Consider the following 56,832-nt stretch of genomic DNA (forward strand, 5'->3'; position numbering starts at 1 on the left):
CGAGGGTCTCGCCGAGGCCGCCCGGGGCGTTCCACTCGTGCATGACCGCGAGCAGGAGGTCCACGACGGCGGTCGCCAGCACCGCCAGCCACAGGCGCCGGGCTGGCGTGATGCGCCGCGCCACCGAGAACGTGACGAAGGGCAGCGTCGCCGCCGCCCAGATGTTGTCGCTGGCGAACACCGGAGCCGTGGCCAGCAGCGTCGCCACCGGCCATCGCCTGCGGGCCGGAACCAGCAGCGCCGCCCAGCACGCCGTCGCGGCGGTGACGGCGAAGTGGCTCGACGGCAGCAGCGAAGCAGGGCTCGGCACGAGTCCGATGCCCAGCACCACGAGGAAGGCCGCCAGCTCGCCGGCCACCACCTGACGTGGTGCCGCGCGCACGGCTCGCGCTTCTTGGGCGACGGCGCCTCGCGCCTTTTCAACCAGCGGAGACACCCGCGAATACCTCACCTCGGACGATCGGTCGTCGACCGATCCATTGTCGGCCAGCACCCGGCCCGCCGGGCAGTGCCGACTGGCCCGCAGATCATGGCCGATCGGCCACGCGGTCTGGCCGGGTGGCACGCGATTCGGCGGCGGCCGGCTCCTTAGGCTCCAACGCGACGAATCACCTGGAAGGGACGAACATGAGTCTTCAGCGGGAATCGGCCGTCGATGCCCACGGCACGCCGTACCACCTGCTCGCGCGCACACCGGCGCACCGCTGGTGGCGGCCGTTGGTCGGGATCCTGCTGCTGGTCGCGCTCGCGGTGGTGTGCCTGCTGGTGATCAGCGCCGTCGGCATGGGCCTGGCGGTGCTGGTGGGCATCGGGCTGGACGCCGAGCTGGGCTTCTCCGCCCCGCTGTGGGAATTCGCGTTCGGCTTCGCCAGCATCGCCGTCCTCCTGCCCGCCGTCCTGCTGACGGCGCGGTGGGCGCAGCGCCGCCCGGTCGGCACGGTGTCCAGTGTGGAGGGACGGCTGCGCTGGCGGTGGCTGCTGGACTGCGTGGGATGGGCGATGCTGGGTTTCGTCCTCATCGCCGTCGTCGACCTCGCCCGGGGACAGGGCGTGGACCCGGCGGCGTGGCCGGGCTGGCCGACGTTCCTGGCGGTGCTCGCGATCGCCGTGACCCTCGTGCCGTTGCAGGCCGCGGCCGAGGAGTACCTGTGCCGCGGGTGGCTGGTGCAGACCTTCGCCTCCTGGACCCGCACCCCGTGGCCGGGGGCGGTGGCCACCTCGGTGCTGTTCGTGGCGTTGCACGACTACACCGAGCCGCTGGTGGTCGCCGACCTCTTCGTCTTCGCGATGGCCATGTGCTGGCTGACCATCCGCACCGGTGGCCTGGAGGCGGCGATCGCGCTGCACGTGGTGAACAACGCCGCCTTCGCCGTCTTCGCCGGCACCCAGGGCGTGCCCAGCCTCGACCAGAGCGGCAGCTACTCGGTGTGGGACGTCCTGCCGACCACGGTCCTGACCGTGGTCTACACGTGGTGGATCGACCGCCGAGCCCGCCGCCGCGGGATCGTCACCCGCAGCCGACCGGCCGCGGCCGGATTCACCTCGGCGCGGTGAGCGCCGCCTCGGGGCGACAACGTTGGCTACGGCCCACCGGTACTGCGGCGGGCCGCAGTCCGAGCCGGTGGCCGCGCACGCCGGGCGGCCCCGCTCGTTGGTGACCGGCACGCTGGTGCTGGTCACCGAGCGCAGCGCCGCGCTCCACCCCCTGCGGTCTTTGCCCAGGTGGCCGCGGTCGTGGGGGGTTCCCATACTGAGGGTGTCGGCCTCGCGGGACCCGCCCACCGGCGGGTCAGAGGGGAGGGCGTGATGGGGCGCGCGGTTGGAATCGACCTGGGGACGACGAACTCGGTGGTGGCCGTGCTGGAGGGCGGCGAACCGACGGTCGTCGCCAACTCCGAGGGCTCGCGGACCACGCCGTCGGTGGTGGCCTTCGCGAAGAACGGCGAACTGCTGGTGGGGCAGCCCGCGAAGAACCAGGCGGTCACCAACGTGGACCGCACCATCCGGTCGGTCAAGCGGCACATGGGCACCGACTGGTCGGTGCGGATCGACGACAAGTCCTACACCCCGCAGGAGATCAGCGCCCGGGTGCTGATGAAGCTCAAGCGGGACGCGGAGTCCTACCTCGGCGAGGACGTCACCGACGCGGTGGTGACGGTGCCCGCGTACTTCGACGACTCGCAGCGGCAGACGACCAAGGAAGCGGGCCAGATCGCGGGGCTGAACGTGCTGCGGATCATCAACGAGCCCACCGCGGCGGCGCTGGCCTACGGCCTGGAGAAGGGCGAGAAGGAGCAGACCATCCTGGTCTTCGACCTCGGTGGCGGCACCTTCGACGTCTCGCTGCTGGAGGTGGGCGAGGGGCTGGTCGAGGTCAAGGCCACCTCGGGCGACACCCACCTCGGCGGTGACGACTGGGACGAGCGGGTCGTCGAGTGGCTGGTGGACCGGTTCCGGGCCTCCTCGGGCATCGACCTGAACAAGGACCGGATGGCCATGCAGCGGATCAAGGAAGCCGCCGAGAAGGCCAAGATCGAGCTCTCCAGCTCGTCGCAGACCAGCGTCAACCTGCCCTACATCACGGTCGACGCGGACAAGAACCCGCTGTTCCTGGACGAGACGCTCTCCCGCGCCGAGTTCGAGCGCATCACCTCCGACCTGCTGGAGCGCTGCCGCAAGCCGTTCAACAACGCGATCCGCGACGCCGGGATCAAGGTCGGCGACATCAACCACGTGGTGCTGGTGGGCGGGGCGACCCGGATGCCCGCCGTGACCGACCTGGTCCGCGAGCTCACCGACGGCAAGGAGCCGAACAAGGGCGTCAACCCGGACGAGGTCGTCGCCGTCGGCGCAGCCCTGCAGGCCGGTGTGCTGCGCGGTGAGGTCAAGGACGTCCTGCTGCTGGACGTCACCCCGCTGTCCCTGGGCATCGAGACCAAGGGCGGCATCATGACCAAGCTGATCGAGCGCAACACCACGATCCCGACCAAGCGCTCCGAGACCTTCACCACCGCCGAGGACAACCAGCCGTCGGTGATGATCCAGGTCTTCCAGGGCGAGCGGGAGATGGCCGCGCACAACAAGAAGCTCGGCATGTTCGAGCTGACCGGCCTGCCACCCGCGCCGCGCGGCATGCCGCAGATCGAGGTCACCTTCGACATCGACGCCAACGGCATCGTGCACGTCAACGCCAAGGACCTCGGCACCGGCCGGCAGCAGTCCATCAAGATCAGCGGCGGCTCCGCGCTGCCGAAGGACGACATCGACCGGATGGTCAAGGACGCCGAGGCGCACGCCGAGGAGGACCGCAAGCGCCGCGACGAGGCCGAGACCCGCAACCAGGCGGAAACGCTGGTCTACCAGACGGAGAAGGTCCTCACCGACAACGCCGACAAGATCCCGGCCGACACCCGGACGCAGGTGCAGGACGCGATCAAGGAAGTCAACGAGGCCCTCAAGGGCGACGACGTCGACAAGATCCGCGCGGCGGTCGACCACCTCGCGGCGACGTCGCAGGCCATCGGCCAGGCCATCTACGGCCACCAGCAGGCGGCGGCCGGGGACGGCGAGGCGAAGCAGGCGGAAGAGGACGTGGTCGACGCCGAGATCATCGACGAGGACGACAAGAAGAAGGAGTGATCCGGAGCTCCGAAGTGGATCGCACCGGGCTCGGTCCTTTCGCTGCTGTGGCGACACGAAGTGCACACGGGCCCGGCTCGCGCAGTCGCAGGACGATGTTCGCTTGAGAAGAATAGAATTCCAGCATGAAGAACAAGCCGTCCTACGCGCTGGCGTCCGTCGACAACGCGCTGCTGCTCCTGCAGATGCTGCGCGACCAGGGTGGCCTGCGGGTCAGCGAGGCGGCCGAGGAGCTCGGCATCGCCCGCTCCACCGCGCACCGCCTGCTGTCGATGCTGGTGTACCGGGACTTCGCGATCCAGGACGACCGGCGCACCTACGTGCCGGGCCCGGCGCTGGCCGCGAGCCAGGTGGCCGGCCACCCGAACCAGCGGCTGCGAAAGGCGCTCCACCCGCACATGGACGCGCTGTGCGAGCGGGTGCAGGAGACGGTGAACCTGATGGTCCGGGTGGGCACCCAGACCCGGTTCCTCGCCAGCGTCGAGTCGACGCAGGTCCTGCACGTCGGCGACCGGCGCGGCACCATCCTGCCCGCGCACCTGTCCTCGGGCGGGAAGGCGCTGCTGGCGGAGCTGGAGCGGACCCAGCTGGAGCAGCTCTACCGGCCGGGCGAGCCGGACCGGCAACTCCCGGAGCGGGAGTGGAAGACGCTGCTGCGCGAGCTCAAGGCGGCCCGCGAGACCGGCTACGCCCTCAACCGCGAGCGGACCGAAGACGGCGTGGCGGCGGTCGGCATGTGCGTCCACGACGGCTCCGGCGAACCCGTCGGGGCCCTGTCGATCTCGGCCCCCGCGGCGCGCTTCGCACCCAAGCGGATCCCGGTGCTGGTGCAGGAGATGCGCGCCGCGGTCGCCCGCGCCGAGATCGACCTCAAATCCCTCCCCGACCTGTGACCGGCGGGACGGCCCTGGGCTGGGCGCTCGGCGTCGCGGGCGTCCTGCTCTGGCTCTGCCTCCGCCCGGCCGCCGGGATCCGCAATTTCAATGGAAATCAGAGCTCTGATTTCCATTGAAATTGCGGACCACGAGGACCCCTCGTGAGCCTGGTACGGCGGCTGCAGCTGGCGCGACCTGCCCGAGGGCTAGTGAGCGGGCGAGGTGCGCACGGCGCAGGGGCGGCTCGTCCCGGCCGCCTAAGCGCCGTGGATGCGGCACGCGAGGTGTGGATCCACGCGGTCGACCCCGGCAACGGCGGCAGCTTCGTCGACGTCCCGCCGGACTTCCTCGACGCCTGACGGCCGACATAGCCGGCCTGTGGCAGCGCAAGGCCCGGCGCTGCTGCTCCGCCCGGACGACCGGGACGCCGAGTACCGGGTGGACATCGACGGCGATACCCCGCACATGGTGCGAGGATCCACTGTGGACCTCGTTCGCCCGCTGTCCGGCCAGGGTTCGGGCGATCTGAAGGCCGAAGGCGGAGAACTCCCGGAACTCGGCCGCTGGCTCTAAAACGCTCGTGAGTACTTTGGACCGCTATAGCAGCACAAACTACTCACGACCCGGGTCTGCGGAAACGTGCGGCCGCGGTCCAAACCACCATCGGTTACGCTTCCGCCGTGCACGACGACTACCAGGTCCCCATCGCGCTCTTCTTCGTGCCGGCGGGTGTCTTCTTCGCAATGTTCTTGGTGAGCTTCGCCTTCGACCGCCGGAAGGTGCGCAACGGCCTCTACCTGTTCTTCGCGCTCGTGTTCCTGGTGGGCGCGTCGCTGATGGCGCTCGCTTCGAAGTCGCTGGCAGTCGCCGAGTTCGTGCTCATCTCGCTGCTGTTCCTCTTCGTGCTGATGATCCTGGTGCTCGCGATCTTCCTGATCGCCAACGGCGTGACGATGATCCGCCGGGAGGGCAGGCGCCTGGCCAACCTGCTGTCGCTGGCCGCGGGCATCGGGATCTTCGCCTACATCGGGTTGCGGGCGCTGGCCAACAGCGTCCAGTGGACCCCGCTGCAGGCGACCATGGACGCCGTCGGTGCCGTGCTCTCGTACGTTTCCCTGCTGTTCATGTGCTTCCTGCTCTACTCCTTCGTCTACGGCCGGATCTGGCACCGCCGCGCCGTCGACTTCGTCGTGGTGCTCGGTTCCGGCCTGATCGGCTCGCGCGTGCCGCCGCTGCTGGCCAGCCGTCTCGACCGCGGTCGCGCCGTGTTCGACGCCCAGCGGGCGAAGGGGCGCGACCCAGTGCTGGTGACCTCCGGCGGTCAGGGGCCGGGCGAGGACCTGCCCGAGGCGCGCGCGATGGCCGATTACCTCATCGACAAGGGTGTGCCGGAGGACCGGATCCTGGTCGAGGACCAGTCGCGCAGCACCGAGGAGAACCTGCGGTTCAGCAAGGCGATCATGCAGCAGCACCAACCGAAGTACCGGTGCGTGGTGGTGACGAACAACTACCACGTCATGCGCGCCGCCACCATCGCGCGCAAGGAGAAGGTCAACGGCCAGGTGCTCGGTTCGCCGACGGCGCGCTACTTCTGGCCGAGCGCGACGATCCGCGAGTTCGTGGCGGTCTTCCTGTCGCACAAGATCGTGAACTTCGGCATCTGCGCGTTCCTGATCATCACGAACGTGCTGCCGGCTCTCTAGGACAGCTGAGGGGCAGGTCGATTTGAGCGCGAGGTTGACGCCGGCGGTGCTGGCGATCGCCATCGGCGTCCTGCTCGCGGTCGCCTGCTTCGTCCCGTACGTCGCGAGGCAGTACCGGCGGCGCGGCGAGCTCGGCATCGGCAACGCCGTGCTGGCGTTCGCCGGGCTGATCTACGGGCTCGGCCTGGTCGCCTACGTGCTCGTCCCGTTCCCGACGGTGGGGCCCGACTTCTGCGCCGTCTCCGGTGCGGGCGGGCCGCAGCTGGTCCCGTTCAACTTCCTGCGCGACATGCAGAAGGAGGCCACCGGCAGCGGGATCGCGGCGACGCTGCGCAACCCCGCGCTGACGCAGGTGCTGCTGAACGTGGCGCTCTTCGTCCCGCTGGGCATGTTCGTCCGGTACATGTTCCGGCGCGGCGTGGCGGCGACCGCGGTCATCGGACTCGCCGTGTCGCTGCTGATCGAGACGACGCAGCTAACCGGGATCTGGTTCCTGTACCCGTGCGCCTACCGGCTGTTCGACGTCGACGACCTGATGGCCAACGGTCTGGGGGCGCTGGCCGGGGCGCTGGCGGCTCCTGTCCTGCGCGCCGTGCCCGGCCAGCGGCTCGGCACCGAACCGGGAACACCGCGCCCGCTCACCCGGTCCAGACGGGTCCTGGCGGCCGTGTGCGACCTGTTGATCTTCAAGCTTTCCGGCGTGCTGGTCGCCACGGCCGGAACCGTGCTGGTGGTGGCGGTCAACGGCGAGCTGTTCGACGAAGACGGGACCAGGATCGTTCACCTGGCCGGCCAGGAGGCGGCTCAGCTCGTCGGCGTCTGGCTGCCGTGGCTCGTGCTCGCGGTCGTGCTTCCGCTGGCGGGCAGCGCGACCAGCCTCGGGCAGCGCATCGTTCGGCTGCGGGTGGTCGCCGAGGACGGGAGCGCCCCGGGTGCCCGGGCGCGGTTGGTGCGCAGCCTCACGGGCGTCGGCGGCTACCTGCTGCTGGTGCAGCTGGGCGATCTGCCCGTGCTGACGATGTTCTCCCTGCTGGGTTCCGCCTTCGCGGTGGTGTCGTTCGTCGCGCTGTTCACCACATCCGGGTTCCGCGGCCTGTCCTGCCGCTTCGCACGGCTGCGGATGGTCGACGCCCGAACACCGAGCGAGGAGCCCGCCGAACCGGCCCGGTGAGCGCCTGTTTGGATCGGGGCGTGGATCTGTTGCGTCACCTCCGCTTCTTCGTCGCCGTGGCCGAGGAAGGCCATTTCGGACACGCCGCGGACCGGCTCGGGATGACGCAGCCGCCGCTGTCCCAGGGCGTCCAGCGGCTCGAGACCAGGCTCGGTGTCACCCTGCTGACCAGGGGTTCTCGCGGCGTGGGGCTGACCACCGCCGGGGCCGAGCTGCTGCCCAGGGCGCGGGCCCTGCTCGACGGGGCGGAGCAGTTCGAGGAGGAAGCGCGCCGCCAGCGGGAGAACCGCGGCGCGGTGCGCGTCGGCGTCGTCGCGGCGCTCAGCGACCGGCAGGTCGCGGCCCTGACGGCCGCGGTGCGGGCCGCCGCGCCCGATCCGGCGGCGCGCACCGTGATCATCACGACGGCCGCGACGGTCGACCTCGTCGACGCGGTCACCGCCGGCCGGCTCGACTGCGCGGTGGTGCACCACCCGGCGCTGATCGGTGCCCTGCAGGCCGGTCCGGTCCGGAAGATCCCGCGTTCGCTGCTGGTGCCCGCCGACCACCCGGCGGCGCGCCGCAAGCAGTCGCTGCGCTCGCTGGCGGGCCTGGCCTGCGCGACCGCGCCGCGCAGTCACGGGACGGCCGCGTTCGACCTGCTCGTCGACACGTTGCGGATCAAGGGGCTCGACCCGGACTTCCTGCCCGCGGCGGGTGATCGCGACGCGCTGACCGCGGTCGCCGCCGGGCGTGCCTTCGCCCTCACCACCGACCCGTCGCTGGAGGCCTCCGGCGTGACCCGGCTGCAGGCTCCGGGGGAGGACCTCGCGCTGCGGGTGCGGCTGGTCTGGCAGGAGCCCGCGCCGCCGGACGACGTGCTCGCGGCGGTCGAGGCCGCGCTGCGTCCGGAGGCGCCGCGGTGAGCCCGGTCGAGCGCCGCATCCGCGAGGTGCTGGCCGACGCCGGCGCCGAGGGCTGGGTACACGCGAAGCCGCTGAACCCCGCGTCGGAGCGGGAGATCGACGTGGGCGGCGACGAGCTCGTCGTCACGGCGTCGGTCTACAAGCTGCCGCTGCTCGTGGCGTTGTGCCGCGCGTTCGACGCCGGTGCCCTCGATCCGCGGGCCAGGGTGCGGATCGATCCCGCGTCCTGCACGCCCGGGCCCACCGGGATGTCGGCCTTCCAGGACCCGGTCATGGTGTCCTGGCGCGACCTCGCCGCGTCGATGATCGGCGTCTCGGACAACGCGGCGGCGGACCTGATCCTCGGCGAGGTGGGGCTCGACGCGCTCGCCGACACCCTCGCCGACCTGGGGTTGTCCCGCACCCGCGTGGTCGGTGGCACCGCCGACTCGCACGCCGCGCTGATCCGCGACACCGGCACGACCACCGCGGCCGAGGCGTTCGCGCTGCTCAGCGACAACGACGCCGCCCGCACGGTGAGCGCCTACGACCCGTCGTACGCCAGCGCCACCACACCGCGCGAGATGACCCGGTTGCTCGAACTCATCTGGGCCGACGCGGTCGCGTCGCCGGAGCAGTGCGAGTTCATCCGGAGGCTGCTGGCGAACCAGGCGTGGCAGCACCGGATCCGGGCCGGGTTCCCGTACCGCGGGGTCCGGGTCGCGGGCAAGACCGGCACGATCGGCGCGGTGCGCAACGAGGTGTCGGTGGTGGAGTTCGACGGCGAAACGCCGGTCGCGGTGGCGGTGTTCACGCTCGCGGCCCGCGCCGACGCCGCGCTGCCCGGGGTGGATGCGGCCATCGCGGAATGCGCCCGGATCGCGGTCACGGACCTGCGTTCCGGCCGGTTGTGAGCGAACTTTTTTTCGCGGGCCGGGAGCGGCTGGGCGCCGCCCGGCAGCTGCGGCCATATCGAATCGCTATCGGACGCGGGTCGGGCGTGGATTGGCGCTATCGGTCGCGGGCTGCTTGATTGGCGGCAGACCCGATCGATTGGAGAATTTCCTTGCAGCACCACGAAACCCGCGTTGGACGCCGAGCGATCCTGGGTGCGCTGCTGGCCGCCCCGGCGGTCGCCGCGTGCGGTTCGAGCGGCGTAGCGGCGGCGCCGAGCGACGCGGGGCCGGACCTGACCGGCAAGCACGCCCCGGTCTTCGCCGACCTGGAACGCCGCTACGACGCCCGGCTCGGGCTGTTCGCGGTCAACGTCCACACCGGACGTTCCCTGGGGTACCGCGCCGACGAGCGCTTCGCGATGTGCTCGACGTTCAAGACCTACGCGGCCGGCGCTCTGCTGCACCAGCACGGCCTGGCCGACGGCTACTTCGACAAGCTGATCCACTACACCAAGGCCGATCTGGTGGCGAACTCGCCGGTCACCGCGCCCAATGCGGGCATCGGCATGATGGTCAACGAGCTGTGCGCCGCGGCGATCACCCGCAGCGACAACACCGCGGGCAACCTGCTGCTCGCCGAGCTCGGCGGCCCGCCCGCGATCACCGCGTTCGCGCGCTCGATCGGCGACGGCAGCACCCGCCTGGACCGCTGGGAAACGGACCTCAACACGGCGATCCCCGGCGACGAGCGCGACACCACCACGCCGGCCGGGATCGCCGCGGGCTACCGGGCGCTGGTGGTGGGCGACGCCCTCGGCGCGCCGGAGCGCGACCGGCTGACCGGGTGGCTGTTCACCAACACCACCGGCGCCGCCCGGATCCGCGCGGGCCTGCCGCCGGCCTGGCGCACCGGCGACAAGACCGGCACCGGGGACTACGCCTCGGGCAACGACGTGGCCGTCACCTGGACCGATCGCGGCCAGGCCATCGTCATCGCCGTCCTGACCACCCGCCCGCGGAAGGACGACAAGGTCGACAACGGGCTGCACGCCGACACCGCGCGCGTCGTCGCCGCGGCGCTGGGCTGATCCCGGCCACTGTGGACGATCGTCAGCTGGCGGGAAGCGTTGCGGTCACGCGGAAACCGCCGTCGGGCAGCGGCCCCGAGCCGATGTCGCCGCCCGCCAGCTGCACGCGTTCGGCGAGCCCGATCAGGCCCTGCCCGCCGCTGGGCAGGCTGCGCCGGAAGCCCTCGGCGGGACGGCTGTTGCGCACCGAGATCTCCAGGTTCTCGGGCCGGTAGGAGAGCGCGACCGAGGCGTGCGAACCGCCCGCGTGCTTGTGCACGTTGGTCAGCGCCTCCTGGATGACCCGGTACGCGGCGCGCTCGACGTGGTCGGGCAGCCGCCGGCGGTCGCCGTCGATGCGCAGCTCGGCGGCCAGACCGGCGTCCCGGGAGGCGGAAACGAGCGCTTCGACGTCCTGCAGGGTCGGCTGGGGCGGCTCGGGCCGCTGGTCGGAGGGGTCCGAGCGCAGCACGCCGATCATCTGCCGGAGCTCGTTCAGCGCGCCGCGGCCGACGTCCTGGATGGTCGCGGCCGCCTGGGCCGCCTTCGCGGGATCGCGCTCGGCCAGCAGCTCCAGCGCGCCCGCGTGCACCACGACCAGGCTCACCTGGTGCGCGATGGAATCGTGCATCTCGCGGGCGATGCGGGCGCGCTCCTCGGCGCGGGTCTGCTCGGCGATGAGGGCCTGCTCCCGCTCGGCCCGCTCGGCGCGTTCCACCCAGTGGGCCAGCCGCGCGCGACGACCGGCCATGTAGAGCCCGACGACCAGCGGGAACAGGTTGAGCAGCGACATCATGACCACCAGCGCGGCGAAGTTGCCGATGCTGCTGAACGTGGCGACCTCGCGCATGAAGGACCGCGACGCGACGATGCTCAGCGCCGCGGTGCCCCAGATCTGCCAGCGCTTCCGGCCGTAGGCGCCCAGCGCGTACTGCGCGACGAAACCGCCCATGTAGAACGGCGTCGCCAGGTGCGTGACCGTCGCGGCCAGGGCGACGGTGACCGGGAACCGCCGCATCCCGAGCAGGGCGAGCGAGCCCACGAGCCCGGTCCCCAGCTGCCACCACATCTCGAGGTCGTGGTCCGGGTTGTTCAGGATCGTGGCCCACAACGAGAGGAAGAAGACGAATCCGCTGATGACGGCGAGGATCACCCACCGGGGCACCCGCGCCATCCAGGCCGGCCGCGTGCCGACGAAGTTCGGCTGCTCGTCGGGGGTGAGCTTGCCCGGGAAGTTCGCGATCAGACTCCGCATTGCCACGACACAAGCGTATGGGAACGACGCGCCGACCGAATTGGCCTGCGGTCGTACGACTCAGGTATGACTCCCGCGTTGCGGCACATGGGTTTCTGCGATCCGGGAATGATCACGGCATGGGACTCGCGGTCGATGCCCGCGCAGGACCGCCCGCCATAGCTTTGGTCCATGGTCCACACGAACGAAAGCCGGACGGCACCCAGCACCGTCGAGATACCCGAACCGCGGCCGCGCCCGGCGCGCCTGGGCGGTGTCGACCTGGCCCGCGCATTGGCGGTGCTGGGCATGTTCGTCGCGCACATCGGGCCGGCGATGCTGGATCCGCAGGCGGGCACGGCGGCGGAGGTGCTGGCGAAGCTCGGCAACGGGCACGCGTCGATCCTGTTCGCCACGCTGGCCGGCGTGTCGCTCGCGCTGCTCACCGGTGGCAGCGATCCGCACGACGGCGCGCTGCTGCGGCGGGATCGCGTCCGGATCGCCGTCCGGGCGGCGATCCTGTTCGTGCTCGGCATGGCGCTGACGCAGATCGGCGCCCCGATCATGGTGATCCTGTCGTTCTACGCGATCTACTTCGTGCTCGCCCTGCCGATGCTGCGCATGCCTCCCGTGGCGCTCGCGGCGCTCGCCGGGATGTGGGCGCTCGCCGCCCCGCAGGTCTCGTTCCTCATCCGCGGCTCGGTCGAAAGCGCGGAAACGGCAGGCGGCGCGTTGTCCTTCGACGACCTGGCCTCGCCCCAGGAAGCCGGGGCCGGGCTGCTGCGGCTGCTGCTCGACGGCGCGTACCCGGTGCTGACCTGGATGCCGTTCGTGTTCGTCGGCATCGCGGTCGGGCGGCTCGATCTGCGCTCGACGGCCGTTCGGCTGCGGCTGCTGGTGGCGGGCGCCGGTGTGGCGGTCGTCGGGTACGGCGGTTCGTGGCTCGCGCTGAACGTCTTCGGCGGCGTGAAAGCGCTTTCCCCGCTGCTGGACGCGCTGAGCCCGATGGCGGCCGAGCTCGGGAAGAGCCCGATGGAGCTCCTGCAGATGTCGAACTTCGGGACGGTGCCCGCAGGCACTCCGGCGATGTTGCTGCTGGCGGCGCCGCATTCCGGCACGACGTTCGAGATCGTGGGCTCCACCGGCGTCGCGCTGGCGGTCCTCGCGCTCTGCCTGTTCGCCGGTGACCGGCTGGGCCGCGCGCTCGCGCCGCTGACGGCGGTCGGCGCCCTGGCGCTGAGCGTCTACACGGCGCAGGCGGTGGCGCTGAAGATCCTGGTGGACACCGCGGCACCGGCGATGGCGGCGTACCCGTGGCTCCCGCTGATCGGCTTCGCGCTGGTCTCGATGCTGTTCTGCGGATTGTGGCGACCATTCCTCGGCCGCGGCCCGCTGGAGCGAGTCCTGCACTGGACGTCGGTCCGAGTCGCCGCCGCGGTCGTCCGCTGACCGGCCCGGCACGACGCCTGCCCGCCGGGAACGCACCCCGGCGGGCAGGCGGGGTTCAGCGCGCCGCTTCGACGACGGGCTCCGGCTCCGGCTCCGGCTTCGGCGCCGGGCGCAGGGCGACGAAGGCGATGACGAGGCCGGCGAACACGAAACCGGCGGAGAGGAGGAAGCTCATGCTGTAGCCGTCGCGCAGTGCCGACAGCGCGTCCGCGCCGGCCTGGAGCCGGGCGTCGGTGTGACCGGCGGCGAGCGTCGCCAGGGTCGCGAGTCCGACGGCCGCCCCGGCCTGCTGGGCGGTGTTGTTGAGCCCGGAGGCCAACCCGGCGTCGCGCGGGTCGGCGCCCGACATGGCCATCGTGATGACGGCGGGTATCGCCAGCCCCATCCCGGCGCCCATCAGGAAGAGCGTCGGCAGCACGTCCGCGAAGTAGTCGCCGCCCACCGGGGCGCGGCTGAGCAGCGCCAGCCCGGAGCCCAGTGCGAACAGGCCGGTGAGCAGCACCTTCCGGGCGCCGAACCGGTCGGTCAGCCGGGCGGCGAAGAACAGCGAGACGGTGCCGAGCGTCACCGGTGCCGGGACGAAGGCCAGCCCGGTCTGCAGCGAGTCGAAGCCCAGCACCCGCTGCAGGTACAGCGCGTTGAAGAACTGGAAACCGAAGCCCGCGGCGAACACGAGCACCACGACGACGTTGGCGGCGGAGAGCTGCCTGCTCCGGAAGATCCGCAGCGGCAGCAGCGGAGTGGCCGTTTTCGCCTGGCGCACCAGGAAAGCCGCCACCAGCGCGACGGCGACCACGGCGCAGCCGAGCGTCGTCCCGGTGCTGCTGGTCGGCTCGGCCAGCTGCACGATCGCGTACACGCCCAGCGACAGCCCGGCGGTGACCAGGACCGCGCTCAGAAGGTCGGCGCCGCGGCGGAAGCCGAGCCCGGGGGAGTCGGCCAGCACCCGGACCGCCAGCACGAGCGTCACCGCCCCGATCGGCACGTTCACCAGGAATGCGCCTTCCCAGCCCAGGGTTCGGGTGAGGACGCCACCGGCGATGAGCCCGATCGCGCCGCCGCCGGCGGAGACGAAGCTGTAGATGCCCATCGCCCTGGCCTGCTCGCCGGGCCGCGGGTACAGCGCGGCGATCATGCCCAGGATCACCGCGGACGACAGCGCGCCGCCGACGCCCTGCGCGAACCGCCCGACCACCAGCATCGCCGGGTCGACCGCCACCCCGCACAGCACCGACGCGGCGGTGAAGATGATCAACCCTGCCACGAACACCTTCTTGCCCCCGATCAGGTCGCCCAGCCGCCCGGACAGCAACAGCAGCCCGGCGAAGGCGATCAGGTAGGAGTTCACCACCCAGGCCAGCCCGGACGGCGAGAAGCCCAGCTCGTCCTGGATGGACGGCAGCGCGACGGTGACGACGGTGCCGTCCAGGACGACCATCAACTGCATGGTCAGCAGCACGCCCAGCGACAGGCCGCGCCGGCGGGGTTGCTGCGAAACGCTCTGAGTCATCGACGAGTCTTCCCGGTGAGATCTGCGGACCGCGGACCCGATCGGCCCGCGTTGAAGCAAAGCTAATCCGCGATCATGAGACGAACGATGGCTGAGAATCTCGATTTGATGTCCGGTCGTATCAAGAGCGGGCACGATAGGATTCCGGCGTGGATGTGCTGAGTGACACCGTCGCCGCGCTGCGCACCGGGCGGGCCGCCTCGGGGACGTTCGTCCGGCACGCGCCGTGGGGGCGCCGGTACTCGAAGGCGTCGGGCGCGGGATTCCACGTGGTGCTGCAGGGTTCCTGCTGGCTGATCCCGCGCGCCGGCGAACCGGTCCCGCTGGGCGTCGGTGACGTCGCCTTCCTGTACCTGGACGAGGGCCACGGGCTCGCCGACAGCCCGGGCACGCCGCTCGACGAGATCCCCGGGCCGGGCGAGCCGCGCGTGGTCGACGGGACGGGCGCGCGTTCGACGCTGCTCTGCGGCGTGTACGAGTTCGCTTCCGGCTGGTCGCATCCGTTGCTGGATGAGCTGCCCGAGGTCGTGCACGTCCCGGCGCGCCTCGGCCGCCATCCCGAACTGCGCGCGGCGGTCGACCTGCTCACCGCCGAGCTCGCCGGCGACCGGCCCGGCCGGGACGCGATGGTGCCCGCCCTGCTGGACGTGCTGCTCATCTGCACGCTGCGGGCCTGGTTCGACGAGCGGGCCGAGGGCGACCGCATCACGGGCTGGGCTTCGGTGTTCCAGGACCGGGCGATCACCGCCGCTCTCGCCGCGATGCACGGCGATCCCGCGCACCAGTGGACGGTAGAGGGGCTCGGCGCGCGGGTCGGGATGTCGCGCGCCACCTTCTCGCGCCGCTTCACCGCGCTGGTCGGCGAACCGCCGCTGACCTACCTGACCAGGTGGCGGATGATCAACGCGGCCCGCCGCCTGCGCGAAACCGACGCGGCGCTGTCGGCGATCGCCGAAGAGGTCGGCTACGCCTCGGAATACGCGTTCGCCAAGGCGTTCAAGCGGGCGCACGGCGCCGCTCCGGGCCAGTACCGCCGCGAGCAGCTCGCGCATCGATCGAACGGTTGATTTCGCGGTGCACCCTTCGGCTCCGCGCGGCCATCCCGCGGTGCGATGTTCCGGACGACCGGCTCGACCACAGTGGATACCGGTGGAACGCCCCGGTTGGAAGGAAGCGCATCGGCGATGAAGAAGCTGTACTGGTCGGCACTTCTCTACATGATCCTCGGGCTGGCCGCGGGGCTGTACTACCGCGAGTTCACCAAGGCGCTGGACTTCACCGGCGACACCCAGCTCTCCGTTCTGCACACCCATCTGCTCGCGCTGGGCATGCTGTTCTTCCTGCTGGTGCTGGCGCTCGACAAGGCCTTCGCGCTGTCCGGGAACAAGCTGTTCACGCTGTTCTTCTGGTTCTACAACTCCGGTCTCGCCCTCACCGCGGCGATGATGCTCGTGCACGGCACGCTGACCGTGCTGGGCAACGAGAGCTCGGCCGCGATCTCCGGGATCGCCGGTCTCGGCCACATCCTGATCACGCTCGGCCTGATCCACCTGTTCCTGGCACTTCGAAAGGCGTTGCCCGGCAAGGAGAACGCCGATCAGCGCGCCGAAGCGATCCGGTGACCGAGCCGGGCAGCGCGGGCCCGCCGCGCAAGTGGGCGGCGCTGGCGGTGCTCGCCGCCGGGCTGTCCATGATCGTCGTCGACGGCACGATCGTCGGGGTCGCGCTCCCGGTCATCATCGGCGACCTGTCGCTGGACATCAGCGACGCGCAGTGGATCAACAGCCTGTACTCGGTGGTGTTCGTGGCCCTGCTGCTGACCGCGGGCAGCCTCGGCGACCGGCTCGGGCGGCGGCGCCTGTTCGTCGTCGGCGTCGTGGTGTTCGCGGCGGGCAGCCTGCTCGCCGGGCTCGCGGGCGGCGCCGGTGGGCTGATCGCCGCCCGGGTGGTGCAGGGCGTCGGCGGGGCCGCGGTGCTGCCGGCGACCCTCTCCACGGTCAACGCGGTGTTCCGCGGGCGGGACCGGGTGATCGCCTTCGCCATCTGGGGTTCGGTCATCTCCGGGATGGCGGCCGTCGGCCCGCTGCTGGGCGGCTGGCTGACGAGTTCGGCGAAATGGCAGTGGATCTTCCTGGTCAACCTGCCGATCGCGGCGGTCGTGCTCGTCGGGGCCTGGCTCGTCGTGCCCGAGACCCGCGCTGAGGCGGCCGAGCCGGGCCGCGACGTCGTGGGGCTGCTGCTGAGCGTGCTGGGCTTCGGCGCGGTCGTGTTCGCGGTGATCGAAGGCGCCGCGCTGGGCTGGTGGCGCCCGGCGGCGGACTTCGCCGTCCTCGGCTTCACCTGGCCGAGATCGGCGCCGGTGTCGATCGTCGTGCCCAGCGCCGCGATCGGCCTGCTCGCGCTGGTGCTGTTCGTCGCGTGGGAGCGCCACCGCGCCCGTATCGGCCGCTCGGTGATCCTGGACTCGGTGATCCTGGACCTGGGCCTGTTCGGCATCCCGGCCTTCCGGTGGGGGAACCTGACGGCGCTGGCGGTCGCGGTCGGTGAGTTCGGGCTGCTGTTCGTGCTTCCGCTGTTCCTGGTGAACGTCCTGGCGATGAGCACGATGTCGGCCGGGCTGGTGCTGGCCGCGATGGCGGCGGGCGCGTTCGCGTCCGGGGCCGCCGCACGACACCTCGCCGCCCGGCTCGGACCGCCGAAGGTCGTCGTGACCGGCCTCCTGCTGGAGGTCATCGCCGTCCTCGCGATCGCGCTCCTCGTCGGCCCCGAGATCTCGCCGTGGCTGCTCGCGCTGCTGCTTGTCGGCTACGGCGCGGGGCTGGGCCTGTCCGCCGCGCAGCTGACCGGCACGACGCTGGCCGACATCCCGGCCGCGAAGTCCGGGCAGGGATCGGCGACGCAGAGCACGGTGCGCCAGCTCGGGGCGGCGCTGGGCACGGCCATCGCCGGTGCGGTGCTCGCCCTCGGCCTGTCGGGCGCCACCGAAGCCGAGCTGCTCGCCGCGCACGTCCCGCCCCCTGCCGCGCACGAGCTGGCCGAAGGCACCCGCGAATCGGCCGGGGCGCTGATCCGCGAGCTCCGCGCGACCGATCCCGCGGTCGTCCCGGCGCTGTCCCGGGGATTCGGCGACGCCACCCGCGATGCGGTGCTGTTCAACGCGGCTTTCCTGGTGCTGGGACTGGTCGGCGCCACCCGGGTGTCCACTGTGGCCACTCAGTAGGAGATCGCCGCGGCGAGCCCGGGAATGAGGCGGGTCAGGACTTCTTGGCGCGGCTCGGCGCGACGCGGGGCGGCTCGTTGGGCTGCTTCGGGTAGACCGGCGGCCACGGCGCGTCCAGCAACCCGTCGGCCATGTCCCGCCGGGACCGTTCGAGCAGCGGCTCGATCGACTGCGGCCGCCGACCGGCCCACGGATCGCCGAGCTCCGCGACCCGGTCCGGCACGGTCGCGATGGTGAGCTCGTCGGGGTCGACCGATTCGAGCTCGTCCCAGCCGATCGGGGTCGAGACCTGCGCGCCCACCCGGGGCCGCACGCACCACGCGCCGAAAACCGTCTTGTGCGGGGCGTTCTGGTTGAAGTCGACGAAGACCCGCGCGCCCCGCTCCTCCTTCCACCACTTCGCGGTGATGAGATCGGGGTGGCGGCGCTCCAGCTCGCGGGCCAGCGCGACCGCGGCGGCCCGCACCTCGAAGCTGTCCCAGCGCGGTTCCAGCGAAGCGTAGATGTGCAAGCCCCGGGATCCCGACGTCTTCACCTGCGCGGCGATGCCGTCCCCGGCGAGCAGCTCCCTGGTCGCCACGGCGGCCTCCACCACCTGCGGATACCGCACGCCGGGGGAGGGATCGAGGTCGATGCGCAGCTCGTCGGCGATCTCCGGCGTGTCGGCGTGGTACGGCCAGACGTGGAACCCGAGGCACCCCAGGTTCACGGCCCAGACGATGTGCGCCAGGTCGGCGGCGACGAGCGCGTCGCTGGTGGTGCCGTTGGGCGTGGCGACGACGGTGGTCTGCAGCCAGGGCGGCGCGGACTTCGGCACCCGCTTCTGGAAGAAGGACTTGCCCCCGGCGCCGTCCGGGTACCGCTCCAGCAGCAGCGGCCGCCCCTGCAACGTGCCCAGCAGCGGCCCGGCGACGGCCTGGTAGTACCGGACGAGGTCGAGCTTCGTCTCGCCGCGCCGGCTGAAGAAGACCTTGTCGGGATGCGAAACCGAAACCTCGGTCCCCCCGACGTCCACCGTGACGCCCTCACCCATCGCACAACCCTCCGCTCGGTCACCCGCAGCAAGCCTAGGTCGTCGCAGGCCCGGCCACCGGGATGTTCGACGCGCGGTGCCGGGGCGGCCCGACTTGTCGGTGCCGGGCCCCGGTCATACCGTTCCGCAATGGCCGAATCCACGTCCCGGCTCTGCCTGGTGACCGGAGCGACCGGCTACATCGGCGGCCGCCTGGTGCCGCTGCTGCTCGACGCGGGCCACCGGGTCCGCTGCCTCGTCCGCTCCCCGGAGAAGCTCCGCGACGTGCCGTGGCGCGACCGGGTCGAGGTGGTGCGCGGCGACCTGCTCGACGCCGACCAGGTGCGCTCCGCCTGCGAAGGCGTCGACGTCCTGTACTACCTGGTCCACTCGTTGGCGAAGAAGGGATTCGCCGACCTCGACCGGCGGTCCGCGGCCATCGTGGCTGCCGAGGCGGAGCGGGCGGACGTGGCGCGGATCGTCTACCTCGGCGGCGTGCACCCCGCGTCCGGCCGGTTGTCCGAGCACCTCCGATCGCGCGCCGAGGTCGGCGAGATCCTGCTGCGCGGCGGGGTCCCGGCGGTCGTCCTGCAGGCGGCGGTGATCATCGGATCCGGCTCGGCGAGCTTCGAGATGCTGCGCTACCTCACCGAACGGCTGCCGCTGATGGTCACGCCGAGCTGGGTGCGCAACCGGGTGCAGCCGATCGCGATCCGCGACGTGCTGCACTACCTGGTCGGCGCGGCGCGGTTGCCGGCGGCGGTCAACCGGACCTTCGACATCGGCGGCCCGGACGTGCTGACCTACGCGGACATGATGAGCGGCTTCGCAGCGGTGGCCGGGCTCCCGCGGCGGCGGATGGTGTCGGTCAGGGTGCTCTCGCCCCGGCTGAGCTCGCTCTGGATCAACATCGTCACCCCGGTGCCGCGCAGCATCGGCGCGCCGCTGATCGAATCGCTGATCAACGAGGCGATCTGCGCCGAGCACGACATCGACGAGTTCGTCCCGCCGCCGAAGGGCGGGACGACGAGCTACCGGGACGCGGTCGGTCTCGCCCTCCGGAAGATCCGGCGCGGCGAGGTGGAAACGAGGTGGTCGGACGCGTCGCCGGCGGGCGCCCCGTGGGAGCCGCTGCCATCGGACCCGCCGTGGTCCGGGGGCAGCGCGTACCGGGACGTGCGCGAGCACCGGACCACCGCGTCGGCGCCGGACGTCTGGCGGGTCGTGGAGGGGATCGGCGGTGGCAACGGCTGGTACTCGTTCCCGCTCGCGTGGGCTGTGCGGGGCTGGGCCGACCGCCTGATCGGCGGCGTCGGCCTGCGGCGAGGCCGCCGGGACCCGCGCCGCCTGCGCACCGGTGATGCGCTCGACTGGTGGCGCGTGGAGGAACTCGTGGACGGCCGCTACCTCCGGCTGCGGGCGGAGATGAAGGTGCCGGGGCGGGCCTGGCTGGAGATGTCGGTGGAGCCCGGCGGGACGGCCGGGTCCTGCTACCGCCAGCGCGCGGTGTTCATCCCGAGGGGCCTGCTCGGCCACGCCTACTGGTGGGCGGTGGCGCCGTTCCACGGCCTGGTCTTCGGCGGAATGGCCCGCAACATCACGAGCGCCGCCGAGCGCACCGCAACGGGATAGTCCTAAGTGGATGCTGACCTTCGCCGCGCGCGCCGCGGTTGCCGCCGAAACGTTCGGACGCTCCGTTCGCGATGCGGGCACCCCGGTGAGCGGTTGTACTGGATCCGCTGTTGCAGAGCGCGATTCGGCACCGGCGCGAAGGCTCCAGGATCGAGGCGCGCGAGGTGTTCGCGGACGTTCAGGAGTGTCTCGTGAGTGAGCTGCCCTTCTCCGATCGCGCAGATTTCGGCGACGCCGACCGCGGGTTCATCGCCGCGCTGAAACCCGGCGCGGTGCAGGACGACGAGGGGCGCGTCGTGTGGGACGCCGACGCCTACGGCTTCCTGGACGGCGACTGCCCGGCGACGGTCGATCCCAGCCTGTGGCGGCAGTCCCAGCTGTGCGCCAGGCAGGGGCTCTACGAGGTCGTCCCGGGCATCTACCAGGTCCGCGGCCTCGACCTGTCGAACATGACGCTGGTCGAGGGCGAGCGCGGCGTGATCGTGATCGATCCGCTGGTGTCCGTCGAGACCGCCGCGGCGGCGCTGGCCCTCTACCGGCGGCACCACGGCGACCGCCCGGTCACGGCGGTGATCTACACGCACTCCCACGTCGACCACTTCGGCGGCGTCGAAGGCGTCACGTCCGGCGGCGTGCCGGTCCTGGCCCCGGCCGGGTTCATGGCGCACGCCGTGTCGGAGAACGTCTACGCCGGGACCGCGATGGCCCGGCGCGGCGCCTACCAGTACGGCATGGTGCTGCGGAACGGCCCGGACGGACAGGTCGGCACCGGGCTGGGGCAGGCCGTGTCGAAGGGCCGCGTATCGCTGATCCCGCCCACGACGGACATCACCCGCACCGGGCAGGAGGAGACGCTCGACGGGGTGCGCATCGAGTTCCAGCTCACGCCGGGCACCGAGGCGCCCGCGGAGATGAACTTCCACTTCCCGCAGCACCGCGCGCTGTGCCTGGCGGAGAACGCGACCCACAACATGCACAACGTCCTCACCTTGCGCGGTGCCGAGGTGCGCGACACCCGCATGTGGTCGCGCTACCTCACGGAGACCATCGCGCGCTACGCCGGGCAGACCGACGTCGCGTTCGCCTCCCACCACTGGCCGACCTGGGGCGGCGATCGCGTCCGGAAGTTCCTGACCGAGCAACGCGACCTGTACGCCTACCTGCACGACCAGACGCTGCGGCTGATCAACCTCGGCTACACGGGCGTGGAGATCGCCGAGCTGATCCAGCTCCCGCCGGCGCTGGAAGGCGCCTGGCACGCGCGCGGCTACTACGGTTCGGTGAGCCACAACGTCAAGGCGGTGTACCAGCGCTACATGGGCTGGTTCGACGGCAATCCGGCTTCGCTCTGGGAACACCCGCCGGTGGAATCGGCGAAGCGCTACGTCGACTGCATCGGCGGCGTCGACCGCGTGGTGGAGAAGGCCCGCGAGTACGTGTCCGAGGGCGACCTGCGGTTCGCGGCGCAGCTGCTGAAGCACGCCGTGTTCGCCGAGCCGGGCCACGCCGCCGCCGAAGAGCTGCTCGCGGACACCTACCAGCGGCTCGGGTTCGGCGCGGAGAACGCGACGTGGCGGAACTACTACCTCACCGGAGCCCACGAGCTCCGCCACGGGATCGTCCCGACCCCGACGGCCATCTCCGGCGGGATGGCCGCGGCGCTGACGGTCGGGCAGATCCTGGACTCGGTGGCGATCCGCATCGACGGACCGCGCGCGGCCGGCACCGGACTGGTCATCGACTGGCACGTCACGGACGCCGACGAGCACGTCCGGACCACGCTGTCCAACGGCGTGCTGGTCCAGGAACCCGTCCGGGAAGCCGAACCCGCGGCCCTCGCCCTCACGCTGACGAAGGCCCAACTGCTCGGGCTGGTCGCCGGCCGGCAGCCCGAAGGCATCGACCACCGGGGCGACGCCAGCACCCTCGAGCGCCTGATCGATCTCGCGGACGAGCCGGACCCGAACTTCCCGATCGTCACGCCCTGACGACCTGCTGGCAGGGGCGCGCAAGTCCGTTGTGGGCGAAGCCGGGGCCCGGGGCGGTCGTCCGCCTGCTCAGCCGGCCGGATTCGTCTCGGTGCCCTCGAACGTGTGGCGCAGCGCGGCTTCCTGCTCGTTGGACAGGTTCGTGTGGATGAGCTCGGCGTGGCCGCCGGGGAAGTGCTCCTTGATCCGGTCCAGCACCGCGTTGTCGCTGAGCAGGAACAACGCCGAAGTGCCGGGCACGACCTTGTTCCGCGTCTCGTCGATGAAGTCGTCGTCAATGCCCGCATCGGTCAGCGATCCGGCCAGGGCGCCGGTCGCGGCCCCGATGGCGGCGCCGAGGATCGGCACGAAGAAGATCAACCCGAACAGCATGCCCCAGAACATGCCGCCGAGCGCGCCGGCTCCGGTCAGGTCGTGCAGCTGCCGCGTCTTCGGTTTCTTGGCCGACTCCGGCCACGTCACGGTGGCCGCGTCGTAGATGGTGATCAGCCCTTCCTTCTGCAGGGACTGCAGCTTGTGCGCCGCTCCCTCGGCGCCTTGCGGGCTGTCGAACTTCCAGGCGGTCAAAGTGGCCATCGGTTCTCCTCGGACCTGAGCGATTCCACGCGGGCCGGGCGGCCCCAGCTCGCCCAGTAGAACCGCCGGACCACCCCGACGCACCCCAGGCAGAAACCCGAAAGAGTGAAACGAGCCGGGTCTCCCGCCCGGCCCCGGCAACCAGGGAGTTCCGCTGCGCAGACCGCGCTCGTCTGTGTTTGCGCGGTGTGCCCTGCCGACGGACAGTGGCTGTACTGCGCGGCGCTTCGGGCGCCCCGCCGAGGCTCGGCTGGGGGAGGCGGCGGGAATGAGCGGTGCGGAAAGCAGCGGTGCTCCGTCGGGCGCTGCCGGCGGTCGGCCAGGGCTCTCGCTCTTCGACCACGCGAAGATCGCCTGCGTGTACCTGCTGGTCGGGGTCGTCGCCGTGCTGGCGTACTCGGCCCGCAGCATGTTGATCCTGATCTTCCTCGGGTTCTTCCTGGCGCTCGGCGTGGAGCCGATCATCGCCTGGCTGCACCGGCACGGCTGGCGACGCGGGCTGGCCCTGCTGGTGCTGCTCGTGGGCGTCGTGCTGCTCATCGGCGCGCTCGTGCTGCTCGCGCTGGTGCCCGCCGTGGGGCAGGTCGGGCAGCTCGTGTCGGGGATCCCGGAGCTCGTCAGCGGCATCGCGGCGAGGCTCCGCGCCGATCCCGAGCTGCAGGCGCAGCTGAACGACCCGAGCGTGCACGAGCAGCTGCAGAAGGCGATGGGCGCGGTCACCGGCATCCTGACGAGCACCCTGGCAGCGGGGTTCGCCGCGCTCGGGACGTTCTTCGGCGGCATCTTCGCCGCCTGCACCGCAGGAGCCCTGACGGTCTACTTCTCGCTGGCGATGCCCCGGATCAACGCCGCCGTGGAACGCGGCGCGTCGGCCCACGAGGGCCGGGCCGAGGCCCTGCGCGAGGCGATGGGCCGCGTCGGCGGCTACGTCACCGGGCAGGCCTGCGTCTGCCTGTGCGCGGGGATCGCCGCCTACCTGTTCTTCCTCGTCGCGGGCGTGCCCTACCCGGCGCTGCTGGCGCTGGTCGTCGCGCTGTTCGACGCGGTCCCGCAGGTCGGCGCGACGCTGGCATCGGTGACGGGGGTCCTCGTCGCCCTGAGCCAGAGCCTGACGCTGGCGGTGGTGACGCTGATCTTCTTCTGCCTGTACCAGATGGTGGAGAACTACCTGATCGCGCCGCGAATCTTCGCCAAGACGGTGGAGCTGAGCCCGCTCGGCGCGTTCGTCGCGATCCTGCTCGGCGCGGCCCTCGCGGGAGTCCTCGGAGCGCTGACCGCGCTCCCCATCGCGGCGGTCCTGAAGGTCCTCATCCGCCAGTTCCGCGCCGAGCACGCCACTGCCGCCGGCTGATCGACGATCCGGCCACGCGAGTCACCGCTCGGTGAAGGCGAGCTTGGCGCCGAGGGCGACGAACGCCGCTGCGAAGGTGCGGCGCATCCAGGCCAGCACCCGGGGGCGGCTGATCACGTGGTTGCGGATCGCGGCGGCGAACGCGCCGCAGGCGGCGAAGACCACGAACGTCAGCAGCATGAACACACCGCTCAGCTTCACCATGCGGAGGAACGCGTTCGGCTCCGCGCTGCTCACGAACTGCGGCAGGAACGCGAAGAAGAAGATGGTGAGCTTCGGGTTGAGGATGTTCACCAGGACGCCGGAGACGATCACCTTCGCCGCCGAGCGCGGCGCCGTGTCCTGCTCCACGGTCAGCGCGCCCTTGTCCCGCAACGTGCTCCACGCCATGTAGAGCAGGTAAGCCACGCCCAGATACTTGATGACCTGGAACGCAAGGGCGCTGGTGTGCAGCAGCGCGGCGAGCCCGGTGATGGCCGCGAGCATGTGCGGGACGATCCCGAGGGTGCAGCCCACGGCGGCGATGATGCTGGCCCGGGCCCCGTGGGAAAGCCCGGCGGCCAGCGTGTAGAGCATGCCGGTACCCGGCGTCGCGACGATCACCAATGAAGTCAGCAGAAATTCAACGCTCACCCGAGCATTGCTACCACCGCGACGCCGCCGACGGCGGCGCATTCGCGGAGTCCGCGGGCGGAAGACCCACGGCTTCAGTCCGCTACCGCCGTCTCGTGGAGGTGCTGCCAGCGGAGGCCTTCGCCGGTTCGGCGCAGGACCGCCGTCGTCCTGCGGCGGGTCGTCGTGCCTTCGTGGTGGTGGGTTTCGCGGAAGTGCACCACCGCGAAGTCCGCCGCGTCCGCCGCCGTGGTGATCTCGTCGACCTCGATGGTCAGGCCCGGCGCCGCGTTCCGGGCGCCGGCGAGGGCGCCGAAGAGGTCCTCGACGGCCATCGGCCTGCCCTCGGTGGTGATCATGGTGAAGTCGTCGGCGTGCGCGGCCCGCAGCGCGTCCAGCACCGCGGGCCCGCAGTCCGTGCCCAGCCACTCCCCGAGCAGCCGGTGCACCCGCTCGACCTCGGCCGCGAGGTCGGTGCTCACCAGCCGCGCTCGCGCCACTCGGCGAGCTTGGGGCGCTCCGCCCCGAGCGTCGAGTCGTCGCCGTGGCCCGGGTAGAACCAGGTGTCGTCCGGCAGCTCGGCGAAGATCCGGTTCTCCACGTCGTCGATCAGCGACCGGAAGTTCTCCGGGGAGCTCGTCTTGCCCACGCCGCCGGGGAACAGGGAGTCGCCGGTGAACAGGTGCGGGTGCCCGTTCGGGTCGCGGTAGAGCAGGGCGATCGAGCCCGGCGTGTGGCCGCGCAGGTGGATCACCGACAGCTGGGACTCACCGACCTCGATGGTGTCGCCGTGCTCGACGAGGCGGTCCGGCGGCACCGGCAGGGCGTCGGCGTCGGCCGGGTGCGCCAGCGTGAAGCAGCCGGTCTGGCCGGCCACGGCGCCCAGCGCCTGCCAGTGGTCGGCGTGCTGATGGGTGGTCACGATGGTGCGCAGCCGCGGGCGCAGGGCGTCGTGGCCGAGCAGGTCGGCCAGCCGCTCCGAGTCGTTGGCGGCGTCGACCAGCAGCGCGTCGCCGGTGCTGCGGCACACCAGCAGGTACGCGTTGTTGTCCATCGGACCGACCGAGATCTTGGTGATGGTCAGCGCGTCCAGTTCGCGGCGCGCCGGGGCACCACCTGGTTCGACGTGTCCGTCGTACTGTCCTTGAAGCTCCACGGCCCGAGCCTAACGCCCCGCGCTCGCGGTTCCGGCGGATGATCGCCGGTCAGGCGGCAGCCCCACGCGGAGGCACCATCAGGCCGTAGATCACCAGCACGGACATCGCGATGACCACCAGCGACCACAGCGGGAACGCCGCGAGGAAGGCCAGGTGCGCGATCGCGCTCAGCGCGGCGAGGCCGATGCCCGTCATCCGCGCCCACATCTGCCCGTACATGCAGCCGACGCCGGCCACGACCTGCACGACGCCCAGTGCCAGCCAGAACCAGCCCCAGGCGGCGAAGTCGAAGACCAGCAGCTGAGCGGTCCCGACGAGGTAGTAGGTGGGGCGGAACAGCGCGGTGATCCCACCGATGATGTTGAAGATGCCGATCATCGCGATCAGCGACCCGGCGAACGCCAGCCACCCGGACATCGCGCCGGTGGGCTGCGCGGGCGCCATCGCCCACTGCTTCTGCTGCTCAGGCGCAACGGCCTGCTCGGGCATCGTCGTTCCCTCGGCCTTCGCGCGGGACTCGGGCCCGGTCTGCGGACTGGACATCGTGCACGCCCCCTCAAGTTGCTCGATGACGTATCCACCGACAGAGTCGCGCTTTCGGGGCATTCGTGCAGCTCGACCGGGTGGCTCAGGCGGGCGGCTGAGCCGCAGGCCCGGCATCGGGAAGACGAGCACGCTGATCATCGCCGCGCCGACCAGGGCGGAGGCGGTGCTCGTCGGCATCGCGCCGACCTCCGTGCCGATGGTGGTGATCACGACGACCATCGGCAGCGCCGCGGCCGAGAGGCGTTTTGCCTGGTCAGAGGTGAGGGGACACGGGTGTGCTCAGAGCCAGTCCGGGAGGTTCGGGGGGTCGCCGTCCAGCAGCTCCGGGCCGGTCCGGCCCAGCAGCCAGCCGAGCATCGGGCCCGGCTCGCCGCGCACCCGGCTCGGCGGGGCGGTGGTGCCGCGCAGGTCCCAGGTCCGCCGGTGGCCGCCGAAGTCGACCTCCACCGACAGCGCGGGCACGTCCGGCCGCCCGCCGTACTGCTGCACCACGTCCTCCAGCAGCTGCTCCGCGGCCGGCCGCGGGATGTCGTCGAAGTCCACGTCGTGATCGAGGTCGACCAGGTGCACCCAGATCTCCAGCAGGCGCAGCCGCAGCATGTGGTGCGCGGGCATCGGGTCGCCCACCGCGTCGGCGATTTCCGCGGTCCACGCCGCCTCCGGCAGCGCGCGGGCGGCGTGCGCGAAGCGGTCGCAGGACGCCGCCAGGTCCTCCAGCAGCAGCCGGTGGCTGCGCACCGCGCCTTCGGCGATGGCCTCGTCCCGGTCGTCGCGGCTGGCGTACATCGCGTGCTCGATCCCGGTCCGCGCCCAGATCAGCAGGTTGACGAACCCGTCGGCGTTGCGGGCCAGGTGCGTGATCACGTGCGCCCTGCTCCACCCGGGCAGCAGGCTGGGCTGGCGCACGGCCAGCTCGTCGAGCCCGGCGACCGTGTCCAGCAGCCGGCTGCTCGCTTCGTCGATGGCGGTCAGCTGGGTCGTGACCTGGTGGGCGAGTTGTGCGGCGGCCGCCGGCTGCGCAGCGCTGCGGCCACCGGTCCCGAGGGCGATATCAGCCATGAGGTCTACCTCTGCGTGCAGGAGGGAATTTTCGCGACCGGTGAACATCGAGCTTAATTGCGCAGGCCACAGGCGCGACAGTGCCCATTCCGGGGGAATTTGCGTATCGTCGGAGGAGTCGCGGTCGACCTCCCCGTGTGTCACTCGTTCGGCTACGGGGTGGTTGTTGCGCGGGCTGCGCGCCGCACGCGATCCGTGACTGTCAGAGGCCCCGAATAGCATGGGCGGGCGACGTCGCGTACCTGCCGATGCACTGCCTGCAGCCGGCGCGCGTCCACGTCAACACCAGAACTTTTCGAAGGGATCACCGTGGCTGACCGCCTTGTCGTTCGCGGCGCCCGTGAGCACAACCTGCGCGGGATCGACCTGGACCTGCCCCGAGACAGCCTGATCGTGTTCACCGGGCTGTCCGGCTCCGGGAAGTCGAGCCTGGCCTTCGACACCATCTTCGCGGAGGGACAGCGCCGCTACGTCGAGTCGCTGTCCGCCTACGCCCGCCAGTTCCTCGGCCAGATGGACAAGCCCGATGTGGACTTCATCGAGGGCCTGTCCCCGGCGGTGTCGATCGACCAGAAGTCCACCAGCCGCAACCCGCGGTCGACGGTGGGCACCATCACCGAGGTCTACGACTACCTGCGGCTGCTGTACGCCCGAGCAGGCAAGCCGCACTGCCCGGCCTGCGGCGAAGCGATCAGCAAGCAGACCCCGCAGCAGATCGTGGACCAGGTGCTGGAGATGCCCGACCGGGCCAAGTTCCAGGTGCTGGCCCCGGTGGTGCGCGGCCGCAAGGGCGAGTACGTCGACCTGTTCGAGCAGCTGCAGTCGCAGGGCTACGCGCGCGCCCGCATCGACGGCGTGGTGCACTCGCTGGACGCCCCGCCGAAGCTGAAAAAGCAGGAGAAGCACGACATCGCGGTGGTCATCGACCGGCTCACCGTGAAGACCGGCGCGAAGCAGCGGCTCACCGACTCGGTGGAGACCGCGCTGCGGCTGGCCGACGGGCTGGTGCTGATCGAGTTCATCGACCTCGACGAGGACGACCCGAACCGGGAGCGGAAGTTCTCCGAGAACCTCGCCTGCCCCAACGGCCACCCGCTGGGCGTGGACGAGCTCGAACCGCGGTCGTTCTCGTTCAACTCGCCCTACGGGGCGTGCCCGGAGTGCGCGGGCCTGGGCATCCGCAAGGAGGTCGACCCGGAGCTCGTCGTGCCGGACGAGGAGCTGTCGCTGGCCGACGGCGCGATCGCGCCGTGGGCGGGCGGGCACACCGCGGAGTACTTCACCCGGCTGCTGACCTCGCTGTCGGAAGCCATCGGCTTCCGGATGGACGCGCCGTGGCGGCAGCTGTCCACCAAGGTCAAGAAGGCGGTGCTGCACGGCACCAACGACCAGGTGCACGTCCGCTACAAGAACCGCTACGGCCGGACCCGCTCCTACTACGCCAACTACGAGGGCGTCATCCCGTTCCTGGAACGGCGGCTGGAGCAGACCGAGTCCGACTACGCCCGCGAGAAGTACGAGGGCTACATGCGGGACGTGCCGTGCCCGGCCTGCGACGGCACCCGGCTCAAGCCGGAGATCCTGGCCGTCACGATGGAGAACGACGAGCGCGGCGAGCTGTCCATCGCCGAGGTCAGCGCGCTGAGCGTGCGCGAGTGCGCCACGTTCCTGGACGGGCTGGTGCTGGGCCCGCGCGAGCAGATGATCGCCGGGCGGGTGCTCAAGGAGGTGCAGGCGCGCCTGGGCTTCCTGCTCGACGTCGGCCTGGACTACCTGTCGCTGGACCGCGCGGCCGGGACGCTCTCCGGCGGCGAGGCGCAGCGCATCCGGCTGGCGACCCAGATCGGTTCCGGCCTCGTGGGCGTGCTCTACGTGCTGGACGAGCCGTCGATCGGGCTGCACCAGCGGGACAACCACCGGCTGCTGGAGACCCTCAGCCGGCTGCGGGACCTGGGCAACACGCTGATCGTCGTCGAGCACGACGAGGACACCGTGCGCAGCGCGGACTGGGTGGTCGACATCGGGCCCGGCGCGGGCGAGCACGGCGGCCAGGTCGTCCACAGTGGACCGTACAAGAAGCTGCTGGAGAACAAGCAGTCGCTGACCGGCGCGTACCTGGCGGGGCGCAAGCAGATCCCGGTGCCCGAGGTGCGGCGCCCGCGCGACCGCAAGCGGCAGCTGACGGTGGTCGGGGCGCGCGAGCACAACCTGCGCAAGATCGACGTGTCGTTCCCGCTGGGTTGCCTGGTGTCGGTCACCGGCGTCTCCGGATCGGGCAAGTCGACGCTGGTCAACGACATCCTCGCGTCGGTGCTGGCGAACAAGCTCAACGGCGCCCGGCAGGTGCCCGGCAGGCACACGCGGATCAAGGGCCTGGAGCACGTCGACAAGCTGGTGCAGGTCGACCAGTCGCCGATCGGCCGCACCCCGCGGTCGAACCCGGCCACCTACACCGGCGTGTTCGACCACATCCGCAAGCTGTTCGCGGCGACCACCGAGGCGAAGGTGCGCGGCTACCAGCCGGGCCGGTTCTCGTTCAACGTCAAGGGCGGCCGGTGCGAGTCGTGCGCCGGTGACGGCACGCTGAAGATCGAGATGAACTTCCTGCCGGACGTGTACGTGCCGTGCGAGGTGTGCAAGGGCGCCCGGTACAACCGGGAGACCCTGGAGGTGCACTACAAGGGCAAGACGATCGCCGAGGTCCTCGACATGCCGATCGAGGAGGCCGCGTCGTTCTTCGAGCCGATCAACGCCATCCACCGGCACCTGAAGACGCTGGTGGACGTGGGCCTGGGCTACGTGCGGCTGGGGCAGCCGGCGCCGACGCTCTCCGGTGGTGAGGCGCAGCGCGTCAAGCTGGCCAGCGAGCTGCAGAAGCGGTCCACCGGCAAGACGGTCTACATCCTCGACGAGCCGACGACCGGCCTGCACTTCGAGGACATCCGCAAGCTGCTCGGCGTGATCAACGGCCTGGTGGACAAGGGCAACACGGTGATCGTGATCGAGCACAACCTGGACGTCATCAAGACGGCGGACTGGGTGCTGGACATGGGCCCGGAGGGCGGCTCCGGCGGCGGCATCCTGGTGGCCGAGGGCACCCCGGAGGAGCTCGCGGAGATCGACGAGAGCCACACCGGCCGCTTCCTGGCCCCGGTGCTCTCCGAGAACTGACCCATCGACGCGGCAGAACACCTGCTGTCCAATCGGACAGCAGGTGTTCTGCCAGGTCAGGCCCGGGTGTAGTGCACGCCGATCGCGCCATCGGGCAGGACGGTGGTCTGGGCCAGGGACCAGTTCGAGGCGGGAATTCCCGCCTCGAACAGGCGCAGGCCGCCGCCAAGCAGCGCGGGTCGCGGGGTCGCGGGTGATGCCCGGCCAGACGGAGTAGAACCCCTCGTAGTTCGTGCGCCCCAGCAGCACCGTGCTCACGCCGCGCCAGATGCCCTCGAAGTGAGCGGCCGACGCTTCGTGCTTCACGTGCTCGTAGAGCCAGTTGTCGTGCGCAGGGCCCTCCACGCCGCTGGTGTAGCCGTCCATGGACGTGGTGGCCCACGCAATGACACGTCGACTCGTCTCCGGGATCGTCGTTCCTCTCGATTTCGGCTTCATGAACCTGGACCTGTCGACAGGATGGAACTCATCGCCGCGGGGAGAAGTTCTCCGATCCGCATCCGCAGGTTCGCCGCCACCGGTGAGAAGGCGTCTTCCGCGTGTCGGGTTCGTTACCCCGGCTGACTAGGTTCGGCGGCATGGCGCAGAACAAGTTCTCGGTTTCCGGCAGCGTTGTCGTGCAGGCCCCGCCGGAGGCGGTTTTCGCCGTGCTGGCAGATCCGCGCAAGCATTCGGTCATCGACGGTTCCGGCACGGTGCAGGGGGAGATGAGCGGCCCGGAACGGCTGGTGCTCGGCTCCAAGTTCGGGATGCGGATGCGCAGGGGCGTCGGCTACCGGATCACCAACACCGTGGTGGAGTACGAGGAGAACCGGCTGATCGCGTGGCGGCACATGCTGCCCGGCCGGTGGCGGTACGAACTGGAGCCGGTCGGCGACTCGGCGACCAAGGTGACCGAGACCTACGACTTCACCACGATGCTGCCGAAGCTGGTCGCGCGCACCGGCCTGCCGAAGCAGAACCAGCGGTCGATCGAAGCCACCCTGCAGCGCCTCAAGGACCACTTGGAGGCCGAGCAGGCCTGAAGCTGTCGAAGTCGGGCGCCTCCGCACCGTTCCCGGTGCGTAGGCGCCCGCCTCTTCGCCGACCAATGGCAAGTAGGTGTCGCATCGACATCTATTTGACAAGTTGGAAAGTAGTTGCGAACGTAGCTGTCATGAACCAGGTGCAGATGGATGCCGCCGCGCAGCTGGCGCGGGCGGAACGGTTGGGAGCCGAGGCGCGTCGCGGCGGCCGCTGGTACGTGCGGTACATGCTGGTGTTCGGGGTCGGGTCCTTCGCCATGGCAGCGGTCTTCGCGTTCGTGGACGGCAAGACCGCGGCGTTCGTGACGATGCCGCTCTGGATCGCTTTCGTCGTCGCCATCTCCGTCTGGTCGGCCACCCGCAAGGTGGGGATGCGCGGATTCGGGGCGCTCCACGGCACGGTCATGCTGGGGTGGACGCTGGCCTGGATCACCACGATCGTCGCCGGCAGCAACTGGATGCCCGACGTCTGGCAGTGGTGGATCGGCGGCGGGGTCGTGATGGCCGCGATCGCGTTCGCGGGGGCCGGTGTCGCGCACCGCCGGAGCCGAGGATGAGCGGCGGCGCGCACCCCCGGCACCAGCTGGACGATCTCATCCACTCGCCGGTGCGGTTCTCCATCGCCGCGACGCTCGCGGCGGTCGACCAGGCCGAGTTCAAGTACGTGCGCGACATCATCGAGGTCAGCGACTCGGTGCTCTCCAAGCAGGTGTCGACGCTGGAGGGCGCGGGCTACGTCAAGGTGAAGAAGGGCTACGTCGGCAAGCGCCCCCGCACCTGGCTCAGCCTCACGGCGAAGGGCCGCCGGGCGTACGAGGCGCACCTGGCGGCGCTGAAGGCGATCACCACGCAGCCGGCGGCGGAGCCGGCCGAGGAGCGGGGCTGACATGAGCGCAGCGAACATCGCCGCGATCGCGGCGGAGCTCGTCATCATGATCGGCGGCCCGATCGCCGCGGCCGTCTGGATCCGCCGGCGGTTCGCCGTCCCGCGTCGCGTTTTCTGGATCGCCGCGGGATTCTTCGTCGCAACCTCGTCGTCAACGTGCCGCTCGTGACGATGGTGTGGCCGTCGCTGTTCGGCGCGGGCAGCTGGGCGCTGCTCGCGGCGGCCTCGATGACCTACGCGGTCTGCGAGGAGGTCGCCCGGTACCTGAGCTTCCGCGCGGGTCGGAGCATGCGGGAGAACAGGACGGCCGCCGCGTACCTCGCGGGCATGTGGACGCACTGGGCCGTCACCGCGAACGGAAGGGGATTTGAGTACACGTACTCATGTGTAGAGCGGGCCGAGACGGCATGCTGGGCCGAATGCGGTCGGCAGGTGATCGGGGACAGCCGGAAGTGGGTATGAAGCGCGTGAGCAAGCCGTCGATCGGCCAGCAGGTTGGGGTCGGCGTGGGGCTGCTCCTGATCGATCTGATGATGATCGCTTGGCTGCTGTACGGCTACGGGATCACGGGGTGGGCCGACAACTTTGACGGCGTCAACGCGCCGAATGCGCCGCAGGTTGCGCTGCAAGCGGTGTGGCTCCTGGCCGGCGGCGCGGTGGTCACGGGTGGTGGTCTGCTCGCCCTGCGATGGCGTATCCCCGGCATCGTGCAGCTATTGCTCCTGGGCGGCGGAGCGGGGGCGTTCGTCCTTCTCGCAGCGGATTTGTAGTGTGCGTAGGGCCACGGCACCGAGAAACAAGCCGGATGAGCCAGGCACTCGCCGAAGCCGAGGCACCCACAGCTCATGCCGGACTGGGTGCTCGCGGGAAAGGTCAAGCCTCCGAGTGCCCAGCCAACCACCGCGTCCGGTTCCAGGTCCGGCCGGGTCTGGTCGGCGGTGACCCGCCTCAGCCTGAGGACGCAAAATCCTCACTGATCCGCGTTGCTCAGCCGACCGGTCCTCGCGCCATGAGAGGCCGCAGGTTCGAGCAGCGACAACATCTGCTGCTGCGCATCGAGGGCGACGCGGATGCCGACCGGCATCGGCAGATTCGGCCCGGCATGGCCGAACTCGACGTTGCCCAGGACCGGGATGTCGATGTGGGACGGGATGCAACCTGGTCGAGGTCTGCTGCGTCCCAGGTGTCGATTGCCAGCACCTGGAACGGAGCCCAGCGACGTGACCGTCCTCTACCGGATCTCCATCGATGAGAATGCCGACGCCACCGTGCGCGGTCGCTTCCACATGATCAACCCCGATGCGGGGATCCTCCCGGAAGAGGACGACGACCTCCTCCCGCTGGAAATCATGATCGACGCGTGGCGCCGAATGAAGGACGGGAGCTTCTTCGTCGGCGACGGGCTCGGGGACGACAGGCTCCCCGTGTCCTTCGAGCAGGCGACCGCGATCGCCGACGGGCACGTGCTGAGGGACGCCTTCGAGAAGGAACTCGACGACGAGGCGGAACCGGACGAGTACTTCTTCGATCGGATCGACGAGATCATCGAGTCCTCCGAAGTGAGCGAAATGCTGAACACGCCTGCCTTCTGGGAGGCCGACGGCTTCTGGGACGCCGCCACCGACGAGGATTTCCCGGAAGACATCGACGCCTACCCGTACGTCGAGTTCACCTTCACCGCTTGCGACGCCCGATACGTCGCGCACCTGACGCCCGGCACGCACTGGGCGACGGCGCAATACTGCGACTAACGCTGCCCCGAACAGCAAGAACCGCAGGTCAGCACCGCGCATTCGTAGCAGGTCGAATGCGCGGTGCTGCTGTCGCAGGCCGTTCACGGTGTGGCGACCTGGTCGTCAGTCACCGCCGCAGTCTCGGCGGGGTTGATCTCGCGCCGGTGTTCGGGCCAGGAATTCCGCACCGGGCACGTGGTCATCATCTATCCACAGTGGACATACAGTCGCGTCATCACTGCATGCCGAAGTTCTGAATCACGTCGACACCGCCCTCGCCGAGCGAGCCCCCGACGGCCCACGGCGTGGTGTGGACGTGTCCGGCACCGTCGAACTGGACCGAGTACTTGCCCTTCTGGGTGAGATCGGCGAAGCGGTAGTGCCCGTTCTCGTCGGTGACGGTCGAGATCGTCGAACCATCGCTGGTCAAACCCAGGGATACCTTGAAGCCGGCCGCGCCGGGCTCGCCGGGTTGCTGCTGACCATCTCCGTTCAGGTCGAAGAAGCCGACTCCGGACACCGAGCTGGTCGGTTCTGCGGCATAGGCCGGCAATCCGATCGCAGTGGCCAGCAATGGGGCCGCGACCAACGCGGTCAGGACTCGTCGCACAGGATCCTCCTCGGCAGTGGACGGCGAACGGCCGTCATGGACATGTCCCATCCGAAGACCGCCACGATGCGGCCGGTCTTCACCCTTGCGACGCACGCGACGGCCTGAGGTTGCCTGGATCGCGTTCCGCCGCCGCGAGTGCCGGGCATTCCGCCGGGGTGCCCGGCACTCGCATCATCTGGGGCAGGTGGGGGACGGCTCCGGCGTTCTGCCGCAGTGCATCACGGGCTCGGGCGCCCGGCCGCTCTTGCCCTCCACGCGCATCACCGAGATCGCCTTCCGCACCGGGACCTGCCCGGTCGGCGAGCCGAAGTCGATGGGGCCGCTGATCGCGCGGATGCCTTCGGGGTTCTCGCTGAGCCGCGCGATCCCGTACCAGACCGCCAGGCCGTTCAACGGTGTCGTTCCGACGTCGGCCTGTCCTTCGGTGACCTTCTGCACCGCCTGCCGGACGAGGTGGACGGCGTCGAAGGCCAGCATCGACCGGCCCGCCAACCCGTCGTCGCCCGGCAGCACGCGCTTCCCGGTGAAGTCGATGTAGTCGAGCTGGATCCCCTCCCGCAGCTCCCGGTCGAGCAGGAACTTCGTCGCGTCGTCGCCGGCCATCAGCTTCGGCATGTTGGCGTCGCCGACGCACCGGTCCTGCACGGCGCTCAGGTAGTTGCTGAAGTCGTCCGCCCGCGCCGTGTACAGGGCCAGCGATTCGGGTCCGCACTGCACGGCGTCCGACGGGATGCCGTGCTGGGTGTTCTGGAGCTCGGCCGAACCTCCCAGTTGCGCGTCGACGTCGAGCGCGAGGTTCCTGCTGTAGGTGTCGGCTTCGTCGTAGAAGACGGTGACGTTCTTGCTGCCCAGGTCCCGCACGTGCTGCGCGATGACCTCGGATTCCCAGTGGTTCGTCGGCCCCACCTGGTGGTAGAGCCTGCTGAGGCCGGGGAAGCTGTCGGCCGAGGTCACCGTGCCCACCATGGCCAGCCCGCTGCTGCCCAGCACGGTGATCGCGTCGCCGGTCTCCCGCCAGCTGCCACCCAGCCCGACGACCGCCACCGCCGGTGCTTCCTGCCGGGGCTCGGCGAAGTCGACGATGTGCTCGGCGACGGCCTCGGCGTGCTTCATCTTCGCGCCGCCGTTGGCGAGCACGATCCGGATCGCCACGCGGTCGTTGATCCGCGCGCTCCGCTGGGCCTCGGCCAGCCCCTCCAGCTCCGCCGCGACCCCGTCCAGCGTCGACGAGTCCGGATCCCGGCCGGTGAGGGTGCTGAAGTAGACGATCGAGAAGTACGCGACCTGCTTGCCGTCCGCCACCGACCGCTGGTGCAGGTCCGCGGCCTCGGCGTTCTGCTGGTTGATCCGGTCCTGCGCGGCGATGAGCCGATCGCGCAGGGCCGGCTCCGAGATGTCGGCGGAGAAGCGGTGTTCCGAGTCGGCGATCCCGACGCATTCGCCGCCGGTCGACCACAGCGCGGTGTTGGTCCACGGCCACCAGCTCCGGCCGCAGTGGCCGTAGTACTGCTGCAGGTAGACGCCGCCGCCCCCGAGCACCAGCAGGACCACCAGCAGGATCGGGATGCGGCGCAGCAGCTTGGAGCGCTTCAGCGGCAAGGTCGTCTGGCCCAGCGAAACGCCCGGCTCGTCCTCCGTCGACGGCGGTTCGTCGGCCACCCGCAGCGTCACGTACCAGGCGGTGTTCGAACGCTTGCGCCGCGCTTCCTGCAGCGTCTCCGGCCAGCTTTCGAGGGTGACCGGCGCGCTCGGCGTCTCACTGTCCTGCAACGGTTCCCGGCCGCTGCCGATCACCAGCAGCGGATCCGGCAGGCCGGTCTCGTTGCGCACGTCGTTGATGAGCCGGACCAGCACCTTGCCGACGGTGTCCTCGCCGAGGTTGCGCAGCAGCAGGACCGGGTAGCAGTCCTTGGGCACCCACTGCCAGCGCCACAGCCGTCGCGCGTAGGAATCGGTGAGGTCCGCCAGGAACGCGTGCACCAGGAGTTTCCGCACCTGTTCGGCGTTCTCCCAGCGCGACGGCGTGGTGATCAGGCGCTGCGCGAAGCTCGGGAAGTCCGCGGATTCGCCCGGCGACAGGTAGCGCTGCCGCATGAACCAGCGGGCGGCGCGGCTCCGGCGCACCCACCACGCGTAGTAGAGCGGGAAGAACGTCAGCGACAGCACGAAGAGGTACCAGGGCAGGCTCTGCGCGGCCGACTCCCACAGCGCGGCCTCCTGCTGCTGGGGCTGGCCGCGCCGGGGCCGGCGGCTGCGGAGGTATTCGCGCAACAGCTGGCGGGTGTGCGAATGCGGGGCCTGGGCCAGGTTCGTCGGCGGCAGGTTCTTCTTCAGCAGCCAGCTCAGCAGCGCGTACCGGCGGAAGCGCAGCCGGCCGATCCGCGGCCAGGAGTCGGCGTCGCGCAGCCCCTGGGCCGCGTTGTCCAGCAGCTTCCGGATCTGCACCGACTTCTGCCGCGGCGTCTCGGCGGGCGTTCCGCCGACGTCGAGCACCACGTGCGGCACGATGGTGCCGAGGTGGTCGGAGAGCTGGTCGATGAGCCGACCGGAGGCGTTCTCGCGCAGCAGGTGGATGATCGGCTGGTCCGGGAGCTTCTCCACGCGGCGTCGCCGGACCCATCGCCGCCCGAGGCGGGACGGCAGACGGGTGACCGGAACTCCCTGGCTCACGGGTGCTTCCGTCATCCTCACCTCCGGTGACCGGTAGATCATTCAACGTGACGTTACCGGTGGCCGAGGCGAATCCGAACGGATTTCAGGGTTTTCTCCGCCGGCTCACCGCGGCCTGCCGGGCACGCCGGGGCGGGTCTGCCAGGGGAGCGGGCCGCCGAGCGGGCGGTATTCGACGCCGTAGGCGTCCAGGCGGGGCAGGTGGTGGTCGACGAGGCGGCGCCGGAAGTCGGCGAAGTCCCGGTCGCTGCTCCAGGCGACCTCGGCGAACGCGGTCAGCCGCGGGAAGGTGGCGTAGTCGACGCGGCGCGGGGTGTCCAGGTGCTCGGTCCAGACCTGCGCCTGCACGCCGAGCGCGCGCTCGGTCAGCGGTTCGTAGGCGTAGACGTCCTCGAGGGTGGTGTTGAAGCCGACCGGGATGGGCTCGTCGGGGTGGTCGGACTGCCGGTGGTCGAAGTAGAGGTGGTGTTCCGGGCACAGCACCACGTCGTGGCCGCGCTCGGCGGCGCGCAGCGCGGTCCGCTCGTCGCGCCAGGTCGCGATGATGGTCTGCGGCGGCAGCGGGTCGACCGACTCCAGGATCTCGTCCCAGGCCGATGCCCGGCGCCCCTGGGCGTGGATGTGCTCGACGAGTGAGCGCAGGAAGGATCCGTGCTCCGGCGTCACGCCCGGGACCTCGTCGCCGCCGATGCAGATCACCGGCGACGGGAAGACCTCCATCAGGTGGTCCAGGACGGCGCGGTAGAAGTCCAGCGTGGCCGGGTCGGTGTTGAGGATTTCGTCGCTGACGCCCCAGGATTCCCAGACGCGCGGCCGCTGCGCGGTGCCCAGTTCCGGGTAGGCGGCGATCGCGGCCTGGCTGTGGCCGGGCACGTCGACCTCCGGGACGACCGTGATGTGGTGCCGGGCGGCGTGGGCGACGATCTCCCGCAGGTCGTCGCTGGTGTAGAAGCCGCCGTGCGGGCGTTCGTCGAACTCGGGCTGCTCGCCGCGGCCGACCATCGAGCGCCGCCGCCAGGCGCCGACGCGGGTCAGGTTCGGGAACCGCGGCACCTCGACGCGCCAGCCTTGGTCGTCGGTCAGGTGCAGGTGCAGGACGTTGAGCTTGTGCATGGCCAGCAGTTCGACGAACCGGAGGACTTCGCGCTTGGGCAGGAAGTGCCGGGCCACGTCCAGGTGGCAGCCGCGCCAGGCGAACCGCGGCCGGTCCTCGACCCGGCCGCACGGCAACAAGCACCGTCCATAGTGGATCAGCGCGCTCCGGTACGCGGCCGGGCCGAGCAGCTGCCGCAGGGTCTGCGCGGCGTGGTGCGCGCCGGCCGAGTCGTGCGCGACGACTTCCACGCCGTCCGGCCGGATTTCCGCGCGGTATCCGCCGGGCGTGGACTCGGCCGGGTCGACGCGGAACTCGATCGTCGGCCGCGCCGCGTCCGGCAGCGGCAGCCCGGTGGCGGCGCCGACGTGCCGCCGGAACCAGTCGGCCGTGGTGGGTTCGCCGCCCACCGTGGTGTCCCGGTCCAGCTCGAACATCCCCGCGGCCGGTGCCACCAGCGCGGGCTTCGGTACCAGCGAGTCCCAGCTCATCCCTTCACCGCCCCGGCCAGTCCGGACACCAGGCGTCGCTGCACCACCACGAAGAAGATGAGCACCGGAATCGTCATCAGCGTTGAACCGGCCATGATCGCGCCCCAATCGTTGCCCTCAGGTGTGAAGAACACCAGGATCGCCATCGGCAGCGTCTGGTTCTCCGACGCCGAGATGATGAACGTCTTGGCGAACAGGAAGTCGTTCCAGGCGTGGATGAACGAGAGCACGCTGGTGGCCACCAAACCCGGTGCCACCAGCGGGAAGAGCACCTGCCAGACGAACCGGGTGCGGCTCGCGCCGTCCAGCGTCGCGGCCTCCTCCAGCTCGTCCGGGACGGCCGCGACGAACCCGCGCAGCATCCAGATCGCCAGCGGCAGACTGAACGCCAGGTGCACCAGAACGAGTGAACCGAGGTGGTTCAGCCCGAGCGCCGGGGCGACCGAACCGACCTCGCGCATCAGGAAGAACAGCGGGATCGTCAGCGCCTCCACCGGAACCATCTGCGCCACCAGCAGCATCAGCAGCAGCACGGTGCGGCCGCGGAAGCGGAACCTGGTGAGCGCGACGGCGGCGAGGAACGACATCAGCAGCGAGACCAGTACGACCGCGCCGGCCACCAGCAGGCTGTTCACGAAGTACCCGCCGAGTCCGTCCACTGTGAACACGCGGCGGAAGCTGTCCAGGGTGGGGGTGAAGGTCCACGGCCGGGGATCGGTCGAGAGCAGCTCGCCCTCCGGCTTGAAGGCCGAGAGCACCATCCAGTACAGCGGGAACGCCACCACGACCGCGATCAGCACCGCGACCGAGTTGGCGGCGAGCAGCCTGGGCTTGCGCAACGCACTCATACGAATGCCTCGTCCTTCCGCTGGGCCCGCAGGTAGGCCAGCGTGATCAAGATCAGCAGCACGGTCATCACCACGCCGATGGCCGAGCCGAGCCCGTAGTTCGAGCCCGCGAAGGCCGACTGGTACGCGTAGACGTTGAGGACCATGTTCTGCCCGGCCACGCCGCCGCCGTTGGTCATCACGTAGATCTGGGTGAAGATCTTGAAGTCCCAGATGATCGACTGGATGGTGGCGATGACCAGCACCGGGCGCAGCATCGGCAGCAGCACGCTGCGCGCGGTGCGCCAGGTCGACGCCCCGTCCAGCGCCGCGGCCTCCACCACCTCGCCCGGGATCCCGGTGAGCCCGGCGTAGGTGGTGACGAGCACGAACGGGAACGAGCACCAGATCACCTCGGCGGCGACCAGGCCGAAGGCCACGAACTTGTCGTAGGTCCAGGAGAAGCCCGCCGCGCCGTCGATGCCGACGCCGGTGAGCGCCTCGTTGACCAGGCCGAAGTCCTGGTCGAACAGGAACAGCCAGACCGTCGACCCGGCCATCGCCGGGGTGGCCCAGGCGCCGATGGCGGCCAGGAACAGCAGCAGCCGCGGCAGCGGGCTGATCCTCGTGGCCAGCACCGCGAGCGCGATGCCGACCGCCATGCTGCCCACCACGCAGACCGCGGCGAAGACGCAGGTCTGCACCAGGATCGTCCAGAACTGGCCGTCCCCGAGCAGCGTCAGGTAGTTGTCCGCGCCGAGGAACACCACCGGCGCGCCGCCGGACGCCTGCGCCTGCCCGTACTCGTACAGGGAGATCTGCACCAGCTGGTAGAGCGGGTAGCCCATCATGCCGATGAGCAGCAGCGCCGCCGGTGCGAGGTAGAGCAGCGCGGCCATCACACCTGACCTCGAACCCGTGTTGCGCATCGGTGCGGGCAGCGGAGCCGCTCCGGGACGGGCGCAATTTCCATTGAAATTGGACCTTCAATTTCAATGGAAATTGCGGATCCGCTGGTCCGTCGTGTCGAAACCGGCATCTCAGTGACCTTCGAAGACGGTGGTCATCTGCTTGGCCGCGTTGCCGGTCGCCTCGTCGACGCTGGTGCCGGTGACGATCTGCTGCACCATCGTCGGCAGCACGCCCTGCGCGTCGACCTTCGACCAGGTCGCCGAGGTGGGCACGAACCGGGTGCCCGCCTGCAGCGTCCGCACGAACGGTGCGACCTTCGGGTCACCGGCCGCGAGTTCCTGCTGCACGTCGGTGAAGGTCGGCAGGTTGCCCATCGCCGCGTACATCTTGCGCTGGTACTCCTTGCCCGCGAGCAGCTGCACGAACTCGCGCGCCAGCGTGGCGCGCTTGGACGACTTCATGACGCCGAGCATGTTGCCGCCGGCGAAGGCCGGGGCGACCGAACCGGCGGTGTTGCCGGGCAGCGGCACGACGGCGTACTTCCCGCCGGCGGCGCCGGCGTCGACCGCGGCGCGGTTGAAGTCGCCGCCGATCGTCATCGCCGCCTTGCCGGAGGCGAACGCCTGCACGGCCTGGCTGCCGGTCAGGTCCGCGCACTGCTCGCGCGGGCACGCCCCGCCGGTGATCAGCGACGCGTAGGCGTCGACGCCCTGGCGGGCGGCGGCCTGATCCACAGTGGACACCCACTTCTCGCCGTCCTGGCGGGCCAGGTCGCCGCCGTTGGCCCAGATGAACGGCATCAGCGCGTAGTGGTACTTGCCGCCGATGGAGATGCCGTACATGTCGGGGCGGGCGGTGCGGATCCGCTGCGCGGTGTCGGCCAGTTCCGCCAGCGTGCGCGGCGGCTGCAGGCCCAGCTCGGCGAAGACGTCGGTGCGGTAGTACAGCGCGCGGATGCCGGTGTACCAGGGCACGCCGTAGACCTTGCCGTCGACCTTCGCGGTCTCCAGCACGGACGGGTTCAGGTCGCGGGATTCCGGCCACTGGCCGAGGTTCCCGGTGAGATCGGCCAGGCCGGCGGCGGCCACGTACCCGGCCACGTCGGTGTTGCCGTACTCGGCGACGTCCGGCGCGCTGGCCGGGTCGTTGAAGGCGCCGGTGAAGCGCTGCGACCGGGTGTCCACGGGGATGTACTGGACATCCACCTGCACGCCCTGGTGTTCGGCTTCGAAGCGGGCGACCGCTTCGTCCACAGTGGCCTGCTTCGGGCCGCGGTTGGTCTCGTCGAACAGCCAGACCCGCAGGGTTCCGGTGCGTTCGTCCTCGGTGGGCGCGGACTGCTGGACCTGCGGCGGGCCGCAGGCCGCGAGCAGCGCGCCGACGGCGGCGACGGTGATGACTTTCCAGGCGCGCATGGGGATTCTCCGTTGCATCATGTGCAATTCCCGTTTTGCATTGAGCAATCGGATCGTAAGGACCGGTTTCCCCGAAGGCAAGGTCTGAACCAATCATCGCTCGTCCGGGATCGTGTCGTTGCGCCGCCGCGGCCGGTTCGCGATTTGGCTTTTCCCGGAGAAGAACGGGAAAAGCGTTGATTTCACAGATCATTTCGCCCGCTGATCCCTGCGAGGATGGGGTTCCCGCCGCCGATCCGCGAAATCGTTCGACCTGATTGGGAAGCCGACTTGGGAGACGCACGCATGATCGCCGGGGTGCTCGCCGCCGTCCTCGCGCTGCCGCAGCTGGCGCCCGTCCAACCGGTCGCCGAGGCGAAAACCGGGAAAATCGAGGAAGCCTGGGCCGGGCCGCTGCGCACCGAAGGGCGCTACATCGTCGACGCGGGCGGGAACCGCTTCAAGCTGAAGGCCGGGAACTGGCACGGCGCCAGCGGAACCTGGAGCGGCAGCGGCGACATCGCCGACCCCGCCAACCACCACTCGGGGGAGAACAGCAGCGGCATCCCGCTCGGCCTGGACCGGGCCCCGATGCGCGAAATCGTCGGCAGCTTCCGGGAACTCGGGATCAACAGCATCCGGCTGCCGTTCTCCACCGACATGATCGACGACCCGGCGACCGTGCCGGACGCGGCGGTGGCCGCGAACCCCGAACTGCGCGGCAAGACCCGGCTCCAGGTGTACGACGCGGCGGTTTCCGCGCTTACCGACAGCGGTTTCGCGGTGATCCTGAACAACCACACCAACACGACCCGCTGGTGCTGCGGCCTGGACGGCAACGAGCGCTGGAACACCAGCCAGAGCGACCAGAAGTGGGAAGAGGGCTGGCTCTTCATGGCCAGTCGCTACCGGGACAACCCGCGCGTGGTCGGCGCGGACCTCTACAACGAGGTGCGCCGCGACCTGATGGACGACCCGAACTGGGGGCTCGGGGACAACCACGACTGGTTCGCGGCGTCCCAGCGCGCGGGGGACCGGATCCTGACCGAGGCCAACCCGAACCTCCTGATCATCGTCGAAGGCATCAACTGGACCGGCATCCCGCTGGACGGCCTGCCGCACGGGCGACCGACGCTGGAGCCGGCGCGCACCCTGTCGCACACATTGGTGGCCTCGGGAAAGCTGGTGTACTCGGCGCACTTCTACGGCTACACCGGCCCGAACCACACCGGCGCCACCGGCATGGGGGAGACGCACGATCCGCGGTACCGGGACATGGACCGCGACCAGCTCTACGACGTGCTGCGCCGACAGGCGTTCTTCATCACCGAGGAGGGGCAGCACTTCACCGCGCCGCTGTGGATCAGTGAGTTCGGCGTGGGTGGCCGTGACGAGCAGGACCCGAAGGAGCGGGCCTGGTTCGGCAACTTCGTGGACTTCCTCGTCGCCAACGACACGGACTTCGCCTACTGGCCGCTGGTCGGCTGGCACGAGAACCGGCAGGGCAACGGCTGGGGCCTGGTGCACTGGGACGCCGCGGGCAACCGGATGTTCGTCGACGATGGCGACGACTGGCGCGCGGAAGCCTGGCACCGGCTGGTGAACGCCGAGGCGAGCCCGGCGAAACCGGTCGATACCTGGCGGATGCTGGACGTGGACCACGGCGACCTCGTGCAGTCGGCCCGCCTGCGGGCCGAACCGGATTGGGACCCGGGCGCGGGAAAGGCGGCCTGCCCGGACGGTCAGCGCCTGATCGGCCTGAGCCACACGGGTTCCCGGGGCCTGTGCACCGACACCGGAGGCGGCGGCTGGGATGCGGGCTACGAGGTGGTCCGCGACGAGCGGCACGTGACCGACGACTGGGCGCCGGGCTTCACGAAGTTCCAGTGCCCGCCGGATTCCTTCGTCGTCGGCTACGCGACCAGGGGCGCAGACCTGTCGTCAACGGTGTGCGGCAAAGTCGCGAACCAGCTCGGAACGACCGAGAGAGCGGTCTGGTTCGACAGGGCGGACGCCCGCCCGCCGGAGGCCCGCGGCGGAGACTTCGCAACGGGCCACTACAAGGGACAGTGCGCGGACGGCGAGTACATCGCGGGAGTCGCCTTCAGCGCCCGAGCCGGCTCCCTGGCGAAGGAACCCGACGCGCTGCTGTGTCGCACCTGGAGTTCCGCGCGGGAGTGATCGTGGGCCTGCCCGGCGGATCACGCCGGACAGGCCCCGTCCCCGGGAGGACTCAGTGCTTGAGCGTGAAGGTGAAGTCCCCGGAGAGCTTGCCGCTCAGGCGGACTGCCGATACGAGGTTTCCCTCGGTGATCAGCCTCTCGACCTCGGCTCGCGAAAAGCCGAAGCCTTCAGCGATCAGTCGCACCGGCCGGACAGGGATCCGCGCCGCAAAGCGGACCGTGACCTCGATCGCCTCGTCCTCCAGCTGATCCGATCCGCCGGTGTCGAGGCGCCAGGCGTTGTCCCAGTCGAGGGCGATGCGATTACGGCGCCGCACGACCGGGTCCTGGAGCAGCTCGGCCGTCAGGTCAGAGTCGTTGTGGTGCAGCCGGTCGAGCAGCTCGGGTCGTACGGAGCGCACGTTCATTCGCTCCAGGACAGTGAGCTTGGTGGTCTCCCCGCAAACGGTGCACAGCGCGAGGAGCCAGACGTCGAGGAGCTTGTGGTTTGCGTTGACGCGGAATTTGCCGCTTGCCTGGAAGCGCTCGGAGGCGCACGCGTGGCAACGGCGGAGAATGATAGGCAGGCAGGTGGGCACGACCACCCAGGTTTTGGACATAGAAGTACACCAGTTCCAGTGAGAAGTCCGCAGCGAAAAGGAGCGCAGCGCACATGGGCGACGCGCAACGAATCAGCGCTCAGGAGGTCTCACTGGGTGTACAACGGCACGTCCTCGACAAGGCGACAGGGCGGGAGCACGGTAACAGCACAGGGAAGTGCGACTCCACTGGTTTTCGGGCGAGGCGGTTGTGCTGCCGCCCTTGGAGTTCCGTCCTGGGTGATCGGGTGTCAGACCGTGGGTTCCAGGTCTGCCGGGAGGATCTGCTCGGTGAGCAGGCGGCGGACCCTGGCTCGGTCGGCTGCTTCGAGCCAGGTGTCGAGCAGCCGCCAGCCGTGGAAGTAGCCCAGCACGTACAGGGCCATCCCGCTGGCGCGCAGTGAGCCCAGCGCCGCGCCGGCTTCGGCGTCGGAGAGCAGCGCCCAGCGCGTCGACACGATCCTCGACGGGATCGAGGCCCGGCTCGGCACCTAGCGCCCAGCCGGGCCACCGCGGCAGGAACCGGTCAGCCGTGGAACGTGATGGCGGCGACCGAAGGGCAGGCGTAGCTGTCCTGGGTGGGGGTGAGGACCCCGGTGCCGGGGTCGCGGGCCAGGCGGGTGATCGTGCCCGCTCGCTGGTTCGCCACGAACAAGGAGGTCTGCTCCGGGTCCAGGGCAAAGTGCCGGGGCCAGCTGCCGCCCGTCGGCGTCGTGCCCTGGAAGGTGAGGCCCGCTTCGTCGATGGCGAACGTGGCGATGTTGTCGTCCCCCCGGTTGGAGGCGTAGGCGAACTTCGCGTCGCGGGAGATCGCGATCTCCGCCGGGAAGTTCTCGCCGGACGCGTCGGGCTCGCGGGTGCCGACGACCTGGCCCGGGGTGAACCGGCCGGCCTCCGGATCCCAGTCCAGCACCGTGATCTCGGACTTCAGCTCGGCCAGCAGGTAGGCGCGGGTGTAGTTGAACGCCAGGTGCCTGGGTCCGGTGCCCGCCGGGAGCTCCAGGTGCTGGTGCTGGGTGAGCTTGCCGGTGGCGGTGTCGAAGGCGTAGACGAACACCGCGTCCGCGCCGAGGTCGACGGCGACGACCCACCTCTTGGTGGGGTCCACGAGCACCTGGTGGGCGTGCGGCTGGGAGCCGGGGTGCTTGACCAGGTCGGTGGACTCGCCGATGCTGCCGTCGGCGTTGCGGCGGTGCACGGCGACCGTGCCGTCGGTGTAGTTGGCGGTGAACAGGAACTCGCCGCTGGGGTGCATCGCGATGTGCGTCGGGCCCGCGCCGCCGCTGGGCTGGCTGTTGAGCACCACCGGGTGGTGCGCGGAGAGGTCCACCGCGGTGATCGTGCCCTGCGGGATCTCGTTGGTGACGTACAGGAACTTGTGGTCCGGCGACCAGGCGAAGAACGACGCGTCGGGCACCCCGTCGACCACTCCGGACGGTTCGAGCACGCCGGCCTCGTCGCGGATCGCGACCTCCAGGCCGCGGCCCGGCGGGTTCGCCGAGGTGTAGCTGCCGATGAGCGTCATCAGGCCCGCTTGGTGGTGCGTCGCCGGCGCGGCGGGGTGCGGCGCGGCGGCCGGGGGTGCCGCGCAGGCGGTGCTGGTCGTGGCGATCCCGGCCGCGCCGGCGAAGCCGACTGCGCCGACCGCGGTGAGGAACCGGCGACGCGGCATTGCGTTGTCCCGCACGATGTTCTCCCTGTTCGGTGGATGATCGCGGGTCAGTCTGCCGCATCGCGCCCGATTGGACTAGACCAAAACGGCCTAAGGTTCAGACCAGGTCAAGAGAAGATCGCGTGCACCTGGTCGACAGCCTCTGGGCCGTAGCCGACGGTGCCGACGGGGACCGCGCCATCGATCGCCTCGATGATCCGCCCGGCCCACACCGGCCCAAACCCGCCGCACAGTTCGATCAGCTGCGCACCCTCCGCCACCAGGCGACGCGCGACCTCGACGCCCTCCTCGGGCTTGGCCACGCCGACGAGCACGGTGCGGCACTCGCCGGTGTCGACGACGTTGAAGTCGCCGCCCGAAGTGCTGCCCGCTGCCGTGTAGATGAACCCCCAGTGCGTGAGCGCCATGTGAACCTCCGTGGTCGTGATCGTCAACACGACCAGCCAAGCAGAAACCCGGCGGGCGCGGAGGTGATCCGCACCGTGTTCGCGGTCAGCGCAGCGCCGCCGCGCGCTTCGCGGGTTTCGCGGCGGGAGCGACGTCGGCGCCCGGGTTGCCGCCGCAGGGGCCCGCGGTGCTCCAGTCCGGATCGACGTCCCGGCACGCGCCGGCCGCCTTCTGCGCCTGCACCATCTCGGCGACGTCGGCGAGCAGGCGCTTCGCGTCGTAGACGATGCCGTTGCGGATCGTCCACTGCACGCCGCCGATGCGCTTGATGTCGCCGGTTTCGGGGTCGAGCCGGGGAGTTCCGGTGCCGTACAGCGTTTTCAGGTCCTGCAGCGGGTTCTCGCCGACGATCGCCAGGTCCGCCAGCAGGTCCTCCCGGACGAGCCCGAACTCCGGCGCGGTACCGGTCGGCTCGGCCAGCGTCTGCGCGGTGCCGTACGTCATCGCCTCGATGGCCTCGATCGGCGACAGCCCCGCCTCCCGCAGCATTTCCAGCTCGGCGATGTTGGCGAAGCCGTACAGGTTGTAGATGAAGCCCGGGTCGGTGCCGCCCGCGATCCGGCCGCCGATCGCCTTGTAGTCGTGGACGAGCTGCATGTACTGCAGGTAGAAGCGCTTCCAGCGCACCTCGTCCTCGGTGCGCCAGTCGTAGTAGAACGAGCCGTGCGCCTCCGGGCTCGGCTCCCAGAAGTTCCACAGCGACGGCAGCGCGAACCGCGGATGCCACTCCAGGCCGCGCGCCCGCAGCAGGTCCCGCCCGGCCAGGTAGACGCCGAACGTCGGCCCGAACGTCACGCCGTTGTCCAGCTGCCGCGCCAGGTACGACCGCCACTGCGGGGAACCCGGCGGGAAGGTGTAGTCGATGACCTCGGCCACCGCGCGCCAGCGCGACGCCTCGTTCTCGTAGTCGTAGTCCGGCGGCTTCGGGTGTTCGCGGCCCTCCTTGAGCAGCGCCTCGAAGTGGCCGTAGAAGTGGGTCACCGTGCCCAGACCGAGCCGACCGGTTTCCAGCGCGTTGAGCTGCGGGTAGATCGGCGGCGAGTGGTGCATGGTGGTGCCCAGCCCGTGCCGCTTCGCCCGGGCGATCGCGGCCTCGATCTCCGGCCGCCCGTACGGGCCCTCGCCGAAGAACTTGATGCCGTCCACGCCGTGCCGCGCGGCCCAGTCCACCCAGCGGCGCGCCTTTCCGGCGAATCGACCGGGCCGTCCTCCCAGCCGCTGCCCGGAGTCTGGTAGTTGACGATGCGCGGCGCCACGATCTCGTTGCGCTCGCTGCGTTCCTGGTCCGCGACGGCATCGGCGTTCTTGGTCAGCGAAACGCCGCGCACCGTGGTGACGCCGTGGCCCAGCCACAGCTTGTACGCGTAGGTCCGCGGCGAACCGCCCGTGCCGCTGTGGGCGTGCTCGTCCACGAACCCGGGCAGCAGCCACATGCCCGTCGCGTCGATCTCGTGCTCGGAGTCGTGCGGCGCCCGGTTCGGCGCGAGCGGTTGCGACGGCGCGCCCGCCGGGATGATCTGCTGGATCCGGTTGCCCGCGATGACGACGTCCACCGGGCCGCGCACCTCGCCGCCGGTCCCGACGATCACGTTGACGCCGCGGACCACGAGCTTGCGGAACGGACCGAGCCCTTCGCCCGGGCCCCGCGGCGGGGTCGGCGCATCCGCAGGGATCAGCGCGGCGGCGTCCGCCAGCGCCGGCGTAAACCCCACCAAACCCGCTGCGGCACCAGCGGATCGAAGCAACGACCGTCTGCTCAGGCCCATGCGGACACTCCTCGCGTCGGCGTCGGTGAACCCGTTCCTCAGTTGACAATCCGTTGAAGATTACGGGCATTTCCGACGCCGCAGCAAGGAAATCGGCGTCCTTCCGGCCGTTCGGCCCAGCGGTGGCTACCGGGGTCGTTTCGGGATGCGGCGTCAGCCGCATGCGGTGTGGGACTCGGCTCGCACCGCCGCGGGTTCTCAGGCGTCTTCTCGCGAGGACAGCCCCGACGTGGTGAATTGGCATTCATGATGTCGGGGATCCCACAGCGAGAAGGCGTCTGAGGTTCCGCTACCCGCACCGCCGCGCAAGCCCATTGAAGAAATCATCTCTACGGAACCAGCGCGCTGAGCAGGGCCGCCATCGCGAAGCCCACCACCGACAGGATCGTCTCCAGCACCGTCCAGCTCTTCAGCATGTCCTTGACCGGGATGCCGAAGTAGCGGCTGATGATCCAGAAGCCGCCGTCGTTGACGTGCGAGGCGATGATCGAACCGGCGGCGATGGCCACCGCGATCAGCGCCAGCTGCGCCTGCGAGTAGTCGCCGGCGTGCAGCAGCGGGGCGATGATGCCGCCGGTGGTCACGATCGCCACCGTCGCCGAACCCTGCGCGATGCGCAGGCCGCTGCTGATCACGTACGCCGACACCAGCACCGGCAGCCCGGTGGACTGCAGCGACCCGGCCAGCGCCTCGCCGACGCCGGTTTCGGCCAGCACCTTGCCGAAGAACCCGCCCGCGCCGATCACCAGCAGGATCATCCCCAGCGGGCGCAGCGCGGCGCCGGTCAGCTCGGAGATCTCCTTGCCGGTCATCCCGCGCCGCGTGCCCAGCAGCCAGAACGACAGCAGCACCGCGATGGTCAGCGCCACGGTGGGGTTGCCGAAGAAGGTCAGCACGTTCAGCGCGGTGCTGCCCTTCGGCAGCATGACGCTGCCGAAGGTGGCGCCGAGGATCAGCACCATCGGCAGGCCGATGATGAACCCGACGGTGCCCAGGCTCGGATCGCGGCGGCCCTCGGCGGCGTTCTTCTCGGCGACCGCGTCGGCCGCGGCCAGCATGTCCTCCGGCACCGGCAGGTGGATGCGGTTGCCGATCCAGACCGGGTAGAGCAGACCGCTGGCGATGAAGGCCGGGATGCCGCAGGCGAAGCCCATCAGGATCACCCAGCCCAGGTCCACCCCGAGCAGCCCGGCGGCCACCACCGGGCCGGGGTGCGGCGGCAGGAACGCGTGCGTCATGGACAGCCCGGCCACCAGCGGCAGGCAGTACAGCAGGATGGACCGCTTGCCCTGCCGGGCCACCACGTACACCAGCGGCGCCAGCACGAAGATGCCGATGTCGAAGAACACGGGGATGCCGAACACCAGGCCGGACAGGCCCATCGCCAGCGGCGCGCGGCGCTCGCCGAAGGCGGCGAGCAGCCTGCGGGTCAGCAGCTGCGCGCCGCCGGAGGCCTCCAGCATCGAACCGAGGATCGTGCCGAGGCCGACGATCGCGGTGATGTGCCCGAGGATTCCGGCGAAACCGCCTTCCAGCAGCGATTCGCTGCTCTTCTGCGCGGTGCCGACGATCTCCTGGACCGACAGGCCGGCGGCCAGCGCGATCAGCAGCCCGGAGACGATCAGGGCGATGAACGGTTCGATGCGGAACTTGATGATCATCAGCAGCAGCACCGCTATGCCGACCGCGCACAACGTGAGCAGTCCGGAGGTCTCGTGCTGCAGCCAGTGGAGGAAGGTGTCCACTGCGGGGCTCCTAGGGAGGGGGAGGGGAAGGGGCCGAGCTTCGGGGGCCAGCTTGGTCTTGAGCGGCGCAGCCGCTTAGCCCACGCACGCAGCTCGCACCGCGACCCGCACCGCTAAGCGGAACGAGCCCGGAGATTCTTTTTCAGGCGGGCTTGCGCAGTGCGCGGCCCGGTAGGGCGTCGGTGCGGTGGCCGTCGTCGATCACCGGCACGCCGTTGACCAGGACGTAGGGGATGCCGGCCGCCTGCTGGCGGGGCTCGTCGAAAGTCGCCGTGTCGGCGACGGTTTCCGGGTCGAACAGCACCAGGTCCGCCGCGAATCCCTCGCGGACCCGGCCCCGGTCGGTCAGGCCGAGCCGGTCGGCCGCGCGGGCGGTCAGGTGCTGGACGCATTCCTCCAGCCCCAGCACCCCGAGCTCGCGCACGTAATGCCCCAGGTAGCGGGGGAAGGTGCCCCACGCGCGCGGATGCGGGCGGGCCCCGACGAGCAGCCCGTCGCTGCCGCCGGTGTGCACCCGGTGGCGCATGATGGCCTGCACGTTCTCCTCGTGGCCGACGTGCATCAGGCACGAACTGCCGAGCTCCTCCGACACCAGCACGTCGAAGTAGAACTCGGTCGGCTGCTGCCCGGCCGTGCGGGCGGATTCGGCGACGGTGCGCCCTACCAGGTGCGCGTTGCCGGCCCGCCGGACGCCGTTGATCTCGATGGTGTCCCACTCGACCGGCACGCCGTGGCAGCCGTCGGAGCCCTCCTCCTCCAGGACGACGCGAATCCTGGCCCGCTGCGCCGGATCCCGCAGCCGCTCCAGGGTCGCCGCCACGCCGCCCTCCATCGCCCAGCTGGGCAGCAGCGCGTGCAGCGAGGTGCTGCCCGGCAGGTAGGGGTAGGTGTCGAGGCTGATGTCGCAGCCCCCGGCGAGCGCTTCGTCCAACATGGACAGCAGGTCGGCGGCCCGGCCCTTGTTGACGCTGAAGTTCATGGTGGCGTGCGCGAGGTGCAGCGGGCAGCCGGTGGCCCTGCTGATCTCGATCATCTCGGCGTACGCGGCCAGCGCGCCGGCGCCGTAGCTGCGGTGGTGCGGGCTGTAGAACCCACCGCGGGCCGCGACCACCTCGCAGAGCGCGGCGAGCTCGCCGGTGTCGGCGTACATCCCGGGCGTGTAGGTCAGCCCCGAAGACATGCCGAAGGCGCCCTCGTCCAGCGATCGCGCCAGGACCTCGCGCATCCGGTCGAGTTCGGCGTCGGTGGCCGCGCGGTCGTCGTAACCGACGCACAGCAGCCGCAGCGTGCCCTGCGGCACCAGGTACGCGGCGTTGGCGGCGATGCCGGTGTCGAGCCGGTCGAGGTATTCGGCGACGCTGCGCCAGTTCCAGTCGAATCCCGGCGGGTCGTCGTTCCAGCCCGCGATCTGGGCGCGCACCGTGGCCAGTGTGGCGTCGTCCACGGGTGCGTAGGACAACCCGTCCTGCCCGATGACCTCCAGCGTCACGCCCTGCGACACCTTCGCGGTGTGGTCGGGCGCGGCCAGGATCTGCAGGTCCGAGTGCGCGTGCATGTCGATGAAGCCGGGCGCGAGCACCAGGCCGCCGGCGTCGATCGAGCGCTTGCCGCTCAACCGCCCCGGCCCGGCGATCTCGGCGATCCGCCCGCGCTCGATCCCGACGTCGGCGAGGTAGCCCGGGCCGCCGTCTCCATCGACGACCCGAGCCCCGTGGACCACAATGTCCATAGTGGAACCCTTCAGAATCAGGAATTCTTTCCAGCGGCTTGCGTTGCGGTGCAGGTGGCGGAACCTCAGAAGCCTTCTCGGCTCCGGGATCCCCGGCTTATGTATGACCAAATACGCGGCGCCGGGGCTGTCCTCGCGAGATAGCCCGGGGTGCGGGGTGTCCCCGCGGGACACAGTTGAGAACCCGCGGCGGTGCGAGCTGAGTCCCACACTGCAAGCGGCTGCCGCCGCTTCTTGAAAGAAACCTCCCAGTTCGGTCCTCGTCGCACCCAGAGGTGCGTGCGATCGCGCGGTCGTCCTAGAAGAACGTGCGCACCAGGTCGATCACGGTGTCGCCGTCGACGACCGGGATCAGGGTCCACTTGTCGAACACCGTGCAGGGGTGCGACAACCCGAAGCCGATCCAGTCGCCGATCTGCAGATCGGCGCCGCGCACGGTCAGGAACGCGTGCTGGTCGGCCAGCGACGTCACCTCGCACGAACCGGCGGCCAGCTCCCGGATCTCGCCGTCCGCGCCGCGGATCACCTGCGGTTCGGGCAGGTCCTGGTCGAAGGACACGTCCCGGCGGCCCATGGTCAGCAGCGCCAGGCCCTCCTCCGGCCGCGAGGTGACCTGCGCCCACACCCGCATCGCGGGGTGGAACGGCCGCTCCTCGCCCGTCAGCCGGTGCTCGCGGCCGAACGGCGAGCGGACCCGGTAGAAGCCGTCGTCGTGCAGCAGGTATCCGCCGCTGCGCAGCACCGGCACCACCGGCAGCCCGGCGGGCCACGGCTCGGTGAACGCCTCGGCGACCTGGTCGAAGTAGGCGCTGCCGCCGCAGGTGACGATCACCTCGTCCAGCCCCGAGAAGTGGCCTGCCTCAGCCAGTTCCGCGACGAGCTCCCGCAACCGGCGCATGTATCCGTCCACAGCGGACAGCGACTGCTCGCTGATGTCGTGGCCGAGCGCGCCTTCGTAGCCGCCGACGCCGACGAGCCGCAGCATCGGGCTCTCCAGCACGAGGTCGGCGATCTCGCGTGCTTCGGCGAGCGTGCGCGCGCCGGTCCGGGCGCCGTCGCTGCCCAGCTCGACCAGCACGTCGACCTGCCGCGACGCGCCGTGCCGGGCCAGCGCCCCGGCCATCAGCTGCACGCCGCGCACCGAGTCCACGAAGCAGCTGAACTCGAACTCGGGGTGGGCGTCCAGCTCGTCGGCCAGCCACGCCAGACCGCTGGGATCCAGCAGCTGGTTGGCGAGCATGATCCGCTCCACGCCGAACGCCCGGTAGACCCGCAGCTGGCTGAGGTTCGCCGCGGTGATGCCCCACGAGCCGTTCGCCAGCTGCAGTTCGAAGAGCTGCGGAGCCATCGTCGTCTTGCCGTGCGGCGCGAGCTGCAGGCCGTGCTGGGCGCACCAGTCCGCCATGGTCCGCAGGTTGTGGCGCAGGGCCGCATCGTCGAGCACCAGCAGCGGGCCGACGAAGCCCGCCTCGTGCAACTTCGGGCGCTGCGCGAGGAACTCGCCGACGGTGCTGCCGAAGGCATCGGACGGCATGCCCTTGAAGCGCCAGTCGATGCGCTCGTCGTGCAGCGCTCGCACCGCTGCGGTGTTGATCCCCCGTGTCGACACGAAGGCCTCCTATTGCGTAGACTGCAACGCCAGTTGCATAAAATGCCGGGTAGGTATGTACCATCAGCAGCGCAGCACGTCAACGGACGGAGTGGTCGGTGAGCCAGAGCCTGGAACGCGGTCTGACCGTGCTGACCGCACTCGCCGCCGGCCCGCAAACGCTCGACCAGCTCGCGCAGCGCTTGGGCGTGCACAAATCCACCGCCATGCGCCTGCTGCGCACCCTCGAATCGGGCCGCTTCGTGCGCCGCGAGGACGTGCACCACTACCGCCTCGGCAGCGCCCTGTTCGACCTGGCCCACCAAGCGCTGGAAGACCTCGACGTGCGCACCGTCGCCCGCCGGCACCTGGTCGAGCTGGGGGAGATCAGCGGGCACACGGTGCACCTGGCGACCCTCGAAGACGACCAGGTCGTCTACATCGACAAGGTGGACAGCCGTCACCCGGTCAGGATGTACTCCCGCATCGGCCGCCGCGCGCCGGTGCACTGCACGGCCGTGGGCAAGGCCCTGCTGGCCGACTGGCCGACGCAGCAGCGCCGCCGGTTCGCCGAGCAGCTCAAGTACCCGAAGATGACCGCCAACACGATCGACTCGGCCGACCGGTTCCTGACCGAGCTGGACCGGGTGCGAGCCCAGGGCTACGCGGTGGACCGCAGCGAGCACGAGGACTTCATCCACTGCGTCGGGGCGCCGATCCGCAACCACCGCGGCGAGGCCGTCGCCGCGGTCTCGCTCTCGGTTCCCAAGGTATTGATGGACTTCGACGGACTGCTCGGTCTCGTCGACGACGTGCTGCGCGCCGCCGGCGAGGTTTCCGCCGAGCTGGGGTGGCAGCGCAAGAACCCGAAAGGAAAGGAAGTCTGATGGCCAGGACCGTGGTCAGCACTGACAAAGCCCCCAAGCCGCCGGCGAGCATCCCGCTGTCGCAGGGCGTCCGCAAGGGCAACATCCTGCAGGTCTCGGGCCAGACCGCCGTGAACCCGGCGACCGGCAAGGTGGTCGAGGGCGGCGTCCCCGAGCAGACCGAGCAGTGCCTGCGCAACGTCATCGCGATCCTGGAGGCCGAGGGCGGCTCCCTGGAGGACGTGCTGATGCTGCGGGTGTACCTGACGGATGTCTCGCAGTTCGCGGAGATGAACGAGACCTACGCCCGAGTCGTCGGCGAGCTGTTCCCGGCCCGCACGACGGTCTACGTCGGCCTCCCCGCCGGTCTCCTCGTCGAGATCGACGCCCTGGCCGTCCTCGACTGAAGTTCCTGTTTCCAGGCTCGTCTTGCTCAGCGGTGCGGGTGGCGGAACCTCAGAGGCCTTCTCGCTGTGGGATCCCCGACTCATGAATGACCAATTCACCACGTCGGGGCTGTCCTCGCGAGAAGACCTCTGAGAACCCGCGGCGGTGCAAGCTGCGTAGGTGGGCTAAGCGGCTTCGCCGCTTGCGTCGGCATCAGCTCGTGGGGCTTGAGGCGTCGCGGTTGCGGCTTCGAGACAACTGAATGGGGCCGATGAAGGGCGCCTCCAGGCTGGAGGCGCCTTTCGCTCATTCCTTGCGGCCGGTGACGGCGAGGGAGAGGCCGAGGCCGATCATGGCGAAGCCGCCCGCCTTCTGGACCATCGCCAGGCGGCGCGGGGCGCTGGCGAGCCAGTTGCGGGCCGTGGCCGCGAACAGGCCCCAGGCGCTGTCCGAGACCAGCGCGATGCCGATCGGGATCAGGGCGAGCAGCAGCATCTGCACCGGGACGTGGCCCAGCGCGGGATCGACGAACTGCGGAACCACCGCCGTGAAGAAGATGAACGTCTTCGGGTTCGCCACCCCCACCACCACGCCCTCCCGCAGCGTTCGCAGGCCGCCGAAGGCCGGCGCCTGCTCGGGCAGCTGCGCCGCCAGCGGGCGACTGCTGCGCAGCGCCTTGATGCCCAGGTAGACCAGGTACACCGCGCCCGCGATCTTGATCGCGGTGAACACCGCGATCGACTGCGACACCACCGCACCGACGCCGAGCGCGACCGCGACGGCGACCAGGTAGCACCCGATGGCGTTGCCGGCGACGCTGGTCAGCGCGGTGCGCCTGCCGTGCGCCAGGGCCCGGCCGACGACGAACAACACGCTCGGCCCCGGTACCGCGATGATCACGAAGGACATCGCAGCGAACACCAGCAACTGATCGACGGAAACCATTTCGACACACCTCCTCGGACAGCCTGGCAAGCCGCCGCGCCGGACGCCAGCGAGTTCCACCGTTCCGAGCGGGGCCAGATCTACTGTGGACACATGTGGCTGCGTTCGATGTTGTCTCGGAACGTGCTGGTACCGGTGCTTGCGATCGTCGCGCTGGCCATCGCCTGGCCCGGCAAAGGACTCGGCATAGGCATGGTGATCGTCCTCGCGGTCCTGCTCGCGGGCGCAGTGCTCACCGCCGTGCACCACGCCGAGGTCATCGCGCACAAGGTGGGCGAACCGTTCGGCTCGCTGGTCCTGGCGGTCGCCGTCACGGTCATCGAGGTCGGTCTGATCGTCACGCTGATGGTCTCCGGCGGGCCGGAGACCGTGACACTGGCCCGGGACACGATCTTCGCCGCGATCATGATCACCACCAACGGCATCGTCGGGCTGTCCCTCCTGGTGGGCGCCCTGCGCTACGGCGTGACGAGCTTCAACGCCGAAGGCACCGGCGCGGAGCTGGCGACGGTCGCGACGTTGGGCGCGCT

At 70.4% G+C, this 56,832-nt stretch carries 54 protein-coding genes (2 of these 54 running past the window's edge); 28 read left to right on the forward strand and 26 right to left on the reverse strand.

The window, feature by feature from the left end:
- On the reverse strand, positions 1–436 hold the 5' end (the start) of the coding sequence (locus AC07FN_RS10775; RefSeq protein ID WP_478395425.1) for a sensor histidine kinase. Its footprint begins 941 nt before the window's first position; the window shows 436 of its 1,377 coding nt (coding positions 1–436); the start codon lies at positions 434–436; its stop codon lies beyond the left edge, outside the window.
- Between the two features lie 191 nt (positions 437–627).
- Between AC07FN_RS10775 and AC07FN_RS10780 the strand changes: the two genes are divergently transcribed.
- The 9 genes from AC07FN_RS10780 (at position 628) to bla (ending at position 10,256) form a co-directional block, all read left to right on the forward strand.
- Positions 628–1,554: a lysostaphin resistance A-like protein gene (locus AC07FN_RS10780; protein ID WP_478395426.1), complete on the forward strand. Its 927-nt coding sequence runs from the start codon at positions 628–630 to the stop codon at positions 1,552–1,554.
- 252 nt (positions 1,555–1,806) lie between these two features.
- Positions 1,807–3,639, forward strand: a complete 1,833-nt coding sequence (gene dnaK, locus AC07FN_RS10785; RefSeq protein WP_478395427.1) for a molecular chaperone DnaK — start codon at positions 1,807–1,809, stop codon at positions 3,637–3,639.
- Positions 3,640–3,764: 125 nt separating this feature from the next.
- Positions 3,765–4,532, forward strand: a complete 768-nt coding sequence (locus tag AC07FN_RS10790) for an IclR family transcriptional regulator (RefSeq protein ID WP_478395428.1) — start codon at positions 3,765–3,767, stop codon at positions 4,530–4,532.
- Positions 4,533–4,892: 360 nt separating this feature from the next.
- Positions 4,893–5,087, forward strand: a complete 195-nt coding sequence (locus AC07FN_RS10795) for a hypothetical protein (protein ID WP_478395429.1) — start codon at positions 4,893–4,895, stop codon at positions 5,085–5,087.
- Between the two features lie 107 nt (positions 5,088–5,194).
- Positions 5,195–6,217 carry a YdcF family protein gene (locus tag AC07FN_RS10800; protein WP_478395430.1) on the forward strand — a complete coding sequence of 341 codons (1,023 nt, stop codon included), beginning with the start codon at positions 5,195–5,197 and terminating at the stop codon, positions 6,215–6,217.
- A 22-nt stretch (positions 6,218–6,239) separates the two neighbouring features.
- The gene (locus AC07FN_RS10805; protein WP_478395431.1) at positions 6,240–7,388 is read left to right on the forward strand and encodes a VanZ family protein; all 1,149 of its coding nucleotides are present in this window, start codon (positions 6,240–6,242) and stop codon (positions 7,386–7,388) included.
- Positions 7,389–7,408: 20 nt separating this feature from the next.
- Positions 7,409–8,293: a LysR family transcriptional regulator gene (locus AC07FN_RS10810; RefSeq protein ID WP_478395432.1), complete on the forward strand. Its 885-nt coding sequence runs from the start codon at positions 7,409–7,411 to the stop codon at positions 8,291–8,293.
- The gene (locus tag AC07FN_RS10815) at positions 8,290–9,186 is read left to right on the forward strand and encodes a serine hydrolase (protein ID WP_478395433.1); all 897 of its coding nucleotides are present in this window, start codon (positions 8,290–8,292) and stop codon (positions 9,184–9,186) included. The genes AC07FN_RS10810 and AC07FN_RS10815 overlap by 4 nt, the downstream gene beginning before the upstream one ends.
- Before the next feature lie 152 nt (positions 9,187–9,338).
- Positions 9,339–10,256 carry a class A beta-lactamase gene (gene bla / locus AC07FN_RS10820; protein WP_478395434.1) on the forward strand — a complete coding sequence of 306 codons (918 nt, stop codon included), beginning with the start codon at positions 9,339–9,341 and terminating at the stop codon, positions 10,254–10,256.
- A 22-nt stretch (positions 10,257–10,278) separates the two neighbouring features.
- Here the strand turns inward: bla and AC07FN_RS10825 are convergent, their stop codons facing one another.
- Positions 10,279–11,490 (reverse strand): sensor histidine kinase, encoded by a 1,212-nt coding sequence (locus AC07FN_RS10825; RefSeq protein ID WP_478395500.1) that lies wholly within the window; start codon positions 11,488–11,490, stop codon positions 10,279–10,281.
- Positions 11,491–11,661: 171 nt separating this feature from the next.
- On the opposite strand from AC07FN_RS10825, the gene AC07FN_RS10830 reads away from it, so the two are divergent.
- Complete coding sequence (locus tag AC07FN_RS10830) at positions 11,662–12,918, forward strand: DUF418 domain-containing protein (RefSeq protein ID WP_478395435.1); 1,257 nt, start codon at positions 11,662–11,664, stop codon at positions 12,916–12,918.
- A 55-nt stretch (positions 12,919–12,973) separates the two neighbouring features.
- On the opposite strand, the gene AC07FN_RS10835 is transcribed toward AC07FN_RS10830, so the two are convergent.
- On the reverse strand, positions 12,974–14,428 hold the full coding sequence (locus AC07FN_RS10835; RefSeq protein WP_478395436.1) for an MFS transporter: 1,455 nt from the start codon (positions 14,426–14,428) through the stop codon (positions 12,974–12,976).
- A gap of 149 nt (positions 14,429–14,577) precedes the next feature.
- On the opposite strand from AC07FN_RS10835, the gene AC07FN_RS10840 reads away from it, so the two are divergent.
- From AC07FN_RS10840 to AC07FN_RS10850, 3 genes are all read left to right on the forward strand, one after another.
- Complete coding sequence (locus tag AC07FN_RS10840; RefSeq protein WP_478395437.1) at positions 14,578–15,495, forward strand: AraC family transcriptional regulator; 918 nt, start codon at positions 14,578–14,580, stop codon at positions 15,493–15,495.
- A gap of 117 nt (positions 15,496–15,612) precedes the next feature.
- Positions 15,613–16,050: a DUF2871 domain-containing protein gene (locus AC07FN_RS10845; protein ID WP_478395438.1), complete on the forward strand. Its 438-nt coding sequence runs from the start codon at positions 15,613–15,615 to the stop codon at positions 16,048–16,050.
- On the forward strand, positions 16,047–17,648 hold the full coding sequence (locus AC07FN_RS10850; RefSeq protein ID WP_478395439.1) for an MFS transporter: 1,602 nt from the start codon (positions 16,047–16,049) through the stop codon (positions 17,646–17,648). Before AC07FN_RS10845 ends, AC07FN_RS10850 begins: the two co-directional genes overlap by 4 nt.
- 34 nt (positions 17,649–17,682) lie before the next feature.
- Here AC07FN_RS10850 and ligD read toward each other — a convergent pair whose 3' ends face one another.
- A complete protein-coding gene (gene ligD / locus AC07FN_RS10855) occupies positions 17,683–18,681 on the reverse strand; it encodes a non-homologous end-joining DNA ligase (protein ID WP_478395440.1) in 999 nt (332 codons plus the stop codon).
- A gap of 129 nt (positions 18,682–18,810) precedes the next feature.
- Between ligD and AC07FN_RS10860 the strand changes: the two genes are divergently transcribed.
- Together AC07FN_RS10860 and AC07FN_RS10865 are read left to right on the forward strand one after the other, a co-directional pair.
- Positions 18,811–20,292: an SDR family oxidoreductase gene (locus AC07FN_RS10860; protein ID WP_478395441.1), complete on the forward strand. Its 1,482-nt coding sequence runs from the start codon at positions 18,811–18,813 to the stop codon at positions 20,290–20,292.
- A gap of 191 nt (positions 20,293–20,483) precedes the next feature.
- The gene (locus AC07FN_RS10865; RefSeq protein WP_478395442.1) at positions 20,484–22,280 is read left to right on the forward strand and encodes an alkyl/aryl-sulfatase; all 1,797 of its coding nucleotides are present in this window, start codon (positions 20,484–20,486) and stop codon (positions 22,278–22,280) included.
- 69 nt (positions 22,281–22,349) lie between these two features.
- Here the strand turns inward: AC07FN_RS10865 and AC07FN_RS10870 are convergent, their stop codons facing one another.
- Complete coding sequence (locus tag AC07FN_RS10870; protein WP_478395443.1) at positions 22,350–22,856, reverse strand: DUF1269 domain-containing protein; 507 nt, start codon at positions 22,854–22,856, stop codon at positions 22,350–22,352.
- Between the two features lie 268 nt (positions 22,857–23,124).
- On the opposite strand from AC07FN_RS10870, the gene AC07FN_RS10875 reads away from it, so the two are divergent.
- The gene (locus AC07FN_RS10875; protein WP_478395444.1) at positions 23,125–24,207 is read left to right on the forward strand and encodes an AI-2E family transporter; all 1,083 of its coding nucleotides are present in this window, start codon (positions 23,125–23,127) and stop codon (positions 24,205–24,207) included.
- A gap of 21 nt (positions 24,208–24,228) precedes the next feature.
- On the opposite strand, the gene AC07FN_RS10880 is transcribed toward AC07FN_RS10875, so the two are convergent.
- The 5 genes from AC07FN_RS10880 to AC07FN_RS10900 all read right to left on the reverse strand — a co-directional run bounded on the left by AC07FN_RS10880 (position 24,229) and on the right by AC07FN_RS10900 (position 27,581).
- Positions 24,229–24,840 (reverse strand): LysE family translocator, encoded by a 612-nt coding sequence (locus tag AC07FN_RS10880; protein WP_478395445.1) that lies wholly within the window; start codon positions 24,838–24,840, stop codon positions 24,229–24,231.
- Between the two features lie 74 nt (positions 24,841–24,914).
- Positions 24,915–25,319 carry a DUF4440 domain-containing protein gene (locus tag AC07FN_RS10885; RefSeq protein ID WP_478395446.1) on the reverse strand — a complete coding sequence of 135 codons (405 nt, stop codon included), beginning with the start codon at positions 25,317–25,319 and terminating at the stop codon, positions 24,915–24,917.
- Positions 25,298–25,975: an MBL fold metallo-hydrolase gene (locus tag AC07FN_RS10890; RefSeq protein WP_478395447.1), complete on the reverse strand. Its 678-nt coding sequence runs from the start codon at positions 25,973–25,975 to the stop codon at positions 25,298–25,300. The genes AC07FN_RS10885 and AC07FN_RS10890 overlap by 22 nt, the downstream gene beginning before the upstream one ends.
- Positions 25,976–26,024: 49 nt before the next feature.
- The gene (locus AC07FN_RS10895; protein WP_478395448.1) at positions 26,025–26,741 is read right to left on the reverse strand and encodes a DUF7144 family membrane protein; all 717 of its coding nucleotides are present in this window, start codon (positions 26,739–26,741) and stop codon (positions 26,025–26,027) included.
- Positions 26,742–26,801: 60 nt separating this feature from the next.
- Complete coding sequence (locus AC07FN_RS10900) at positions 26,802–27,581, reverse strand: maleylpyruvate isomerase N-terminal domain-containing protein (RefSeq protein ID WP_478395449.1); 780 nt, start codon at positions 27,579–27,581, stop codon at positions 26,802–26,804.
- Positions 27,582–27,890: 309 nt separating this feature from the next.
- Between AC07FN_RS10900 and uvrA the strand changes: the two genes are divergently transcribed.
- From uvrA to AC07FN_RS10935, 7 genes are all read left to right on the forward strand, one after another.
- Complete coding sequence (gene uvrA, locus AC07FN_RS10905; RefSeq protein ID WP_478395450.1) at positions 27,891–30,752, forward strand: excinuclease ABC subunit UvrA; 2,862 nt, start codon at positions 27,891–27,893, stop codon at positions 30,750–30,752.
- 578 nt (positions 30,753–31,330) lie between these two features.
- The gene (locus tag AC07FN_RS10910) at positions 31,331–31,777 is read left to right on the forward strand and encodes an SRPBCC family protein (protein WP_478395451.1); all 447 of its coding nucleotides are present in this window, start codon (positions 31,331–31,333) and stop codon (positions 31,775–31,777) included.
- A gap of 131 nt (positions 31,778–31,908) precedes the next feature.
- A complete protein-coding gene (locus tag AC07FN_RS10915) occupies positions 31,909–32,334 on the forward strand; it encodes a hypothetical protein (protein WP_478395452.1) in 426 nt (141 codons plus the stop codon).
- Positions 32,331–32,663, forward strand: coding sequence for a winged helix-turn-helix domain-containing protein (locus AC07FN_RS10920; RefSeq protein WP_478395453.1), 333 nt, complete (start codon positions 32,331–32,333; stop codon positions 32,661–32,663). Before AC07FN_RS10915 ends, AC07FN_RS10920 begins: the two co-directional genes overlap by 4 nt.
- A 1-nt stretch (position 32,664) precedes the next feature.
- On the forward strand, positions 32,665–32,832 hold the full coding sequence (locus AC07FN_RS10925; RefSeq protein ID WP_478395454.1) for a hypothetical protein: 168 nt from the start codon (positions 32,665–32,667) through the stop codon (positions 32,830–32,832).
- The gene (locus AC07FN_RS10930) at positions 32,829–33,125 is read left to right on the forward strand and encodes a hypothetical protein (RefSeq protein WP_478395455.1); all 297 of its coding nucleotides are present in this window, start codon (positions 32,829–32,831) and stop codon (positions 33,123–33,125) included. Before AC07FN_RS10925 ends, AC07FN_RS10930 begins: the two co-directional genes overlap by 4 nt.
- A complete protein-coding gene (locus tag AC07FN_RS10935; RefSeq protein WP_478395456.1) occupies positions 33,122–33,433 on the forward strand; it encodes a hypothetical protein in 312 nt (103 codons plus the stop codon). Before AC07FN_RS10930 ends, AC07FN_RS10935 begins: the two co-directional genes overlap by 4 nt.
- Positions 33,434–33,633: 200 nt before the next feature.
- On the opposite strand, the gene AC07FN_RS10940 is transcribed toward AC07FN_RS10935, so the two are convergent.
- Entirely contained in the window at positions 33,634–33,879 is a 246-nt protein-coding gene (locus AC07FN_RS10940) for a hypothetical protein (protein WP_478395501.1), read from the reverse strand.
- 4 nt (positions 33,880–33,883) lie between these two features.
- Here AC07FN_RS10940 and AC07FN_RS10945 point away from each other — a divergent pair, with 4 nt between their 5' ends.
- Positions 33,884–34,414: a hypothetical protein gene (locus tag AC07FN_RS10945; protein ID WP_478395457.1), complete on the forward strand. Its 531-nt coding sequence runs from the start codon at positions 33,884–33,886 to the stop codon at positions 34,412–34,414.
- A gap of 217 nt (positions 34,415–34,631) precedes the next feature.
- On the opposite strand, the gene AC07FN_RS10950 is transcribed toward AC07FN_RS10945, so the two are convergent.
- The 6 genes from AC07FN_RS10950 to AC07FN_RS10975 form a co-directional block, all read right to left on the reverse strand.
- Complete coding sequence (locus tag AC07FN_RS10950; protein ID WP_478395458.1) at positions 34,632–35,006, reverse strand: SdrD B-like domain-containing protein; 375 nt, start codon at positions 35,004–35,006, stop codon at positions 34,632–34,634.
- A 174-nt stretch (positions 35,007–35,180) separates the two neighbouring features.
- Positions 35,181–37,694, reverse strand: coding sequence for an ABC transporter substrate-binding protein (locus AC07FN_RS10955; protein WP_478395459.1), 2,514 nt, complete (start codon positions 37,692–37,694; stop codon positions 35,181–35,183).
- Positions 37,695–37,784: 90 nt separating this feature from the next.
- Positions 37,785–39,263 carry a beta-N-acetylhexosaminidase gene (locus tag AC07FN_RS10960; RefSeq protein WP_478395460.1) on the reverse strand — a complete coding sequence of 493 codons (1,479 nt, stop codon included), beginning with the start codon at positions 39,261–39,263 and terminating at the stop codon, positions 37,785–37,787.
- A complete protein-coding gene (locus AC07FN_RS10965) occupies positions 39,260–40,111 on the reverse strand; it encodes a carbohydrate ABC transporter permease (RefSeq protein WP_478395461.1) in 852 nt (283 codons plus the stop codon). Before AC07FN_RS10965 ends, AC07FN_RS10960 begins: the two co-directional genes overlap by 4 nt.
- Complete coding sequence (locus AC07FN_RS10970) at positions 40,108–41,019, reverse strand: carbohydrate ABC transporter permease (RefSeq protein ID WP_478395462.1); 912 nt, start codon at positions 41,017–41,019, stop codon at positions 40,108–40,110. The genes AC07FN_RS10965 and AC07FN_RS10970 overlap by 4 nt, the downstream gene beginning before the upstream one ends.
- A 111-nt stretch (positions 41,020–41,130) precedes the next feature.
- The gene (locus AC07FN_RS10975; protein ID WP_478395463.1) at positions 41,131–42,417 is read right to left on the reverse strand and encodes an extracellular solute-binding protein; all 1,287 of its coding nucleotides are present in this window, start codon (positions 42,415–42,417) and stop codon (positions 41,131–41,133) included.
- Positions 42,418–42,687: 270 nt separating this feature from the next.
- On the opposite strand from AC07FN_RS10975, the gene AC07FN_RS10980 reads away from it, so the two are divergent.
- The gene (locus tag AC07FN_RS10980) at positions 42,688–44,577 is read left to right on the forward strand and encodes a glycoside hydrolase family 5 protein (RefSeq protein WP_478395464.1); all 1,890 of its coding nucleotides are present in this window, start codon (positions 42,688–42,690) and stop codon (positions 44,575–44,577) included.
- Positions 44,578–44,629: 52 nt separating this feature from the next.
- Here the strand turns inward: AC07FN_RS10980 and AC07FN_RS10985 are convergent, their stop codons facing one another.
- From AC07FN_RS10985 to AC07FN_RS11020, 8 genes are all read right to left on the reverse strand, one after another.
- Complete coding sequence (locus AC07FN_RS10985; RefSeq protein WP_478395465.1) at positions 44,630–45,178, reverse strand: DUF1062 domain-containing protein; 549 nt, start codon at positions 45,176–45,178, stop codon at positions 44,630–44,632.
- Positions 45,179–45,408: 230 nt separating this feature from the next.
- The gene (locus AC07FN_RS10990; RefSeq protein WP_478395466.1) at positions 45,409–45,615 is read right to left on the reverse strand and encodes a hypothetical protein; all 207 of its coding nucleotides are present in this window, start codon (positions 45,613–45,615) and stop codon (positions 45,409–45,411) included.
- A 68-nt stretch (positions 45,616–45,683) separates the two neighbouring features.
- Positions 45,684–46,844, reverse strand: a complete 1,161-nt coding sequence (locus AC07FN_RS10995) for a lactonase family protein (protein WP_478395467.1) — start codon at positions 46,842–46,844, stop codon at positions 45,684–45,686.
- A 92-nt stretch (positions 46,845–46,936) separates the two neighbouring features.
- Positions 46,937–47,236, reverse strand: a complete 300-nt coding sequence (locus tag AC07FN_RS11000; RefSeq protein WP_478395468.1) for a DUF6506 family protein — start codon at positions 47,234–47,236, stop codon at positions 46,937–46,939.
- Between the two features lie 85 nt (positions 47,237–47,321).
- Positions 47,322–48,446, reverse strand: coding sequence for a hypothetical protein (locus AC07FN_RS11005; protein ID WP_478395469.1), 1,125 nt, complete (start codon positions 48,444–48,446; stop codon positions 47,322–47,324).
- 925 nt (positions 48,447–49,371) lie between these two features.
- Positions 49,372–50,787: a GntP family permease gene (locus AC07FN_RS11010; protein WP_452615900.1), complete on the reverse strand. Its 1,416-nt coding sequence runs from the start codon at positions 50,785–50,787 to the stop codon at positions 49,372–49,374.
- 142 nt (positions 50,788–50,929) lie between these two features.
- Positions 50,930–52,516 (reverse strand): N-acyl-D-amino-acid deacylase family protein, encoded by a 1,587-nt coding sequence (locus AC07FN_RS11015; RefSeq protein WP_478395470.1) that lies wholly within the window; start codon positions 52,514–52,516, stop codon positions 50,930–50,932.
- 298 nt (positions 52,517–52,814) lie between these two features.
- Positions 52,815–54,050, reverse strand: coding sequence for an amino acid deaminase (locus AC07FN_RS11020; RefSeq protein WP_478395502.1), 1,236 nt, complete (start codon positions 54,048–54,050; stop codon positions 52,815–52,817).
- Positions 54,051–54,223: 173 nt separating this feature from the next.
- Between AC07FN_RS11020 and AC07FN_RS11025 the strand changes: the two genes are divergently transcribed.
- Together AC07FN_RS11025 and AC07FN_RS11030 are read left to right on the forward strand one after the other, a co-directional pair.
- Positions 54,224–54,991, forward strand: a complete 768-nt coding sequence (locus AC07FN_RS11025) for an IclR family transcriptional regulator (RefSeq protein ID WP_452615902.1) — start codon at positions 54,224–54,226, stop codon at positions 54,989–54,991.
- Positions 54,991–55,377 carry a RidA family protein gene (locus tag AC07FN_RS11030; RefSeq protein WP_478395471.1) on the forward strand — a complete coding sequence of 129 codons (387 nt, stop codon included), beginning with the start codon at positions 54,991–54,993 and terminating at the stop codon, positions 55,375–55,377. The genes AC07FN_RS11025 and AC07FN_RS11030 overlap by 1 nt, the downstream gene beginning before the upstream one ends.
- Positions 55,378–55,663: 286 nt before the next feature.
- On the opposite strand, the gene AC07FN_RS11035 is transcribed toward AC07FN_RS11030, so the two are convergent.
- The gene (locus tag AC07FN_RS11035) at positions 55,664–56,302 is read right to left on the reverse strand and encodes a LysE family translocator (protein WP_478395472.1); all 639 of its coding nucleotides are present in this window, start codon (positions 56,300–56,302) and stop codon (positions 55,664–55,666) included.
- Between the two features lie 93 nt (positions 56,303–56,395).
- Here AC07FN_RS11035 and AC07FN_RS11040 point away from each other — a divergent pair, with 93 nt between their 5' ends.
- Positions 56,396–56,832, forward strand: partial view of a calcium:cation antiporter gene (locus tag AC07FN_RS11040; RefSeq protein WP_478395473.1) — the start only. The gene runs 658 nt beyond the window's last position; the window shows 437 of its 1,095 coding nt (coding positions 1–437); it begins with the start codon at positions 56,396–56,398; its stop codon lies beyond the right edge, outside the window.

Source organism: Saccharopolyspora sp. NPDC045941, from assembly GCF_056431445.1.

Excerpts from the sequence above, each read along its gene's own strand:
- AC07FN_RS10935 (WP_478395456.1), top strand. The coding sequence starts at position 33,122 with ATGAAGCGCGTGAGCAAGCCGTCGATCGGCCAGCAGGTTGGGGTCGGC.
- AC07FN_RS11030 (WP_478395471.1), top strand. The coding sequence starts at position 54,991 with ATGGCCAGGACCGTGGTCAGCACTGACAAAGCCCCCAAGCCGCCGGCG.
- AC07FN_RS10870 (WP_478395443.1), bottom strand. The coding sequence starts at position 22,856 with ATGGCCACTTTGACCGCCTGGAAGTTCGACAGCCCGCAAGGCGCCGAG.
- AC07FN_RS11035 (WP_478395472.1), bottom strand. The coding sequence starts at position 56,302 with ATGGTTTCCGTCGATCAGTTGCTGGTGTTCGCTGCGATGTCCTTCGTG.
- AC07FN_RS11015 (WP_478395470.1), bottom strand. The coding sequence starts at position 52,516 with ATGGACATTGTGGTCCACGGGGCTCGGGTCGTCGATGGAGACGGCGGC.
- AC07FN_RS11020 (WP_478395502.1), bottom strand. The coding sequence starts at position 54,050 with ATGCCGTCCGATGCCTTCGGCAGCACCGTCGGCGAGTTCCTCGCGCAG.
- AC07FN_RS10920 (WP_478395453.1), top strand. The coding sequence starts at position 32,331 with ATGAGCGGCGGCGCGCACCCCCGGCACCAGCTGGACGATCTCATCCAC.
- AC07FN_RS10825 (WP_478395500.1), bottom strand. The coding sequence starts at position 11,490 with ATGCGGAGTCTGATCGCGAACTTCCCGGGCAAGCTCACCCCCGACGAG.
- AC07FN_RS10845 (WP_478395438.1), top strand. The coding sequence starts at position 15,613 with ATGAAGAAGCTGTACTGGTCGGCACTTCTCTACATGATCCTCGGGCTG.
- AC07FN_RS10830 (WP_478395435.1), top strand. The coding sequence starts at position 11,662 with ATGGTCCACACGAACGAAAGCCGGACGGCACCCAGCACCGTCGAGATA.
- AC07FN_RS10900 (WP_478395449.1), bottom strand. The coding sequence starts at position 27,581 with ATGGCTGATATCGCCCTCGGGACCGGTGGCCGCAGCGCTGCGCAGCCG.
- AC07FN_RS10975 (WP_478395463.1), bottom strand. The coding sequence starts at position 42,417 with ATGCGCGCCTGGAAAGTCATCACCGTCGCCGCCGTCGGCGCGCTGCTC.
- AC07FN_RS10910 (WP_478395451.1), top strand. The coding sequence starts at position 31,331 with ATGGCGCAGAACAAGTTCTCGGTTTCCGGCAGCGTTGTCGTGCAGGCC.
- AC07FN_RS11000 (WP_478395468.1), bottom strand. The coding sequence starts at position 47,236 with ATGGCGCTCACGCACTGGGGGTTCATCTACACGGCAGCGGGCAGCACT.
- AC07FN_RS10835 (WP_478395436.1), bottom strand. The coding sequence starts at position 14,428 with ATGACTCAGAGCGTTTCGCAGCAACCCCGCCGGCGCGGCCTGTCGCTG.
- AC07FN_RS10790 (WP_478395428.1), top strand. The coding sequence starts at position 3,765 with ATGAAGAACAAGCCGTCCTACGCGCTGGCGTCCGTCGACAACGCGCTG.
- AC07FN_RS10985 (WP_478395465.1), bottom strand. The coding sequence starts at position 45,178 with ATGTCCAAAACCTGGGTGGTCGTGCCCACCTGCCTGCCTATCATTCTC.
- AC07FN_RS10960 (WP_478395460.1), bottom strand. The coding sequence starts at position 39,263 with ATGAGCTGGGACTCGCTGGTACCGAAGCCCGCGCTGGTGGCACCGGCC.
- AC07FN_RS10970 (WP_478395462.1), bottom strand. The coding sequence starts at position 41,019 with ATGCGCAACACGGGTTCGAGGTCAGGTGTGATGGCCGCGCTGCTCTAC.
- AC07FN_RS10875 (WP_478395444.1), top strand. The coding sequence starts at position 23,125 with ATGAGCGGTGCGGAAAGCAGCGGTGCTCCGTCGGGCGCTGCCGGCGGT.
- ligD (WP_478395440.1), bottom strand. The coding sequence starts at position 18,681 with ATGGGTGAGGGCGTCACGGTGGACGTCGGGGGGACCGAGGTTTCGGTT.
- AC07FN_RS10895 (WP_478395448.1), bottom strand. The coding sequence starts at position 26,741 with ATGGTCGTCGTGATCACCACCATCGGCACGGAGGTCGGCGCGATGCCG.
- AC07FN_RS10780 (WP_478395426.1), top strand. The coding sequence starts at position 628 with ATGAGTCTTCAGCGGGAATCGGCCGTCGATGCCCACGGCACGCCGTAC.
- AC07FN_RS10915 (WP_478395452.1), top strand. The coding sequence starts at position 31,909 with ATGAACCAGGTGCAGATGGATGCCGCCGCGCAGCTGGCGCGGGCGGAA.
- AC07FN_RS10965 (WP_478395461.1), bottom strand. The coding sequence starts at position 40,111 with ATGAGTGCGTTGCGCAAGCCCAGGCTGCTCGCCGCCAACTCGGTCGCG.
- dnaK (WP_478395427.1), top strand. The coding sequence starts at position 1,807 with ATGGGGCGCGCGGTTGGAATCGACCTGGGGACGACGAACTCGGTGGTG.
- AC07FN_RS10955 (WP_478395459.1), bottom strand. The coding sequence starts at position 37,694 with ATGACGGAAGCACCCGTGAGCCAGGGAGTTCCGGTCACCCGTCTGCCG.
- AC07FN_RS10860 (WP_478395441.1), top strand. The coding sequence starts at position 18,811 with ATGGCCGAATCCACGTCCCGGCTCTGCCTGGTGACCGGAGCGACCGGC.
- AC07FN_RS10925 (WP_478395454.1), top strand. The coding sequence starts at position 32,665 with ATGAGCGCAGCGAACATCGCCGCGATCGCGGCGGAGCTCGTCATCATG.